The organism is Paraburkholderia sp. EG287B, from assembly GCF_040965595.1.
Lineage (GTDB): Bacteria > Pseudomonadota > Gammaproteobacteria > Burkholderiales > Burkholderiaceae > Paraburkholderia.
This window is the reverse complement of sequence record NZ_JBFRCG010000025.1, coordinates 1-57,671: the sequence shown is the minus strand read 5'-3', so window position 1 is coordinate 57,671 and position 57,671 is coordinate 1. Positions and strand designations below refer to the sequence as shown.

Here is a 57,671-nt window from a genome sequence, read left to right as displayed (position 1 = left end):
GCCTCGCGCTTCATCTTGCGGGCGATTTCCCGGGCCTGGCGATGGAGTTCTGGGCGATCCGCGAGATGCGCGCAGGCGGCATGCGCGCAGGCGACACGCGTGAACGGGACATCCGATGAATCCGCTCAACGATCCCGTCTCTGCCGAACGCGCTTCCGGACACGGCGCTTTCACGACTTCGCGTTCCGGGTTCGGCCCGGCGCCTGGCGACGAGGCGTGGCAGGCGGACGCGCTTCACGAGCAGGCGCACTGGTTCCCGGGCCCGGCAGCTTCCGGGGATGGCGGCAACCCACTCGTCGCCGCGGCCAACGCGCTGCTGAATCTGATTCCGCAGATTCGCTACACCGTGCACCACCCGAACCCGGCGTGGCTGCGCGAGCATCTCGCCAACGAGATCCGCCAGTTCGAACAGCGCGCGCGCGATGCGCTCGCCTCGCCCGAGCAGATCGGCGCGGCGCGTTATTGCCTGTGCACGGCCCTCGACGAAGCCGCGGCGCTCACGCCATGGGGCGGAACGGGCGACTGGTCGGCGAACAGCCTGCTCGTCGCGTTTCACAACGAGACGTGGGGCGGAGAAAAATTCTTCGAACTCCTCAATCGTTTGATGCAGCAGCCGCGCGAGCAGCTGAATCTGCTCGAACTGCTTTACTACTGCCTCGTGCTCGGCTTCGAGGGACGCTATCGCGTGCTCGACAACGGCCGCGCGCAGCTCGACGACCTGCGGCACACGCTTGCGCGCACGATCCGCAGCGTACGCGGCGACTACGACGCGGCGCTGTCCACGCATTGGCGCGACGAGATCGCGCGCGAGGACCCGCAGCGCTTCGCCGTGCCGCTCTGGGCCTGCGCCGCGTTGACGGTGCTGCTGGGCTTCGGCGTCTATGTCGGGCTCGATCTCGCGCTGGCCGGCCGCTCCGACAAGGCTTTCGCGATGATTGGCCGCCTCCAGGTGCCGAGCGTGCGCCTCCAGGCGGCCGAACCGCAGGCGGTGCGCCCCGTGCCGCCGCCGCGCCTTGCGGGCTTTCTCGCTCCGGAGATCGCCGAAGGTCTCGTGGAAGTGCGCGATCTCGCCGACCGCAGCGTGATCGTGCTGCGCGGCGACGGGCTCTTCGAGTCCGGATCCGCCACCGTGATCGACCGTTATCAGCCGACGCTCGCGCGCGTCGCCGCAGCGCTCGCTCAGGTCCCTGGCGCGGTGGTCGTGGCCGGGTACACGGACAACGTGCCGGTGCATAGTGCGCGCTTTCCGTCGAACTGGGACCTCTCGGTCGAGCGCGCGCAGGCCGTCGCGAGCATCCTAGCCGCGCGTCTTGGCGACAGCACCCGCGTGCGCGCCGAAGGGCGCGGCGCCACCGATCCCGTTGCGCCGAACGACAATGCGGCGGACCGGGCGCGCAACCGGCGCGTCGAGATCACCTTGCGCGCCGCGCCGCCGAAGCTCGCGACGCCGGGCTCGGGAGACGCTCCGTGAGCCGCGTCGCGAGTTCCGCGTGGGGCGGGGTGCGTGCGCTGCTGGGCGCGCGCGTCTGGGCCGTGATCGGGCTGGTCGCGCTCGCGGCGCTCATCTGGCTCGTCGGACCATTGATCGCGGTGGGTGCGTACCGGCCGCTCGACAGCGCCGTGGCGCGCGTGCTCGTCATCGTGCTGCTGTTCGCGGTGTGGGCCGGCCGCGCGGGGTATCGGCACTGGCGCGCCGCGCAGCTCAACGCGCAGTTGCTGAGCCAGTTGCGCGAGCCCGTGGAAGCGCGCGCCGCGCCTGCGGAGGAAGTGCCCCACGCCCAGGAGCTGCGCAGCCGCTTCGACGAGGCCGCGCGCCTGTTGCGCAACGCACGGCTCGGCGCCGCGCAGGGCGGGCAGGGCACACAGGTCGCTCAGGGTCTGCGGGGACGCACCCGGCGCTGGTTCGAAGGGTTCACGCGGCAGTATCTCTATCAACTGCCCTGGTACGTCTTCATCGGCGCGCCGGGCTCGGGCAAAACCACGGCGCTCGTCAACTCGGGGTTGACGTTTCCGCTCGCCGAGCAGTTCGGCAAGGCCGCGATCCGCGGCGTGGGCGGCACGCGCCATTGCGACTGGTGGTTCACCAACGAAGCCGTTCTGATCGACACGGCCGGCCGCTATGCGACGCACGAAAGCAATCGGGCGCTCGATCAGGACGAGTGGTCGGGCTTCCTCTCGCTGCTCAAGAAGTATCGTGTGCGCCAGCCGCTGAACGGGGCGCTGCTCACGATCAGCGTATCGGATCTGCTGGGCGCGACGGAAGTCGAGCGCACCGCGCACGCCATGGCGCTGCGCAAGCGACTGCAGGAGCTGCGTACGGAGCTCGGTATCCAGTTGCCGGTCTATGTGCTCGTGACGAAGGCGGACCTGCTCTCCGGCTTCAACGAGTATTTCGCGCGCTTCAATCGCACCGAGCGCGCACAGGTGTGGGGCTTCACGATCGCGCTCGCCGAGACCGAGGCGCGCGACTTCAGCCTGCGTACGGTGTTCGATCGCGAATACCGGCTGCTGCACCGGCGCCTGAACGACGCGCTGCCGGAACTCTTCAGCGCCGAACCCGACGCGCGCAGGCGCGAGCTCATCTACTCGCTGCCGCAGCAGTTCAGCGGCCTGCAGGAGGTGCTCGGACAGTTCGTCGAGCAGGTGTTCTCGAGCTCGCAATTCGATTCGATGCCGCTCCTGCGCGGCGTTTATTTCACGAGCGGCACGCAGGAAGGCACGGTGTTCGACCGCGTGATGGGCGGCATCAAGCGCTTCCTGAAGATCGACGGCGCGCCGCCGGCGCCTCATGCGGCGGCTAGCGGGCGCAGCTTTTTCCTCAAGGACCTGCTGCAGGAACTCATCTTCAAGGAGGCGCGGCTCGCCGGCACCGATCTGCGCTGGTACCAGCGCCAGCGCATGCTGGCGCTCGTGGGCTACGCGCTCCTCGCACTCCTGCTGACGGGCGCGCTGGCGGCGTGGGTGGGCAGCTACGCACGCAACCGCGCGTACCTCGCGGCGATCGAGGCGAACGTGCCGCAGATCGATCACGCGCTCCAGGGCGTGACCATCACCGACGCCGACAATATCGCGCGCGTGCTGCCCATGCTCGACGCGATTCGCAACATCGCGCACGTGGATGGCGTCGATCCGGCCAACCCGTCGCTCGCGTACCGCTGGGGACTCTTCCAGGGCGACAAGGTGCAGTCCGCCGCTGAGAACGTCTATCACCGCGCGCTCGACGAACTGCTGCTGCCGCTCGCTGCGCGGCGCCTTGAAACGGCGGTGCGCGACGCGCCGCCCGACGACCCCGCCTATCTCTACGCGGCCCTCAAGGCGTATCTGATGCTCCACGACACCGCTCATTACGATCCGGATTTCGTGCAGGCGGTCCTGGATCTCGAGATCGCCTCGGCGCCGGGCGCGAATCTCACGTCCGCGCAGCGCAACGATCTGCGGGCGCACATGGCGGCGCTCTTCGCGGGCCGCGTGGTGGTTTCGCCATTTGCGCAGAACGAGCAGATGGTGGCCGGCGCGCGCGAGAAACTCACGCGCCTGACGTTCGCGCAGCGCCTCTATGCGCAGCTCGCGCGCACGCTGCGGCCCGCCGCGGCGGCCTGGGACGTGAGCGCGGCGCAGATGGCGGGCCCCTCGGGCGCACTGGTGTTCCGGCGCGCGAGCGGCGCGAGCCTGAGCGACGCCGTGCCGGGCCTGTTCACCTACGATGGCTACTGGAAGGTCTTCGACCGGCGGCTCGCGGCGGCGGTCGATGCGTTCGGCCGCGACGAAGTCTGGGTGCTCGGGCTGAGCGCGCCGGAAGCCGCGACGCCGGCGCAGGTGAGCGCGCGGGCGAAGGACGTGCGCTCGCTCTACTTCGACGACTACATCCGTCGCTGGGACGGCTATCTCGGCGATCTGCGCTTGCAGAGCACGTCGACGCTTGCGCAGACAACGCAGATCGCCCGCATTCTCTCGTCGCAGGACTCGCCCCTCGCGCGACTCGCCGATGCCGCCGCGCGGCAAACGACGCTCTCGCAGAGCGTGAACGCGCCGGGCGGCGCGAGCGGCCTCGCCGCGAACGCGCAGGACAAGGTGAACCAGGCGCGTGAATCGCTGGCGCAGATCCTGGGTCAGCCGCAGGGCGGCGGCGCCGCAGCGGGCGAGTCGAGCCGCCCCGAAGCGGTGGTCGACGCCCACTTCGCGGACCTGCGCGAGTTCAGCAGCCTCGCGGCGGGCGGCGCCGGCGCGAATGGCGCAAGCGGCACGAGCGCGGCGCTGGCGGCCGTCCTCAAATCGATCGACGGACTCTATACGTGGCTCACGGCCGCCGACGCCGCACTGCGCGGCGGCGGGACCCCGCCGCAGTCGGACAGCGCCGACCAGATCCGCGCCCAGGCGGGCCGCATGCCCGCGCCGTTCCGGCAGATGCTGGGCGACCTCGCGAACGCCGCGCAGAGCAACGTGACGCGCAACGTCGACCAGAATCTCGCGCAAAACGCGTCGGTCAACATCGGCGACTTTTGTCGCCAGGCGATCGCGGGGCGCTATCCGTTCGCGCACGCTTCGACACGCGACGTGGCGCCTGGCGACTTCGCGCGCGTGTTCGCGCCGGGCGGCCTGATGGACGACTTCTTCCAGAAGAACCTGCAAAGCCGCGTGGACGCGAGCGTCCAGCCGTGGCGTTTCATCGGCGGAGCCGGCGCGTCCGGTGACAGCGCGTTGCTCGCCTCGTTCGAGAAGGCCGCGGTGATACGCGACGCGTTTTTTCCCGGCGGCGCGCGCGAGCCGACCATCAAGGTGGAGATCAAGCCGCTCGACATGGACCCGGAAATCTCCGAATGGACGCTCGACGTGGACGGCCAGCAGGTGCGCTACGCGCATGGGCCCCAGGCCGCCGTCACGGTGCAGTGGCCGGGCCCGCGCGGCATGAACCAGGTGAGCCTGCAGATCACCGATCAGTCGGGCGCGACCGATGGCTTCACGATCCAGGGGCCGTGGGCGCTGATGCGCCTGTTCGATCGCGGCGCACCGGCACATGCTCAGGCATCCGAACAAATGGTGGTTGGCTTCAACGTGGATCATCACGCGCTCGCCATGCAGGTGACGGCGGACAGCGTGCGCAATCCCTTGCGTCTTACCCAACTGGAGTCGTTCTCGTGTCCGGGGAAATCATGAACGGTGCCTGCATCGGCGCTGAATTCGGGTTGCCGGCGTGGTACGGCAAGTTGCCGGGGGCGGGCGACTTCGTGGGCCGCCGCATGCCGGGCCAGCTCGCGCGCACCTGGGAGCGCTGGCTCGCGCAGGGCATGGCCTCCGCTCGCGCGGGCCTCGACGTGCGCGCGCCGGTCTGGCGCTTCGCGATTCCCGCCGGCAGCGGCGACGGCTGGGTGCAGCTCGGTTGCGTCGCGCCGAGCCACGATCGCGTCGGGCGGCGCTATCCACTCGTCGTCTCGCAGGCCATCGCGCCGGCCGCTCACGCGGGCTACGGGAGACCCGGCGAGCCGGCGCTCGCTTGCGCCGACGCGCGCATCCGGGCGATGGACGCCATCGTTCAGGACGCGATCCGCCGCGCGCATGGGCCGGAGGAGTTCGATCTCGCGCTGGCCGAGGGGCTGCGCGACGACGCGGCGCGCGCCCCGCGAGACGGCGCGCGCGACGGCGCCCGCGAGGCCACCGCCGCGGACGGGGGCTGGCCGAACCTGTGGGAATACTTCGACCCGAACGGCATGACGAGCTTCTGGTGGACCGATGCCGGAGACGGCGCGCCGCGCACCGACGTCCACACGGGTGGGCTCGACACCGCGCTGTTCCAGCGGCTCTTCGGCGAGCCGGGCAGAGGCGAGCGATGAGACGCGCCGCCCCGCAGAACGTGTGGCGCGGCGGCGCGCGCGCCGCGCACGGAGGAGGGACATGACCGAATCGCACTACGCCGAAGCGGCGGCACACGCCGCGCCGCCTGGCGCCGATGGCGTGCGGCCGTTGCCGAACGGCCACCGCCTCGCCGGGTTCGAGCTCGACTCGGTGCTGGGCAAGGGCGGCTTCGGCATCGTCTACCGGGCGTTCGACCGCACGCTGCAGCGCGCGGTCGCGATCAAGGAATACATGCCCGCGATGCTCGCTTCGCGCGCCGGCGACTTCACGGTCGCGCTGCGCGCGGCGCGCTTTTCGCAGGCGTTCGACGCGGGCCGCGCCGCGTTCCTGAACGAGGCGCGGCTGCTCGCTCAGTTCGACCATCCGGGGCTCGTGAAGGTGCTGCACTTCTGGGAGAGCCACGGCACCGCCTATATGGTGATGCCGTTCTACGAAGGCCAGACGCTCGAGCAACTCCAGAAGCGCGGCAAGCAGATGAGCGAAGCGGCGCTGCGGCGCATGCTCGCTTCGGTGCTGGGCGCGCTGGACGTGCTGCATCGCGCGCAGTGCTTTCACCGCGACATTTCGCTCGACAACATCCTCATGCTGCCCAACGGCAACCCGGTGCTGCTGGACTTCGGCGCGGCGCGCAAGCTGATCGGCGACATGGTCGACGAGACGGCCATGATGCTCAAGCCCGGCTACGCGCCGATCGAGCAATACACCGACGATCCCGCGTTCAGGCAAGGACCCTGGACCGACATCTATGCGCTGGGCGCGCTCGCTTATGCGCTGATCACCGGTGAACTGCCGCCGGCGGCAGTGGTGCGCAGCATTCAGGATCAGTACCGGCCGCTGGCGGGCCGTGAAGCCGCCGGGCATGACGGGGAGCATTACGGCGAGCGCCTGCGGGCCGCGATCGATCACGCGCTCGCGCTGCGCATCGAGGACCGGCCCGATTCGGTCGGCGCATTTGCCCAGGCGCTCGACTTGCACGAGGTCTCGCCAAGCGTGTTCGTGCCCGCGGGCTATGATGCGCCCGCTCGCGCGCCAGGCATTGCCGCTGACGTTGAGGCGACGAGCGCGCGAGGCGACGCCACGCACGAAGCGCCCGCGCCGCAAGGAGAGACACCCGCCGCAGAGGCCGCGCCTGCTGCCGCCGATGCCACTTCCACTGCCACGAACGAAGGCGATGGAGCCGAAACACCGGCGTCTGTCGATGCCCGGCCGCATGACGACGCGGCGCCGCAAGCGCAAAACGCGTCAGCGCGAGAGGCCGCTCACGAGCAAGTTGCTGCCCATCCGGCCGGAGAAGTCTCCACGGAGACGGTGGAACGCCGTGAAAGTATGGTATCCGAATCTTTTCATCGGCATTTCAGTTGGCGCACGTTCCGCATCCCTGCGCTGGTCCTGCTGCTCATTCTCGTAGTGGGTGTTCCCGTTCTGCGGTTCGCGATTCACGCGCCGTCCGTTCCCCGGCAGGCGGCCGCGAGCCGCAGTGCGCCGCCCGCGCCGGCGAGCCATGCGCCTGCTCTCGCGCAGGCGCTTCCCGGCGCCAACGCGCCGGGGCAGTCGTCCGCGCAGGCGCAGCAGCAGCCGGGCGCGTCGGGGTTGATGCCCGCTGCGCCTGCGATGACCACCGACACGACCGTGGTGGAAGTCCAGGCGGGCAAGGACAAACCCCTCAACGCGACCGATGCGGCCACCGCCGCCGCGGCCACGGTGCAGCCGGCCCAAACGAACGCAGCGGCCCAGCCGCCCGCTGAAGCGCAAGCCTCGCCTGCGGTGTCCGACGCATCCCCGCCGGTCGTCGCGCAGGCGCCGCGTTCTTCGGTGCGCACGCCCGCGCCGCTGCCGCCTGTGCGCGTGCACTTCCAGATCGTTCCGTGGGGCGAGGTCTATGTCGACGGCGTGCGGCGCGGAGTCAGTCCGCCGTTTCGCACGGCGAGTCTGGCGCCGGGCACCCATCGCATCGAGATCCGCAACGGCACGTCGAAGCCGTACGTGCGCATGGTGACGCTCGATGCGGGCAGCGCGCCGCTCGAAATCAGCCATACGTTCGAGTAATTCCAGCAAGGAGACCGCCCGATGATCGACACCCTGCTCGCACCGATCAGCGCCGACGCGCCGTGCGGACCGGACCTCGAATACGACGCCGACTTTCTGGCGCTTCAGCGCAGCGCGGCCGGCAAGCCGGACGAGCAGTACGGCGAGACCCGCATCGCCGCGCAGCCGCCCGCATGGCGCGACGTGGAGCGTATCGCGCTCGCGCTGCTCGCACGCACGAAGGATCTGCGCGTCGTCGTGCCGCTCACGTATGCGTGGATCGACAGCCGCGGTTTGGAAGGCTATGCCGACGGGCTGCGTCTCGCGACGTCGCTGGTCGACACGTACTGGGAGCCGCTGTATCCCATGCTCGCCGTGGACGGCACGCCCGATCCGCTGCCGCGCTTCAATGTTCTCGCCGAGCTTGCCGGCCCGCAGGGCTGCGCGCGCGCCGCGCGCGAGCGGCCGCTTCTCGGCGCGCTGAGCGTGAGCGCGGCGCTCGACGTGCTGCAGCAGGGCGAGGGTGCCGATGGGGGGCACGCAGACACCTACGCCGGCGGACGCGAGCGGCTCGTGCGCGAGTGGCGCGACGCGCTCGAGTCGGCCAGCTCGGCTCTGCACGCGGGGCTCACGATTCGGGAGCAACTCGCGCATTTGCGGCGCATCGTGGGCGAGCGGCTCGGCGACGCGTGGACGCTCGATGCGAGCGCGCTCGAGCGGCAGCTCGCCACCCTGGCTGCGGCGCTGCCTTCCCGCAGGACAACGGAAGCGGCGCAGGCAGCCGCGCCGGGAGCCGGCGGGCAAGAACCGCAACCCATGTCGCAGCAGCGGGGCGCTGCGCCGCCGCCCGCCGCAGGCACAGCCAATGGCGCAAACGGCGCCGCGTGGCGCGACGCCGAGATATCGAGCCGGTCCGACATCGACTTCGGGCTCGAAAAGATGTGCCGCTACTTCGAGCTGTACGAGCCGAGCCATCCTGCGCCGATCTTTTTGCGTCGCGCGCAACGCCTGCTCTCGCTGAACTTCTACGAGATCTTCCGCGACATCGCACCGGAGAGCGTGCGCGAGCTCGACCATCTGAGTGGTCATCGCAACGAGTCGCCGCAATGATGCGCGGCGATGCACGACGGCGCGCGGCCCTGGATGCGCAACGGCCGCGCAGGGATCAACGCAGGGATCGATACGGTAATCGACCCCGTGAAGCGCACGAGTTGCGCGGGAGCTGACTCACATGTCTCGACACAAGTCACCGGCAGGAGCCCAGAAGTTCATCGGACGCAATCGCGCGCCCCGCGTGCAGATCGAATACGACGTCGAGCTCTACGGCGCGGAGCAGAAAGTGCAGTTGCCGTTCGTGATGGGCGTGCTGGCCGATCTCGCCGGCAATCGCAGCGATGCGCTGCCCGAGCTGGCCGAGCGCCGCTTCGTGGAGATCGACGTCGACAACTTCGACGACCGCATGAAGTCGATTGCGCCGGCGCTCGCGTTCGAGGTGCCCAACACGCTCACGGGCGACGGCGTGCTCGGCGTGGAGATCGCGTTCAACAGTATCGACGACTTCTCGCCCGCCGCGCTCGCGCGCAACGTCGAGCCCCTGCGGCGCCTGCTCGAAGCGCGTACCCAGCTCGCGAACCTGCTCTCTTACATGGACGGCAAGCGCGGCGCGGAGGCGTTGATCACGCGAGCGCTCGGCGATCCGGCGCTGCTGGCCGAGCTTTCCGAGCCGAGGGCGCTCGCCGGGCCGAAAGATGGGGACGCCCCGCCGCAACACGGCAATGATCCAAAGCACGACTAAAAGCAGGAGGACGAACATGAGCCGGACCGAGCCGCAAAACGCGCTGCAAAGCCCAGTCTCCACCTTGCCCGCAACCACGCTCAACGGCGACCAGTTCGCCGTGCTGCTGGAGCGCGAAATCAGCCCCAAGACCGAGCTTGCTCGCGAGGCGGTGCAGAACGCGGTGCAGACGCTCGCGCGCGAGGCGCTCGAGCACAGCGGCAGCGCGACGCTGTCGTCGGACGCTTACGAGGGCGTGCGGCAAGTGATCGCCGCAATCGACCAGAAGCTTTCCGCGCAGATCAACGCCATGCTGCATCACCCCGAGTTTCAGCGTCTGGAGGCGTCGTGGCGCGGGCTGCACTACCTCGTGAACAACACGGAAAGCGACGAGATGCTCAAGATCCGCGTCATGCCCGCAAGCAAGAAGGAGCTGGCGCGCATGCTCAAGCGCCACAAGGGTATCGCGTGGGACCAGAGCCCGCTTTTCAAGAAGATCTATGAAGAGGAATACGGACAATTGGGCGGCGAGCCGTTCGGTTGCCTCGTGGGCGATTATTACTTCGATCACAGTCCGCCCGATGTCGAAATGCTGCAGTCCGTTTCGAAGATCGCGGCGGCGGCGCACGCACCGTTCATCGGCGGGGTATCGTCCGCGCTCATGCAGATGGACTCGTGGCAGGAGCTCTCGAATCCACGCGACCTCACGAAGATCTTCCAGAACACGGAGTATGCCGCCTGGCGCAGCCTGCGCGAATCGGAAGACTCGCGCTATGTCGGGCTCGCGATGCCGCGCTTTCTCGCGCGGCTGCCTTACGGCGCGCGCACCGACCCCGTCGACGAATTCGAGTTCGAGGAGGAAACCGACGGCGCGAAGCACGATCACTACACCTGGACCAACGCGGCCTACGCGATGGCGGCCAATATCAACCGCTCGTTCAAGCTCTACGGCTGGTGTTCGGCGATTCGCGGCGTGGAGTCGGGTGGCGCGGTCGAGAATCTGCCATGCCATACGTTCCCGACCGACGACGGCGGCGTCGATCTCAAGTGTCCCACCGAGATCGCGATCAGCGACCGGCGTGAAGCGGAGCTGGCGAAGAACGGACTGATTCCGCTCATTCACCGCAAGAACTCCGACGTGGCGGCTTTCATCGGCGTGCAGTCGCTCTACCAGAGCGCGGAGTACCACGACCCCGATGCGACGGCCAACGCCCGGCTCTCCGGCCGGCTGCCGTACCTGTTCGCGTGCAGCCGCTTCGCGCACTACCTCAAGTGCATCGTGCGGGACAAGGTGGGCTCGTTCCGCGAACGGCCGGACATGGAGCGGTGGCTCAACGACTGGATCATGAACTACGTGGACGGCGACCCCGCGAACTCGTCGCAGGAGACCAAGGCGCTCAAGCCGCTGGCCGACGCGAGGGTGGAGGTGGAGGCCGTGGAGGACAACCCCGGCTATTATTCGGCGCGCTTTTTTCTGCGGCCGCACTATCAGCTCGAAGGCCTCACGGTGTCGCTGAGGCTGGTGTCGCGGCTGCCGGCGGTGCAGGCTTCAAGTTGAAGAGGATGACTGATCAAATGAACCCGGCAGCGTGATTCGCGGCCCGGCTCGACAGGCAAACAGGCAGGCAGACGGGAGAACCGCAATGGGCGTGGCGATGTTTATGAAGGTGGATGGCGCGACCGGCGAATCCGCCGACAAGCAGCACACCGGCTGGAGCGATATCCAGTCGTTTTCCTGGGGCGCGACCCAGCCGGCGGCGATGGCGACGGGCGGCGGCGGCAACGCGGGCAAGGCGAACTTCGACGACCTGGTCGTGAGGGCATACATGGACAAAGCGACGCCGGCGATCATCAAACATTGCGCGAGCGGCAAGCATCTCTCGAAGGTGGAGATCTCGTCGTGCAAGACGGGGGGCGAGCAAATCGAGTTTTCGCGGGTCACGCTCGAGGAGGTGATCGTCACCGCTGCGCGCGTGGTGGGCGCCGATGCGAGCGACGCCACCGACCGTCTCCTGATGCAATACGGCTTCCAGGCCGCGCGCGTGAAGAAGCAGTACTGGGAGCAGAACGCGAACGGCGGCAAGGGGCCCGAGGTCACGATGGGCTGGGACATCAAGAAGAACAGCGAAATGTGAGGTCCGCATGCCGAGTGCCTCCCATCCTCCGGACCCTTCGCGAACGCCAGCGGACCGCGCCGCACGCGTACGCCCGGCGGCGCCGATGTTGTTCGACCGCCTGAGGGAAGGCGCGCCGCAACGCGGCGCCGTTCACGCCGACGCGCTGCTCGATGCGGTGCTGCGCGATCTCTCGTGGCTGCTCAACACGGCCTGCGCGCTCGACGAGCGCAACGCGCGCCGCTATGCCGAAGCCGCCCGCTCGGTGCTCAACTTCGGCGTACCCGCGCTGGCGGGCATGCCGCTCTCCGGCATCGATACGCAATATCTGGAAGACGCGCTGCGCGAGGCGATCGTGTGCTTCGAACCGCGCCTGCAAGGCGGCAGCGTCGAGGTGCGCTGCGTGAGCGACGCGCCGCGCGCAAGACGGCACAACGTGCTGACCTTCGAGATTGCCGGGCGCCTCGCCTGTTGCGACCCGCCGCTTGCCATGCTGGTGCACACGGAGCTGGACCTGGATTCCGGCGTCGCGCTGCTGCGGCCGCTCGGCAGTGCCGCGCAGGCCGAGACCGACGATGCCCGCCCGCGACGCTAAGGAAACGCTGCCCTATGGATGCACGCTTTCTCGACTACTACAACCGTGAGCTTGCCTGGTTACGCGAATCCGGCGCGGAGTTCGCGCGCCAGTATCCGAAGGTTGCGGGCGGCCTCGGCATGCACGGCATCGACGTGGCGGACCCGTTCGTCGAGCGGCTGCTGGAGGGTTTCTGCTTTCTCACCGCGCGCGTGCAACTGAAGATGGACGCGGAATTTCCGCGCTTCTCCGAGCGGCTGCTCGACGTGGTGTACCCGGATCACCTCGCGCCCACGCCGGCGATGGCGATCGTCCAGTTCGAGGCCGATTCCGCACAAGGCTCGCTGAGCCAGGGGTTCACCGTGCCGGCGGGGACCAGTCTGATGGCGGCTGCGGCCGGCACCGCGACGGCCTGCGAATTCCGCACCGCGCAGCCGGTCACGCTGTGGCCGCTCACGCTGCGCGCGGTCGAACTCGCGCCCGCGCCCGCGGGCGTGCCGTCGCTTCCCGGCATGCCGCGTGCAGGAGCGGGTAGCGGCGGGGGCACCGGGCCGCTGCGGGCCTTGCATATCACGCTGGCAGCGCGGGGCGGGGCGCGGCTGAGCCAGTTGCCGCTCGACCAGTTGACGTTCTTCCTCAGTGGCCCGGATCGTCAGGCGATGCGTTTGCTCGAACTCGTCTGTGCGCGCTCGCTCGGTGTCGCGCTGCGCGAGGGCAAGGAGGGCAAGTGGCTCGGTGCACTGGGACCGCAATGCGTCGTGCACGAAGGATTCGATGCGCAGCAGGCGCTCTTTCCGCCCGGCGCGCGCAGCTTCGAAGGCTACCGGATCCTGCGCGAGCATTTCGCGTTCGCCGCGCGCAACCTCTTTTTCAGTGTGTGCGGTCTGCGCAGCGCATTGGCCAATGCGAGCAGCGAGAGCGTCGACCTCTTCGTGCTGCTGGACGGCGACGACGCCGATCTCGAACGCAGCATCGACGCGACGCACCTTGCGCTCGATTGCACGCCCGCGATCAACCTGTTCCCGAAGCGCACGGAGCGCGTCCCCGTGACGCCTGGCGCGAACGAGTACCGGCTGATGGTCGACCGCACGCGCGCGCTGGACTACGAGGTATTCGCCGTGAAGCGCGTGATCGGCCATCGCGCAGGCGCCGACGGCGACTGCGATTTCCTGCCGCTCTATACATCGGCCGCCGACGACGCGCAGGAATCTGGCGCCTGGTTCAGCTTGCGGCGAGAGGCGCGGCTCGTCGGCACGCAGGCGCGGCGCAGCGGCACGCGCTCGAACTATGCGGGCTCCGATGTCTACGTTTCGCTCGTCGATCGCCGGCGTGCACCGTTCGACGAACGTATCGCGCTGCTATCGGCCGATACCCTTTGTACGAACCGCGACCTGCCGCTGCATCTTGCGTCTGGCAGCGCCGGCGCTCTCACGCTGAGGATCTCCGCGCCCGTGAGCCGCGTGCGCATCGTGCGCGGTCCTTCGCCGCCCCGCCCGCCGCTCGCGCACGACGACGCGACGTGGCGGCTCATCGCGCATCTGGGGCTCAACTATCAGCCGCTCGCCGATATCGAAGACGAGGCCGGCGCCCGGCGGCTGCGCGAGCAACTGGAGATCTACGCCGATCCCGCGAATGCGCCGCTCGCGCAGCGCATTCGCGGCATTCGGGGTCTCGCGTGCCGGCCGGTGTTCAGACGCCTGCCGGTGGCCGGGCCGCTCGTCTACGGGCGCGGCGTGCGCGTGGAGTTGACCGTCGACGACCATGCGTTCGCGGGCGACAGTCCCTACGCGCTCGGCGCGGCGCTCGAGCAGTTCTTCGCGCGGCATGCGTCGATCAATGCGTTCGTCGAATTCGCGCTGTACTCGGCGCAGCGCGGCGAGATCGCCGAATGGCCCGCGCGGATCGGACGTAGGCCTGCGGTATGAATCGATCATCGGGATTCCGGAACATGAGCCAGCAAGCGCCGATCCCCGCCGGCCAGGACCGGTACCAGGTGTTCTGGCGGCGGCTACGAGCCGCGCCGCACGAGCATGACCTGTTTCATCTGCTGCGCTGGATCGACGCGCTCGCAGGCGGCGAAGCGCCGCTCGGCGAGGCGCAGCATCCTGCGGGCGAGCCGGTGCGGCTCGGGCAGACGCCGTCGCTGTCGTTCGCGCCTTCGATGGTCGCGGCGGTCGCTGGCGAAGAAGACGGGCACGCACCGGACGGACTGCCGCGCGTGCATATTCACGGCTTCGGGCTGTTCGGGCCGAACGGTCCGCTGCCGCAGCACGTGACGGAGTATGCGTACGAGCGCGCCCACAGCTTCGGCGACAACACGATGGGCGCGTTTGCCGACCTGTTCCACCATCGGCTGATCGTGCTGCTCTATCGCGCGTGGGCCGACGCGCAGCCCGTGGTCGGCCTCGACCGGCCCGGAGAGTCGCGCTTCGACCGCTATGTCGCGAGCCTCATCGGCCTCGCCGGCGCGCGGATCGCGGCGCCGCCGTTGCGTGCTCGCGACGTGCCGGGGCGCCACGCGAAGTACTTCCAGGCGGGCCACTGGGTGCGCCAGACGCGCAACCCCGAGGGGCTCGCGCAAATGCTGCGCCACGACTTCGGCGTGCCCGTGCGCATCGTCGAGCATGTCGTGCGCTGGATCGCGCTCGGCGAGCGTCAGCGCAGCGCGATCGGCGCCGTGCGAGGCCCGCGGCGCGGCGGCGGACAAGTCGCGCGCCAGCGTGCAACGGGCGCGGCACTCGGCGAGGGCGCGGTGCTCGGACGTGCGGTGCGCGACGCGCAGGGCAGCTTCCGCATCGTACTGGGGCCGCTGCCGCTCGCGCGCTACCAGGCGTTCCTGCCCGGTGGCACGGACTCGGCCCGGCTCGTGCATTGGGTGCGCGAGTACATCGGCGCCGAGTTCGGCTGGGACCTGCAACTCGAACTGGCCGCGTCCGCGGTGCCACGCGCAGCGCCCGGCGGCGCGGGCAGGCTCGGTTTGTCGACCTGGCTCGGGCGGCGCCTGAGCCATGAACCCGCGCGCGACCTCGTGGTCGATCTGGTTGCGCGTGCCCAAGGAGGCTGACGCGTGGCGCGCATCTTCACCCTCGAAAGTCCGTCAGGCGACGATCTCAAGTTCTACCGCCTGAACGGCGAAGAGGCGCTCGGGCGTCCGTTCGAGTGGCGCATCGAGGCGCTTGCCGCGAGTCACAACGTGTCGCTGCGCGAACTGCTCGGCAAGGCGGTGACCGTGCGCGTCGAACTGGCGGGGGGCGGGGAGCGCTACCTGAACGGCATCGTTTCGCGCGCCTCGTTGATCGGGCGCCATGCCGAGCGTTACTACGCTTACGAGTTGATCGTGCGGCCGTGGCTCTGGCTCGCGAGCCGCAGCGCCGACTGCCGCATCTTTCAGGAAAAAAGCGTGCCGCAAATCGTGCAGCAGGTGCTTTCTCCCTATGGTTACCCGATAGAGAACCGGCTGACCGAAACCTATGCGCCGCGCGAGTACTGCGTGCAGTACAACGAGACCGATCTCGACTTCGTCTCGCGGCTCATGGAGGCGGAGGGCATCTATTACCTTTTCCGCCATGAGGCCGGGACGCACACACTGGTGCTGTGTGACGCAATGGCTTCGCACGGCGATCTGCCCGGCTACGCGACGATTCCGTATATCGGCCGAGACCGCGCCGCGATCGCCGACGAGGAACACATCGACAGCTGGCAGCCGGTTCAGGAGGTGAGCGCGGGGCGGCGCGAGGCGAGCGACTACGACTATACGAAGCCGCACGCCGATCTGGGCGTGCAGCGCGCCGAGCCTCGCGGTCACGACCACGACGACTATTCGGTGTACGAATGGCCGGGTGGCTATCGCGACGACGCGCACGGCGCCCAGCGCAATCGCGTGCGCCTGGAGGAACTGCAGGGTATCTACGACCGCGCGCCGACCAGAATCGCAAATACCTGATCGTGCGTTGCACGTACCGCTTTCAGGAGAACCCATATGCAAGCCACACGGGCAACGAGCCCGTGCTGCACGAGGCCGATCTGCTCGCCCAGCCCGACAACCTGCCGTACCGTACGCCGCGCACGACGCCGGTGCCGCACACCAACGGCCCGCAGACGGCGGTCGTGGTCGGGCCGCCCGGTGAGGAAATCTGGACCGACCGCTATGGCCGGGTGAAGCTGCAATTCCACTGGGACCGTTACGGCCGGCGCGACCAGGACTCGTCGTGCTGGGTGCGTGTTTCGAGCCCCTGGGCCGGCGGCGGTTTCGGCGGCGTGCAGATTCCGCGCATCGGCGACGAGGTGATCGTCGATTTTCTGAATGGCGATCCCGACTATCCGATCGTGACCGGGCGCGTCTACAACGCCGCGAGCATGCCGCCCTGGAGCCTGCCGGTGAGCGCAACGCAAAGCGGGCTGCTCTCGCGCTCGACGCCCGGTGGCGCGGTGGAGCACGCGAACGCGCTGCGCTTCGAGGACCGCAAAGGCTCAGAGCAGTTGTGGATGCACGCCGAGCGCAATTTCGACGCGGAAACGGAGCTCGACCATACGCTTTCCGTGGGGCACGACCACGCACACACGGTCGGCAACGACGAGACGATGCAGGTGAAGAACAACCGGCAGAGGAGTGTCGGGCAGAACGAGACAGTCAGCATCGGGCAGCATCGGGTCGCGCAGATCGGCGGGAACGAGACCACCAGCGTAGGCGGAAGCCATAGTGTCACGGTAAAGGGCGACAGCACGCATACGGTCACCAACGGCAATCACAGCTTCACCGTGGCGAACGGGACGCATACCGTGCAGGTCGAACAGACCAGCACGCATGCGGTGGCCGCCGGTTCGCGCATCGTCGATGTTGCCGTGGGCGACTACAGCGTGACGGCGGCAACCGCGGTGCTCCTGTACGGCAAAAAGCAGGGTGTGGGCATCACCGGCGACGGCGGTGTCGGCATCACGGGCAGCAAGCTCGGCGTCGACGTGATCGGGAACGACGGGGGTATCGGCATCACCGGCGATGGCAAGGGCCGGGGCGTGGAGGTCACCGGGACCGGCAAGGGCGTCGTCATCACCGGCACCCCTTTTACGGAAGTCTATGGCACGACCAACGTGGACGTCTCGGCCCCCACCGTCAACGTGGGCGATCAGGACGTCAAGCAGGTCAACATCAACGCGAAGAAGATCGTCATCTCGACGCAAGGCGCGAGCATCGAGCTCGACGCGTCAGGGATCACGATTCAGGGGACGATTGCCCATATCAACTAGTCGCGCAGGGAAATGGAGAGGATCTTATGGACACTCACGCAGATCAGACCGATGAAGCGATGGCAACGCAAGCCGCGTCCATCGATCCCGGCACCATCGACGACGCTACACGCGCGAAGCTGCGCGCCCTGTTCGACGCGGGCGCGGCCCCCGGTCCGGCAGCGCCCGCGCGAGGGCCCGCCATCGAGAGGCTGCTCGCAGGCGAGGTGACCGACACCCATCATCCGGACAGCCCCGGCCGGGTGCGGGTGCGCTGGCACTCCGCCCAGGGCGACGCCGTGGAGTGCTGGCTGCAATGCCTGCGCGGGCAACGGCCGCGCAGGGGCGATCGCGTGCTCGTCGAGCAGCCGGCGAACTGGCCGGAGGCGCTGGTCACGGGGATTCTTTCGACAGGCGCCGCGGAGGGCGAAGCGGGCATCCCCGAGTCGCATGGAATGAACGGCGCAACCGAGGCCGCCGACACGCAAGCGAGCCAGATCGTGAGGCTCCAGCCCGATGAATGCGTGCAGATCGACGATGCACACGGCAAACCGCTCGTGCAGATTCTCGCTTCGAGCGCGGGGCCGGTGGTGCGCCTCATGAGCCCGAACGTCAACCTGGAGGCCGCGGGCAAGCTCAGCCTGCGTGCGCGGACACTGGAGCTGGAGGCGGGCCGCGGTGGCGTCGATATCCGCACCGAGGCCGATACGGTGGTGAGAAGTCGCTACATTCGGCTGAACTGACCCACGAGAGGATTGGGTGATGCAGCGTGAATTTGCCGCCAAGGATGCTGCGTTGGGCGCGTTCATCGAGCAGCCCGACTATCCGACGCTCGTGCTCGGCGCAACCGATCTCGACGTCGTGCTCGCGTTCAGGATGCTGCAGGAACGCGATCGGCGCGACAGGCAGCGCGTCTACCTGCTGTTTCCGTTCGAATGCGCCGCGTCGGGCCGCTTTGTTCAGCAGTGCATGGCTTCGCTCGCCGCGCAGATTGACGCAGAGAACCAGGCGCGCGCGCAAGAGGGCGTGATGCCGTGGGCCGAGCTCCCGCTGCTTTGCACCGATCCGACGCAGCACCCCGCCATGCGGCTAAGAGCGGCGATCGGGCATGTGCGCACGCTGGTTGCGGAAGGCGTCGATATCGTCTGGGGGCTCATGCCATCGACCCTCGAGGACGCCGCCGGCTATCGCGAAACGGTGTTGCCGCTGCTCGCGCTCGATGGCTTCGAGGCGTGGATGGACGGCCACCGCTTCTGCGTTCGCGACGATTGTTCGCGGCGCTTCCTGTTGCCGCAGGAGTTGCGTGCGCAAGCGCAACACGTGCTCGCGCTTGACCTCGACTTTTCGTGTGAAAAAACTGCGGACGCCATGGTGGGCGCGATGAACGACGCGGCCCGCCCGCTGGCTGAGCGGATGCACGCGGCGATGCAACTGGCCGCGCTCGATCTCACGCACGGTCGGCTCGACCAGGCGCTGGAGAAATATCGCCTGCTGTATGGCTGGCATCGAGAGCAGCGCAACTCGCTCGGGCAGGCGCTGGCGCTGGGCGGAATCGGCGAAATCGCGACGCGCAGCGGCCAGCACGCCGATGCGAGCCGCTGGTATGCGCATGCGCTCGATGCCGCGGCGGACAGCGGCAACCTGGGCGTGACGCTCAATATTCTCATGGCGTCTGGAGAAGCTTGCCTGCGCGTGAAACAGCCCGCGCGCGCGGTCGAATATTTCGCGCTCGCGAGCCGCGGTGCGGACAAGCTGATGTTCCCGCACGCGAGCGTCGCCGCACTGGAGAAGCTCGGCGTGGCCCTGCTGGGTGCGCGTAAGACTGCCGAGGCAGCACGCACGTGGACCGAGGCGAAAGCGCTCTGCGAGCGCTTCGGTTGCGAGCATCAGCGCCGCTCGCTGCTCGACCGTCTGGCCGCCCTGTATGCGCAGGCCGGCCTGAAGACGCAGGCGACAGCCTACGAGATGGAGAAAGATCGGATTCCTGCATATCGTGGAGGGCACATCGATAAATGAGCACCCCAGCGGGAAATCCGGCCAGCCCGGCGAGCGAGCCGCCCCCGGCGCGTGCGCCGTTGATCTCGCCGACCGGCAACACGTCGGTCGACGCGCTTGCCAGTGCGGTCAACGCCGGCGCGCAGCCGTTTCAGCAGCTCGGTAACCCGAAGGCCAACACGCTTGACCGCGTCACTAATGTCGTGAACGGTGCGGTGGGCAGTCTCGGCGCGCTGGACCAGTTGCTCAATACGGGCATGGCGATGATTCCCGGTGCGAATCTTGTGCCTGGCATGCCGGCGGCGTTCATCGGCGTGCCGCATCTCGGGGTGCCACATGCGCACGCCCACCCGCCGAGTGATGGTGTGCCGATGCCGAGTTGCGGCGTGACGATCGGAAGCGGCTGCCTGAGCGTGCTGTATGGGGGCATGCCCGCGGCACGGGTGCTCGACATCGGCCTCGCGCCCACCTGTGGCGGCTTGGCGCCCATCTTCGAGATCTGCACCGGATCGAGCAATACTTTCATCGGTGGCGCGCGCGCGGCGCGCATGGCGCTGGACCTGACGCGTCACTGCAATCCGCTTGGCATGAGCGGTGCCGGGCATGCCGAGCAGGACGCTGAGAAGGCGAGCGCGCTGAAGCGTGCGATGCACATTGCCGGAATGGCGGCGCCGGTGGCCTCCGGCGGGCTGACGGCCGCCGACCAGGCCGTGGATGGGGCCGGGGCGGCCGCCGCCGAGATGACGGCAGCGCAGACAGCGGCAGACGCGATCGCGATGGCGATGAGCAATCTGATGGGCAAGGATCCCGGCGTTGAGCCAGGAATGGGCACGCTGATCGATGGCGATGCGAGCGTGCTGATCGGCGGCTTTCCGATGCCCGATGCGCTTGCCATGTTGATGCTGGGTTGGGGGCTGCGCAAGAAGGCGCACGCCCCCGAAGATGCCGGGGAATCCAAGCGTACGGAGCAAGGGGAATGCAAGGGAGGACACCCCGTCGACGTGGTGAGAGGTACGGCGGAGAATGAGTTTACCGACTATGCGACCCTCGACGCGCCCGCATTCAAATGGGAACGCTACTACCGTAGCGACTGGAGCGAGCGCGACGGCGCGCTGGGCTTCGGCTTTCGTCACAGCTTCCAGCACGAACTGCGCTTGCTGCGCACGCGTGCGATTTACGTCGATGGCCAGGGTCATGCCTATGTGTTCCGGCGCAGTGCTTTAGGGCGCTACGAGGATGTGTTCGCAGGCTACGAACTTGAGCAGCAGGGGGAGAATCGATTCGTATTGCTTCACGCCACGCACGGCGAATTCACATTCGAACGTGCGAGTGCGGCGCAAGCATCGACGCGGCTCGTATGCCATGTGCACGAGGGTGTCGAGAGCGCGTTGCGCTATGCAGGCGACGGCACGTTGCAGCACATCGAGCAAACAGCCGGGCGTGAGCAGCGCCGCCGGGTGATCGACCTGCTTTACGAAGCGCGCGGCCATGTCGTGGAAATACGTGTGACCGATCCTCGAGGCGCAGTCCTGTGCGTCGCCCGCTATCGCTATGACGCCGCCGGGTGCCTCGTCACGTCCACCGATGCGCTCGGTGCCTCGATGACCTATGGCTACGACGCGTGGCGACGGATGATCCGCGAAACGGACGCGAATGGTTATTCGTTTTCCTACCGTTACGACCGTGACGGGCGTTGCGTGGAAAGCGCGGGGCAGGACGGCCTGTGGCGGGTGCTGCTCGACTATCAGCCTGGCCGCACGGTGGTGACGCAAGCCGACGGCGGCAGATGGACCTACCTGTACAACGAGGCGCGCACGGTGACGCGTATAGTCGATCCATATGGCGGCGTGACGGAGCGCGTGATCGGCGACGGCGGACGCATTGTCGAGGAGGTGGATTCGGGTGGGCGCGTCATGCGCTGGCTCTATGATGAGCGAGGTGAAAATACCGGACGCCTGGATCGCTGGGGAAATCGCTGGCCGACGCGAGACGAGGCCCCACAGTTGCCCAATGCCCTTGCGCATGTTGTCCCTGCGAGGCCGCTGGAACTGCTCTGGGGGGATGCCAGCCCCGAAGAGCTGACGGACAGGGTGCTGCTGCCACCGGAGATCGAAGCAGTCGCGGCGGCCGCTTTCGCATCGAGCGCCGCTGTGCTTGAGCCTGCCGAGGAGCGCGATGGAGCGTGCCGCGTGATCGGCCGCACGGACGAATCCGGGCACGCTGAATGCCTGCACCGTGACGCGGCCGGCAATGTGGTGCAGTTGCGCGACAAAGATGGACGCGACTATTGCTACACCATCGCATCGTGGAACCTGCGTGAAAGCGAAACCGATCCGCTGGGCAACACCGTCCGATACCGGTATTCACCCAAGCAAAACATCACGGCCGTCATCGACGCGAACGGCAACGAGAGCCGGTACACGTATGACTACAAGAGCCGGCTTACCCGTGTGGCACGACACGACACGATACGCGAATCGTACGCATACGACGCGGGTGACAGGCTGATCGAAAAACGCGATGGCGCCGGCAACATATTGCTGCGTTTCGAGATAGGCGAGAACGGCCTGCATAGCAGGCGCATTCTCGCGAGCGGCGAAACCCATACCTACGAGTACGACCGTCGCGGTAACTTTACCAGAGCATCGACGGATAAATTCGAAGTCACAGTGACATACGACGCATACGGTCGCCGTACAGGCGACAAGCGCGATGGGCGCGGTGTCGAGCACAGCTTCGTTGCCGGACGTCTCGCGAGCACGACCTGGTTCGGGCGCTTCGCCGTGCGCTACGAAACGGATCCAACCGATGACGTGGTGATTCACACGCCGGACGGAGGTGTCCATCGGCTTCAGCGCGCAGCGGACGGCACGGTACTCTTGAGACTTGGCAACCGCACCAACGTGCTGTACCGGTTCGATGCAGACGGTCGATGCACCGGGCGGTTGAGCTGGCCGGAGGGTCGCACGGAAGCGGTCCGTTACGTGCAATACCAGTACAGCGCGACGGGCGAGTTGCGGCGCGTGATCGACAGCACGAGCGGCACCGCCGAGTACCAATACGATGCCGCGCACCGGCTGGTTGGCGAGAGCCGCGATGGCTGGACCGTTCGCCGCTTTGAATATGACCGCGGCGGAAACCTCCTGTCGACGCCGACGTGCCAGTGGATGCGCTATGACGAGGGCAACCGGCTTTCGGGCGCCACATGTGGCGTGTTTCGCTACAACAGCCGCAATCACCTGGCCGAGCAGATCGACGAACATAGCCGTCGCACAACCTGGCACTACAACAGCGTGGATCTGCTGGTGCAGGTCCAATGGAGCGATCGTGAGGAGATATGGACCGCTGAGTACGACGGACTCTGCCGGCGTATCGCGAAAGCGATGGGGTGCGCGCGCACGCAGTACTTCTGGGACGGCGACCGTCTGGCCGCAGAGATTGCGCCAGACGGAAGGTTGCGGATATACGTCTATGTGAACGGGACGTCGTATCTACCATTCATGTTCATTGACTACGACAGTTGGGATGCCGATCCGGCATCTGGCCGGTCCTATTACGTTTTCTCGAATCAAGTAGGGCTGCCGGAGTGGATCGAGGATATTTCTGGTGCATGCGTATGGAGTGCGAAGGAGATCAATCCTTACGGGGAGATCTGTGTTGCTCCGGGCAACGAATTGGAATACAACCTACGCTGGCCGGGTCACTGGTTCGATCCTGAAACAGGTCTTCACTACAACCGGTTCAGGTCGTACAGCCCGGTGCTCGGAAGATACTTGCAGTCAGATCCGGCAGGGCAAGCTGGCGGGATTAACCTCTATGCGTATACCGCTAACCCACTAGTTCTCGTTGACGTTTTGGGCCGTGAATGCCCGCATGGCAACGAAAGTTCGAGCGAGTGTTCGCAGTGCGCGGACCGGGAAGAGGCGGCGCGGATTCGTCAGGAGAAGCTGCAATTAATCGCGAGACGGATGGAAATCGAAGAGGAGGTTACTGGCCATCCGGGAACACTCCTCGCACCCTACGATCTGACCGGGAAAGATAGCCGCTACAAGGACGAATACAAGCGGCTCCTCAACGACATAAACACGAAGCAGGAGGCCGAAGACGCTGCGTTGCTCAGAGAGCAATTCCCATCCATGGACGCTGTCACGCTCCCACCGTTCGATGGAAAGACCACCATTGGCTATATGTTTTACACGGATGCAAATGGGCAGTACCACGTTAGAAAGCTGTACTCGGGAGGCCAGGTGCTATCGAACTACGACTCGTCGGGTCACGTTGAGGGCAAGGCGGCTTTGATCATGCGAGATGAGGGAATAACGGAGGCAGTGGTGATCCACAATCACCCATTCGGAACATGTCACTATTGCTATGGGCAAGTGGAGACTTTGCTTCCAAAAAATGCGAAGCTGCGGGTCATTCCTCCAGAGAACGCGATAGCGCCAACGAAGTACTGGCACGATCAGCCCAAGGATTACTTTGGAAATTCAGCGGATCCCAAGCCGCCACCGAACTGATAGGGGCATAGACAGGTGATGGAAGCCATCAAAATGGAATATGTTGGCGGCGCGTGCGAAATGCACACGCGGCAGGAGTTGGACGCCGCGCTTGCGCAGTGGAGCGGCGCGGCGAACGACTACTGGCTGTTCCACGGCAACGCCAAATTTCCAGCCTTGGCGGTCATGGCCAATGGGCCGTTGGCCACTGCGCATTACTTTCCCGACGCACGTCATCCTGGGTTCATTTCCCTAGGCAATATAAATGGACTGGATCCCGATGGTACCAGCACGTTTTTCCTGACTGACACGGAAACGACGGACGTAGCCAATTATCGAGTCATACCCATTGAGGTTGCATGGGAGGCTGCGCGAGAATTTGCCGAATGCTCGCGTCGACCGAACTGCATCGAGTGGATCGAGCTTTAGTGTCGCTAACACAACCGCAACATGAGGCCATGACGGCCATATCCTGGCAGCATGTCCAGGTTGCGTTAGCGACTCTTAATCGGCTTCTCGACAGAAACCTTGCGGTCAATTTTTCCACCGGCGGAACGCTAACCACGTTATGGACAAAAGAGACGAATCGTGGCGGGTGTGCCATCCGCACGTGCATCGCGACGCCTTCCATCCGGCCGAGATCGACCGAGATGGAATGGACACCGCCCTCCCTTTGGGGGTGCGGAGTCCGGCAGGGAAGCGAGGCCCTCCGAAATCGAACGGCATCAATATGTCAGAGTGGATTTCGACACGTCTACTTGAAGAACGGAGGGCCCCAATGAATGCTACGACATACGGATATTGCAAAGCACGTGTTCCCGTTGTACCGGGCCGACGTTCAAACCGGCGAGATAGCCAACTGGCCGTACCGGATCAACCCGAGCGACGGATGCGATGGTTTGTCATCGATGATCGGCCAAGCCGATGACACGTCGCGGGCGAGGGCGGACCCGTGGGGAACGGACCGGCGAGGGTGGCCGGTCCTTCGCCCACCAAACGGCTGGATCGGCGCTATCCCCCGGGCGCATCGATCACGAACTGCGCCCTGAATGCCTCGAGCAGCGCATGCGAATCGTCAACGTTGTCCCCGAACATGTGAGTCACCGCTCGTGCGAGCAGGTCGGCCTGCAGCGTGGCGTAGGTCTCAGGTGACTGGAGCATGGCTCGCACGGCTTCACGGGTCGCGTTGTTTGCCACATCGCGCGCGTCGCGCGCAAGCATCCCCGCACAGGCGATTTCGACGTTGAAGTCGCACGCTTCGAGCAGATCCAGCGCCTCTTCGTACACGCGCTCCTCGTTGCCCGCGTAGAAGTACTTGCGCATCACGAAGAGCAGGTCGGATGCGTCGGTGTTCTTGATGGTGCGCCGGTCCTTCCATGCCATGAGCTTGAGCAGCACGAACGCAGGAAGCGACACGACGGGCACGACCAGCCCTTCACCGATCTCCACCAGCTGCGCGGTGTCGACCGCCTCCTGGAAGCCCAGCACCGTCATGACGAAGTCGCCCTCGGGCGGCCACGCGATCTCGCCAGGCGGCGCCTCGATGGGACCGAATGGGACCAGGTCGAGCTCGACGCTGAACTCATCTCCCTCGCGGCGGAACAAGAGCTTTTGCTGTGCCTTCGGGTCACGCTGGAAGTGACCGCTGGCGAGCAGCGTGTCGACCAACCGGTGGTGGAAATCCCAACTGACTGCGCACACGGCGACATCGACATCGCGTGTGGCAACCGGCGCCTTGATGCCGTGGATGTGCCAAAGCTGGACGTCGCGCCCACTCGCGCCCGCGAGCACGAACCGGGCCCCAAGGGTCTCGCACGCGTGGGTGACGTCGGCGAGCAGCGCGACGGTGAGCGGGTGAACCGGCCGTTCGGCCGGCACCTTAGCTTGCAAGGAAGCGGTCATGGAGACTCTGCGCAACGGCGTGGTTCCGGCTGTCGCCCGAGGCGATCAGGTCGGCGTAGATGAGGAGTGGATGGACGATGCCCGGTGGGATGTCCCAGCTTTTTTCTGCGTGCTTCGGCCAGAAGGATTCGAGGATCTCGACCTCACCCTGATCGTCAGGGCGAAGGCGCGCGGCCTTCATGAGGGCCGTGCTCACACCAGCGTGCACATACACTGCGACCGACGCCGGCTTGATCTCATGGGTGAGCACATCAGCCGCGCACTCGCTGCCCAGACGCGCGTCGAAGTCAGACAGCGGAGCGCCTTTCCACCACTCGATGCCGACGCCGCTCGTAAAGCGCCGGGCGCCGAGCTTCTTGCGCAGTCCCGTTGGGTACTGGCTCACCCACTCGGCGATGAAGCGGCGCCGGTCGGCGATCACGCGCTCGCCGGTGGCCTTCTTGATGACGAGCCCGCGCGCGATCAGGTCATCGACTGCCAGGTTCACCGTGTTGAGCGCCACGCCCGACTCGGCGGCGATGGTGCGCATGGGCTGCTCGACCAGTCCAGGCTGGCAAGCGAGCGCAAACGTCACCCGCAAGCCCTTGGGCGTCGTCGAGCGCGAGCTCGTATCCGTGGGCTTGAGCGCGGGCTTGTCACGGCCCACGATCATGATCGTGGCTTCTGGCTCGTCGAGATAGACGTTGCCCGCCGTGTCCATAAACGGAATGCGCCTGGCGATGAACTCCGCTGCAGCCTTGGGCGTCACATGGTAGGTGATGACCATCAGCCGCCGGTCGTCCGCGGCAGCATCAAGCTTGGCCTGCGTGTGCCGGTGCACGGTGTGGAAGGAGGACTCCCACCGGGGTTCGAACACCACGGGCATGTCGAACCGCCTGCCCGCAACCGAGAAGTGGACCAATGCGTCAGCGTCATCCGGGCGCGCTGGTGCATCAAAGCGCGGCGACGCAGAAAAGTGCCGGGTGGCATCCGAAAAGGCTTCGCAGGCGAGGCTCAGCGCCGTTTGCCCAGAGGCCGAAAGGCGGTCGGTGACGGCCTTCAAGGTTTTCTCCTGTACGTTTTCAGTTCATTGTACGCCAAAAGCGTACAAACTGAAAATAACGTACATACGCCTCGCATCCTGGTTCTTTTGGGGCGAGTTGGCCGGACAGTCACCGCTCTGTATGTTCTTAATCGCTTGTACGCTAAAGACGAACTCCCCCATTGATAACGTACATCGCCGCCTGAAGGGACTACGAGTACGTCCGCGCGATCCAGTGCCGAAAACGCTTCACGCAACAGCGCTTCCTGATCGGTAAAGCGCTGTTTGTCGCGTGTGCGGAGTTTGCGCAGGTTTTCGATCTTTCAGCGGGCGTGGGGTGCTGGTGCCAACGCCCGGACTTCCCAGTCAGTGATTCGATCCGATGGCGTGACGCATGATTTATTCTGGTTTGGATCGAGAAAATTTGTATTTTCTACGAAAAAACAATGCATTTGTCTGGCCGGCTGCTGAAGGTGACGGCAGGGGCCAAAGGAGTACAAGGTGGCGGCAGGATGCAACTAACAGTCCGGATATCTTTAACCTGGCCAACGCCTTTCGGCGGCTGCGCTGCCCGGTAACAGGCATCAGCGGGAGTGCCGGTGAGAAAGCAACGGGCTTTATCGCGGCCGCCTCTATGCAGCAGGCTGCTGCACATTTAACGCGCCCTGGTTCGCTCATAGGTTAAGGCAATCACGGGAGCGTGCTGGCGTTCATCGAGGTCCGGCGGGGGCGAAAGAGGACATTCCCGGGTCGCCTGATGGCGACCGGACACTCACTTGAAGCGGACCAAGTTTTGATGAGCCACGTGCATCTGGATCATGTTGCCCCGTATCTTGAAGTCTCAGGAGGGTTACTGCGTTTGACGACGGTCCGCGGGCGGGCAGGTAGTGACACGCGATCTCGTGCGTAATAACATTGTGTTGACGTGTTACACCCGTCGGCATAACATTGTAATTACGGTGATCCTATGAGAACGACGATTCGCAGAATGGGTAACTCGCAAGGCGTGCTGATTCCAAAGCCCGTGCTAGCGCAGTTGGGATTGGAGCACGAAGTGGAAATGGAAGTCGAAAACGACGCAATTGTGCTGCGACGCCCCCGCCACAAACCCCGTGAAGGATGGGCGGAAGCGAGCAAGGCGCTCGCGCAGAGCGGTGATGACGAGTTGGTGATGGGCAAACTCTCCAACGCCGGCGACGAGGGGCTTGCATGGTAGTGCGCGGAGACGTTTGGTTGGTCGCGCTCGATCCGACTATGGATAGCGAAATCCAGAAAACGCGGCCCTGTGTCGTGGTCTCGCCTCCCGAAATGCACGACCATCTGAGGACGGTCCTCGTTGCTCCAATGACCTCGAAAGGGCGGGCAGCCCCTTTTCGGATTCCGGTAACGTTCAAGCGCAAGCACGGCTTGATCCTTCTGGATCAGATTCGTGCGGTAGACAAGGTGCGACTGGTCAAGAAGGAAGGCTCGGTTGCAGATAAAACGTTGTCGGACACCCTTCGAACCTTGCAGGAAGTCTTTGCAGAATAGGCAAACGCGGGGGGACGCAGGAGCGAAGGCAAAGTCCCTTTTCTTGACCGCCGCGGTTGCAGTGGTAGCCGTGACGTGGGATTTGACCGATGAGAAGTCGTGCATTTCCTGCCGGTGGGTCATACTGCCCATCACGCCTGGAATCGATCACTACGATTCGATGCTCAGGCCAGGACTGAAGCTTGATCGGAAAACCATGAATATCTCTCTTGATGCGGCAAAGGCAATCTATCGCCAGGCGATCGACCCGACAGCGAGCGACGGCGAAGGCGCCAGCTGGTGGGATGCAGTCGTAGACGAAGTTCGCGATGTGGTCGCCGCCCGCACGGTAGGCGAGGCCGCCGAAGTTATAAGCTGGTGGCATCATGACTGGACACTCGTTTCTGACACGTCGCGAGACGCGGCGAAGCGAATTCGAGAGACAGCGCGGGCGCTGCGTTGCGAGGCATAGGAAATCAAGGGAAGACACGAAAAGCAAAGCGCGGTGGAACGGATAGCGGTTTCGGCGACCTATGAGGTATTGCAAAACGGCAAACCCGTCGCCGGTCGCGTCGATTTTGTTGCGCGGGTGGCGGATCCCTCCAGGGCATACGACCTGACCACGCGAGCGCAGCGGGTGGTAGCGCGACGGCTGCGCGCGCGTATGGCCGACGTGAAGATAGTCGGCGCGACGTCGGGTTAGCGGAACGGAAAACGGGGGGCGAAATGGCGCGGTCCGGCAAGGTTCCCTACATCTACAAATGCGCAGAATGCGGTCATCGTGGCGAACAATGCTTCGATGACGACTCGCACGACGGCGAGGCTTCCAAGTGTGCCTCCTGCGGTGCGGCGGTGGCCCTCGAGTGGGATGGCGGTGTGACGTTTGAGAGTTCGAAGTCCATCGCCGACGAAGCAATCCCGCGCGCTCGCGGACGAAAGGAACCGGACACCGGAAAACAGCCCTGTGGCCGTCGGGATCGCCGAGCTCCTCATATGTCAAATGGAGTGAGCCTCACGCGGGGCTGCTATCCGGACCACATCGTCAGGCTTTCGAGCGTCGCGCCTCCGGGACCAGAATATCAGCGGGCAGAGAAACTTGCTCGAGTAAAGGCAAGGAACAATAGTGGCGAGAAATTACGCGCCGTGGCGTGCTGACTGATTGTCATATGCCCTGTTTAGCGCCAGCTGGACGTTGAACATGCCGTTTGACATACGTGAACTACTCCGTTGTTTCGGCAACAAGGCCAAAATTCCCTTCATCGTATACAGCAAGATCAGCGTGCCCGTCAGATCGCCGACGAACATGCTGAAGAAGCTCTCGAACCATTCCTTCGTTGCACCGGTCAGCGCAAACCACAAATGATGGAACAGCGGATTTGCCACCGAATAAGCAACCGCGAGGATGAGGAGCCGCTTCGGCGTGAGATTGGCCAGCGTTGCACGCAGGTCGTAGTACTCCAGTGCAAGCCGGTAGACCAGATACGGTGCCAGTGAACCAAGGATCGCTCCCGCGATTGCCCGAACTGGATCGTGGGGAAACCAGTAGACAAAGTCCACGAGTAGTCCGGCAAGCAGCAAGCCAACGAATCCATCGACACCAACCAGCAATGTGCTCAACAGTCTGACGCCTGACGGCAGATAGATCCAGTTGACGCCCCGTACAAATGACGTGTGCGTGAATACCTCCTGATTGATCCACAGGGACGCAAGAAACGCGATGACAGTAGCCGTGATCGACCAGAAATGCAAACGTAAGCTAGACATTGCGGAAACCTACCTTAGGTTCTAAACGAAAACTTGGTGACGCGCGCCTGTGGCTACACGGACGTTATTCTCAACAGCGCGTAAATGATACGTCCTGCTGATATTCTGCCTTGATTCTTGCCATGGTTGGTGAGACCAACAAGACAGGCCGATGATCAGAAAAAGTTTCGCAGACCGATTGCAACACCCGTCTGGTCGCTGCGACCCGGCAATTCCACCCCGGCCGCTCCGCTGACCTTGTTGAAATCAACCGTTCCGTAGACTTCGGTGCGCTTCGAGAATAAGTATTCGGCCAGCGCAACGACCGTGTAGCGGTTGCCGCTGCCAGTTGTATTCACGCCCGTCGTCGCATTGCGCATGTGATCGAAGTAGAACGCGCCCGACAAGGAGAGAGGACCGTTCGCTTTCCACGACAGGCCGGCGTATGGACCGTCATCGGTGCGATTCGTGTTCTTCATCTGGCTGACGTCTGGAACAGGCTGTTCCGCAAGCAGCGTATCGACAAGACCCGTGTTGTCACGCGAACGCAAATAGCCGGCATAGATCCTGGTCTGCCCACACGCGTAGGCCATGTTCGCATGTACGAGCGACTGCTTGTCGCTCGAGTTGTCGCCGACCTGCTGCATACCCGCAGCCATGCTGAGCGAACCCTTTGAATACGACGCAAGCAGGGCGTACATCGTGCCCGCGCCGGGATGACCAGGAATCTGGCCTGAGAAGCCGCTTGCGCCGGTTGACTCGTAGTTGCTGCCGAACGAATAAAACGCGCCAACGTACATACCGCCGAACTGCCCGCTGTACTTCATCGCGTTGTCTGCGGCCAGTCCTGCGCCCAGCGCATAAGGCAACCACGAATTCTCGGGATAGTTCGCGTATGTCAGGGGATCATAGGTGCTGATGAGCTGGTCGAACAACGGCGTGTTCTGGCGACCAAATGTCAACGTGCCATACTGGCCTGCAAGGCCCACATAAGCCTGGCTGTCGAAGAGTCTCCCGTTGTCGCCGGGGCTGCCGTCCCGCGGATTGAAATTGTTCTCAACGTCGAAGACCGCCTTCCGGCCATTACCAAGGTCTTCCGTACCGCGCAGTCCGAAATGGCTATTGATGACTGCACCGTTTGTCATGAACAATCTGCCGTTGTTCTGTGCATCGTCGTTCGTCAGGTAGCGCATGCTGATGTCGGTCATGCCGCCCAACGTAACGGAACTCTGCGCCAAGGCATGCTGGGACGTCAGCGCAACTGCAATGCCGCCCAAAACCGCGGCTGGTCTTCCATTTTTCAACTGCTATCCCCGAATTTGCTTGTTTCCTTCTGGCGCTTCGCGACCGAACCTGCGCCACGATGCATTCTGCCCGAACGGGGCGCGTATGACTACGGACCCAGTCCGAACTCCGAAAAATGAAAGGAGATCGAAACCGTACGCGAGCCAGATTGCCGGACTTTCCGGGACCAGAGTGAGCAGAAGAAATTGCCACGTTACGATGGGCCCGGCGCGGGGTCTTCAGTGAGTCCGCGCTGTGCGGGCTCTCTTTTCAGGGGGGCTTTTGCAGTTACTGATCACACTGACGGGCAATGCCACACCGCTGCGCGTTCTGCTCGGCGAGTTCTTGCGCACGCTGCAGCTATTCGTTATCATTTTTATAACGAATGGAGACCAACATGCATACGTTCTACCCGGGTTCTCCGGACTTGAACCTGATTTCGCGGAAGGGCGCCAGCCAGGTCAGTTCATGGCTTCTATCCTACCCGACGTTTCGGGACGCGCTCCAACGCGAAGAGACTGATCTGGTTGCGCTGCCCTCTTATGCCAGGCTTCCCGTGCTAAGCAGGATGACGGAGCCGGCGACCGCGTCGTCAGACGTATGGACGGATCTGGGAGGGGTGCGAGCCTCATACATCGAGCTCAGTACACCCTGTGTCGCGCAAATTGTGCGAGATCATCTATCCGGGGGCGCAAACAGGTCGAACTCTGCTGACGAAGTATCGGACGAACTTGAAACGCTGCGTTCAATATTTCCCGCAGCCAGGGTCCCTCTTGTGGCGAGGCCACCGTGCCTGCTCAGTCCTGGCGCGGGCTTTTTCCTGGAGGGTTGGGCTCGGTTCCTTGCATACTGGTCCCGCAACGACAGGACAATCCCGATGCTTGCCGTCGACTGGCAGTCTCTGTATGGGTGCCTGACTGACGAGCTGCCCAGAAGCTCCAGTTCGGTGACGAGGTTCCGACGATCGCCGGCTTGCATTGAGTGACGACGCATCAATGTAATCGGTCCGCCGTGGCAGGTGTTGGCCTTACGTCGATGGCGAAACATCTGGGTCCACATTCTCGCCGCATCCTGATGAAATTGCCGCCAGTTCATCAGGGTCGCGATACAGTGCGGAGCCTTTTTTATGACCAATGGAATAGACCTGTCCTAAGCTTTATCCCGGGTGTTGTTTTAAACCACAGGCAAATTGCCATGGCATCACAAACCCGGTATGTTTATCGTTCCAAAAGTTATGACGGTTTTGAAAACCTGAGCTTTTGGCGTGTGTTTGCGAGCCCACAGTCCGCTACGGATCGTGGGCTCTTTTTTCTCTAATTAATTTGGATGTCGAATTATCCTGTGTGCCGGGCAGAGCTGCTTTTCAGGCACGGCGAGACGTTTTAACAAGGATTGGCCTTGACCGGGTAAGCCGGGTTGGGCGGACTCGAAATCGGGGTTACGTTTATCTCGCGTCGCTTCCATATCCGAGGCGATGGAATTTGCTGATTCTATCGACAAAAAATATCGCGCTTGTGAACGTTCGCTGTCGGGAAGATCACCCGTACCTGGTGTCGCGTATGTAGCGCGCTCGCCGTTACAGCGAAGTACCTTATCCGGCGACATCCATGGGAAAGAATATGAGCGGCGAGCCGCTGCGTCCGGCAAAGCTGCTTGTCGAGGTTGAGAGCCGGTACATCGGGTTCAACGTTGGCAAGACACACAAGGCTGGAAGAAAGGTCAAGGTGCAACGTAGTCAGGCAGACCCGGACACCTTTATCATCTGGTTCGGGAAAGCTGAAATTGCCAGAATCCCCGCCCTGAAATTTGCCCAGACCATCGAATACATCGACGCATGGCCGAAGTTGTAAGGTTACTGTGGTAGCGTCCTCCCGGAAAACCGCCGAGGCAGTCTGTCGCCTGGGCAATGCACTGCAGGAAGCATCGGGGAATGGGTTGGAGAAATGCCGGAATTTGCTGTTTGTTTGCCAGAACTGCGCTCTCGTCAGCTTCCCTTCGCGGCCTTCGCGAACGCCTCGCCTAGCTTGTCAAAGTGTCGGAGCGCAGCCGGTGTCAGCTCGATCTGTTTGCGGCGAGCATCTTCGGTCTCGTTGAGCACGAGCCAGCCCTTTTCACGCATCGATGTGATGCGGGAGTGTAACGTCGCCGGCGACCCAAGCTCGCTATGGCCCATCATGTCCCGAACGGAAAGCCGTTCGTTCTTTTGCCTCATGCGGGCAACAAACTCGAGAATCTTCTCTTCAAGTGGATCGAGTGCGGGAAGGGAGGGTAGACCCCGTAGCGCCTCGGTGAGTTGAAGAAAGCGAAGATAGATATCAGCAGGGCGTGTCATTACCATCGCTCCAGAGAAAGCGTCGCGCAGCGGAGCGGAGCGCGCAGGGCAAACCGTGATGTTACCCCGGTATAAACGGGCACCAGTATTTTATCTCCATGTCTAGCTTACGACTGCATTTCGTTTCGGTGGCGGGCACCGCCGTCGTGTTCGTACTGTCGCTCTGGATCAATCAGGAAATTTTCACACACACGGAATTCGTTCTGGGTGTGAACTGGATCTATCTGCCGTCAGGCGTCAGACTGCTGAGTACGTTGCTTCTAGGCAGCGATGGCGCAATCGGCTTGCTGATCGCTAGCTGGCTCGTCGACTTCTTTTACTTCTTTCCGCACGATCCGGTTCGGTCGTTTGCGGGTGGAATCATTGCAACGGTCGCGCCGTATGCAACGTATCGCCTTGCGAGGGAGTGGTATGGGTTGCATTCCATGCTGCTCAATCTCACGCCAAAGCGATTGCTCGTACTGGCAGTTGCGTATTCGGTCGCGAACCCGATGCTGCATCACATCTGGTTCGCACTGGAAGGAAATACGCACAACCTCGTCGAAAGCTTCCTCATGATGTTTGCGGGCGATCTGTCCGGTGCCCTCATCATGCTGTATATCGTGAAGGGAATCCTCGCGATGCTCCCCGTACGGGGCACGTCACGCACCTGATCTGCTGAATATCCACGAAGCTCTAGTCGCCTCCGCTTCGCCGCCGCAGTCACGTGTGCATTGCCATACGGTGGCAACTGCGGGTACGCTCATCGCGTTCAGGAGTTCTGGTGTCCGACGACCTTGCTGCTCACGGCAACCAGTTTTCCGTTCTGGATGCGATAGGCAGTCAATTGAATCGTGGTGGGGCAGCAGTCGGGATCGTTGTCGCCCTGTTCAAGGCTCCTGACGTAAAGCAGGCTGTCCTTGATGACCATCTGCTGAACGCCCTTGGTTCCAATCTGGTCAGAATGACCGTTTGCCCAGAACACCTGGACGGTATCAGACCACCAGTTTCCGCCATCGGTCGGCTCGACTCCGAACGACAGCGCAATGACCTGGCCAATACCCGCAACATCTCCTGTCACGCGCTGGCTTCCTTTCCAGTTGACTGCAACGTGACTGTCACGCGCTTCGCGCGTGACAGTCTGCCGAATCCTCTGGATGTTGACAGTCTGGGCTGCAGTCGCGGCGGGTAGGTTCGCGACGAAGATGGATGGCATCAGCGCGGCAACGACGGCCGCCTTGCATAGTCTTTTCATGCGCTTAAAAGCGGAAAATAAGTTGGATGCGAGCCTTCATGCGCGACTGGCTGGATGGTACGCGCCATTCCAACGATTTCTCTCAGGCCCGACATCGTTACAAAAAATATAACATCTGAACAATAAGCTTGCAAGGCTGCCGAACAGGTACACAGCAGGGAATGTTTGTCGAGCAGCCAGTCCAGTGGATACGCGCTGGTATCCGGTCGGGGCGTCGCGTGGTAGACGTGTCGATGCATTTCGGGGGAGATGCGCATTTCCGGGGTGCAGCGAGACCGCTGCGCGCCTGTCCAGTTGAATGCCGTTCTTTGCAGGCGTCAAACTTTGCCATCAATTGGGCTTCGTGAAGCATGCCATCGATCAGTCAGGCGCGGACGGTACGAGCGGCTCTGGCATATGTCAGCCGAGCCCGCGAAGAACGTACATCCTGGCGCGTACGCGCCGGATGTGTTCAAGTTCTCTGTCGGGATCTTGCCAAAAGGCTGGATAGATATGTTATAAAAGTTATATCGGTATGGGGCGGGCAGCGCTGCGCCTTGATGCGCAGCCGTGAGTAGAAGGTTCACGACTCCGGGGGATGTGGGCAGCTGGCAGGCAGGGTGGTGAAGTCACCTGCGTTTGGTGTATGTGCAACGAAAGCGACGCGCGGGAATCCGGTCTTGCGCTGTGTATCGCCAACATCGAAGGTCGTTGTGCCGTCACGCCTCATCGCTGCATCAGCCTTGACTCTGATCGTATGGAGTCGTCGTCGTCCCTATGGTGCGAGGAATTCTCTTTGCCGATACGTGGCGTCGGAGGTGCCGCGCGTTAACCTGCTCAGGAAAGTGTGACGGCCCGGACGGTTTTTCAATAGATGACAGGGGGAGCAAATTCGAGGGGCGATATTTACATTGTTTGTGGGAATCGGAGATGTAAAACGTTTGCCATAAGGTTTTTACTCGGCGCATCAGATGGGTTGCAAAACGCATAGCTTGAATATCGTTGGGATCATTCACAATGATGCATACAGGGTGCTAAAGTTCCGTCGGATTCTGCCGACAATCACGAGCATAAGAATCGCGCTATCGGAGTAGTTCACGATGCGCGGCATTGATAAATGCGCACTGGGGCTCTGCGCGGAGCAGGTAACTGTCTCTATCAAGCCATGAAGTTAACGAGAGAAAAATGAGAAAAGAGAAAACGACCGGTAAGGCATGTATTGCTGTTGCGATGGCAGTTCTGTTCACGAGCGGGGTTGCTCAGGCACAGGAATCAGCCAACGACGAGCTGAATTCGTGTGTCAAGAAGGAGCAGGTCCTGACGACGGCGAAGGGAGCGGGGATCGGTGCGATCACCGGGCTGACTGCAATGCTTGTGACGCACAAGAATCAGGATGCCGGTAAGGCTGCCTTGATTGGCGCGGTGGCTGGTGGTGTGGCTGGTGGTATTGCGGGATTCGCAACCGCCTACTACACGGCGATCGATACCTGCTACAAAAAAAATCCCTCCTGGATGCCGGAGTCGAATATCCAGCGCACCAAGGACTACGACAACGTCAAGAAGCAGATTCACTATCGCCCCAGCCAGGGCATCGTGACGCGTGTTGAGTCAGTGAATATTGCCGGACCGGTCAAAGCCGCTGGTCAGGCCGAGGTCGACAGCGCGTTTATCGTCATGACGCCGGACGGCGCCGAGACGCCCGCTACCGTGGAGCGAAAGCTGTTCGTTGTGGGTGACGATGGCAAGGAGACGGAATTGAAGTTCCCTGGCCAGACTTCGGAGCAGCACACGTTCGAGCCGGGCGAGCAGACGGACGTTGTGCGAATTCCTGTTCCGCCCGATGCCAAGGCGGGCAGCGTGTATCGCGTGCAATTCAGTGTGGCCGCAGGCGAAAAAGCGCCGGTCGTCGCGTCCCAGAAATTTACCGTCACCGAATAAGCGTCGCGGTTCCTGCACGCTGTTTTGCGTTCGCCTGTGGACGGGGTGATGCGCGCGCCATCGGGGTCGGTGGCGCGTATTCGACTGCCTTGCTACGTGTCAACCAATGAAAACGTTTCTAGTGCGCCTGATGGTCCTGGGCGGATCGCTGCTGCTTTCAGCCTGCGCAGCCAGTAGCCTGCCGGGTTTCCAGAACGCCTATAAGAGCTACGATGTTCCGCCGTCACTCGTCAATCGGATCAAGGTCAAGTTCCGCGAACATGGCCTTGCGGGAGCAACGGTAGTGCGTGATAGCACCGGCCGAATCCAGCTCGCCGGCGAATATCGCAACGAAGACGAAGTCGACACCGCATTCCTTATTACACAGTCCATCGTGGGGCTGAAGTCGACTTCGCCAATCTATCCGGAACGGATTGATCACAAGCGCTGGGAGGCCGCCGCCGGTCAGGCACTCGCGGACTACACTCGGGCGCAGAAGCACGCGTCGGCAACGCCCGTGCGGCGGGCGCTTGTCGTCGGTATCAATCATTTTGCGGATCCGTACCACCTGCCTGACATCCTGGGCGCTGACGATGCCGTCGTCGTCCAGGGCTACCTGCGACAGGCTGGTTATCAGGTCACGGCGCTGCTCAACGAACGCGCGACCCAGGCCAACGTCACGGCTGCGATTGCGAAGCTCGACCAGGAAATTGGGCCGAACGATGACGTTTTTATTTACATATCGAGTCACGGCAACGCGCCGGTACCGACACCGGGCGGTCGGGATCTGCGCAAGATGTCAATCATGACCTACGACTCGGGCGACCAGAGCACGGTCCGCTCGAACGACCGCACCGAAGTCCTGCTGCATTTCCAGGCGCATTCGGTGCCGGATACGCTGGTTCAGAATCTCGCACGCAAGCCTAGCCATACGATGCGCGTTGTGATCGACACCTGCTATAGCGGCGACATGCTCGACGATATCGCCGATGACAGCACGGCCTACATTCTGCGTGCCAACGGCGGCAAAAGCGAGCACGAGGGAATTTCGCTGGCTGCATGGACGGGCGAGGCCTATGCCGCGAAGGGGATCCGCTTCGCCGACGATGCGGGCAACGGCGCGGCGCAAGGTGGCACGGTCAGAACGACGATCGATCGCAGTCGCAGTGGCTATAACATCATTACTGCGACGAGCCCGGACGAGGAATCGCTCGGCCCGAAGTCAGGCCACTTCACGAGTCCGCTCGCGCCCGACCAGACCCTCACGGGATCGTTCTTCACCCAGTCGCTGTTCGCATACCTTGCGCACTACAAGGGACAACTCGGCCCCGCGTTCCGCGACGCGCAGACCTTCACGTCGCAAACAGCGCTTAACGGCGGGAAGCATCAAACGCCGCGCCAGTACTCGACCATTCCCGATCAGCAGAACGATCTTTATCAGTAAGCGGCCGGGTTCGGCTCGCAGACGTTAGTCCATAGGAGAATCGACATGCGGTATCCCCTCGTCGCGCTTTCGCTGGCCGTGCTTGCATCCCACGCCTTCGCGGAAGACGAATTCACGGCGAAATCGCTGTTCTTCGCACAAGACAACGCCGTAGTTGCCGTGGGCACCGGCGCATCGCCGACCGCCGTCGCGGCGGCGTCTGCGCCAGCGACCGACGGCGTCCAGCAAACGGCCGGCGCTGGCAAGATCGTGAAGGTCTCGCAAAAGAAGAAGGTCGCCCGGATTGGCGCAAGCTACTTCATTCGCCTCAAGGAAAACGACGGCACCACGCAAGACGTTCTGGCGCGCCGCGTGTTCAAGAGCGGCGAGCACTTCCAGCTCGGTGTGAAGGTCAACCGGCCTTCGTACGTCTACATTCTCAATGAAGCACCGGACGGCACCGTAACGCAGATCTACCCGCAGGCGTCGCAGGACAACTTCGTCGACGCGATGGGCGTCGTTTTCTTCCCGGCCAAAGGCTCGTTCGTTTTCGACAGCAATCCGGGCATGGAAAAGCTGATGGTGTACCTCACGCCTGAACGCGAGCATGGCGATGTCACGCGGCGCCTGCGCCACGTCGCGCCCGATCTCGTCTCGACGCCCCTGACGCAGACTGCGTCTGACGCCGGTTCGTGCGCTGCAACTCCCGTCGCCGCGACGGCTGCGCCAGACACCGTGGCAAGCGGCGCAACTACGCTGAGTCTTGCAGACGCTGGTACGGGTTACGCCGCGAAGGGCATCGCCTTTGCGCCCGATACGAGTGCGGGTTGCGGCGCGAAGGTAGCGGCGAACGATACTCAGGAGTTTGCGGCCAAGGGAATCGTCTTTAGCGACGACGCCTCGCCTGCCGCAGGTGGCCAGGTCGCATCCTACGTTGTCAAGCAGGCGACGAAGCCCGAAGCTGCGAACCTTTACCTGAAGATCAATCTCGCCCACGAGTGACGCACGTCGTCATGGACCTCTGAACGGACAGCTTCGACCATGGAACACAACCATCTGATCATCGGCCTTGGCGGCTCGGGCGGAAAAATCATCCGGAACCTGCGCAAGACCATCGAACGCAATCGCGATGCGCAGGGCAACAGCCCTTCGGATGCATGCTTCGAGTACCTCTACGTCGATACGTCGACGGACGAGCTCGACAAGCACGACGAATGGAAGGTTCTCGGCAAGGACATCGATCTCGCGCGCAGCCAGTACATTGTCAACACAGCGAGCAGCGTGCGTCCCGTGCTCGACGATCCCGATTCGTTCCCGGGCCTGCGCGACTGGATCGAGCCACGCAGCATCTTCGGCTTCGTCAAGCCAGGCATCGCGGGCGCCGCGCAGCGCCGCAAGCTCGGTCGCCTCGTCTTCGCACAGAACGCCCCACAGTTCGTGAAGGCCGTCGAGGACCGCATGCGCCTGCTCGAGAGCGGACCGGGCCGCACGGGCGTGACAATTCACGTTGTCTGCGGGCTTGCGGGCGGCACGGGTAGCGGATCGGTCGTGGATGCCGTCGCACTTATCCGCAACAAATATCCCAATCCGGATCTTCACCGCATCCTCATCTACGCGCTGCTACCGGAAAAGGACTCGAAGCGTGTGCGTGACGTGGCGGGCTTTTCGAATTACTACGCGAATGGCTATGCGGCGCTCGCCGAGCTCAACGCGATTGCGGTCGGCCAGTATCATCCCGCAAATGTGCTCGACGGCTCTCCGATGGAGCACGACGTCTACTTCAACGGCTGCTATCTCGTGAGCAATCTCAACGAGCACAACCTGCAGTTCGACGTCGACACGGAGATTCCGCGCGTTGTCGCTGAGTTCATCTACCAGAAGACGCTCAACAAGCAGTGGGAAGGGCTCGGCCGCGCGGAGAAGGGCGAGAACGATATCAAGAACTTCGAAAGCGAAGCGGATATCGGCAAGGCACGCGCGAAGCTGTTTCTGTCGTTTGGCGTCGAGCGTATCGTGGTGCCGGAGCAGGAAATCAAGGAGTTTCTGGCCTACGGCTTCGCGGAACAGGCCACGCGCCAGCTCATGTTCAACAACTTTCGCCAGGGCGAAGGTTATGCCGACGAGCCTCTGCAGAAGGACTGGGGCTCAGAGGTGCGCAAACCCGAAGTCGCACGCCAGCTGCTGCTAAGCGACGCGCATCTGATGCTCGAGACCGGCATCCTGGAGGACGATGCGAAGAACGCGATGTGGAAGCCGGCGCGCGAGTACTGGAAGCAGATCGTGAGCCGCCTGGCACCGGAGATCCAGGCCGACCAGACGCTCGAACAGACCAACTGGACGCACGCGCTCAATACGCGTCTCGCGAAGGTTTTCGACGAGACGTACCGCACCATGGGCGGCGTGCGCAAGTTCTACGAGATCAAGGGCAACGCGCGTCCCGAAATGGCGCGCCACATCTGCTCGGTGATCGAAAAGGAACTGTTCAGCCAGTGGAAGGTGGGCACGCATTCGCTTATCCAGCTGCGCCAGTTCGTGGATGCGCAGCTCGCGGTGCTGGATGAGCGCCTTGCAGTCTTCAACGAAGAAATCGCGAAGGCGCCCGCGGCGGAGCAGACCATCCTGCAGCGCATCGCCGAGCTGACGGCGCAGTTCAACAAGGTGGGCTTCTTTGGCCAGCATTTGACCGACAAGCGCAGCTCGTTGTTCGCGGACATCGCGAACCAGCATCAGGATCTGTACGAGCTTCGCACGCTCCACGAGGGGCGGCGCTTTGCGAGCAGCCTGCTGCCGTTTGTCAAGGACGGTCTCACGACGCTGCGCGGCCTCATCGACGAGTTGCACCAGAATCTCGCCGCTGCGACCGAGAGAGTGCGTCAGGAACAGGCCGCGCGTCTTGAGGGAGCGGATGCGATCTACCAGCAGCGCATCTTCGATCGCAACGCCATCACCAATGTGATGAAGGCTGTCGTCGTCGACGAGCAGGCGCAGGCCGCGCGCACGCAGCGTGTGCGTCAGTCGATCATCGATCTCGCCGGCACCGACGCGGACTCGTTCGACAAGCTTTCCCGTAGCCTGTCGCTCGGGGCGATCCTCTCGACGATCACCCAGGCGTCGGCGAGCATCGTTGAGTCGGCGCATGCGGAGATCTCGAAGAATCTGCCACCGGTGTTGCACGTCAATATCGTTGAGCGTCTGCAAAAGCAGTATGACGCGAATCCCAGCGGCCTGAAGAATTTCGTCTCCGGTCTCTACGAGACCTCGGGGACGATGCTTCAGTACAACAAGACCGAAGTCGACCGCATGGTGGCCGGCAACGAAGGCGGCTCGCGCGGCACTACGAGGACGGTCGGCGTGTTCCTGCCCGAATGCGAAAGCCAGAAGGACTTCCACGCGAACCTTACCGCGCTCTTCGAGGCACAGAAGGACCCCGCGTCCGACACGGTCGTCGCGGCAGGCAAGCTTTCGAACGAGATCGTCATCATGAAGATTGCATCCCTGATGCCGGTGCGGTTCATTGAACCGCTCGCGATGCTCAAGCGTCATTACGATGGCCTGCTCGGTGACTACAACGAATCCTGGCTGCTGCATGGCGCCGGTAACGGGAAGAACCTGCCGCCGCTCTATGCGCGTACCGCAACCGAAATTGTGAACCAGGCCAAACGGCAGCCGTACCGGCTCATCGGGCGCCTGCTCGAGATGATCAAGCTGCGCGAAAACCGCACCACTGGCGAGCCGGAATGGGTGTTCGTCTACGAGAGCGATGGGCTGCCCACCTCGAAGGTGCTGGCGGGGCGGACCTGGCAGGCCGTGCTCGAGGGCGACCAGGCAGCGGGAGTTCAGGAGCTGATCGAGAAGGAGATCGCTCGCCGTCTTGACGCAGGCTACAAGCATCGCGAGCAGAAGGAAGCGCTCCTTGAGCTGTTCAACAAGCTCGCTCGCGAGCAGTTCGAAAAGAGTGGCGAGGATACCGAAGACCCGGCGTACAGGGCGCTGGTACGGATGAAGCCGCTGGTGCGCGAGATCGTTGGTTTGACCAATGCGGCGGCCGAGCCCGCTTGAGTGCGGTGATCCGAACGATAAAGAGAACACAAGGACCAACATGACGATTTACAAGTGCCCGACGCTCGGCGACTGCGAGCGCGCAAACAGCGGAGAGCTTTTCGAGCGTGCGCCGGGGGAGGATCTGAGCTGCCCGGGTTGTGGAACCTTGCTCGAGCAGCAGATCAAGCCCGTCTCCGCGCGCGGCCCGCGCAAGCCGGTGATCGTTGCGGCAGTGGCGGGCGTTGTCGCGCTGGCGCTCGCAGGCGGCGGAGCTGGGGTCTACTACAAGAAGACGCACGGCGCGGCAACTGAGGGCGCGGATAGCGCAGCCCAGGCGCAAACGCAAATGCAGGCGTCTGCGCCCGCAGCAGTCGCGGCCGCGCCCGCATCAGTGGTTGTCGCCGCGGCAAGCGACGCACAGCCACCGGCCACGCAAGCCGCAAGCGGCATTGCACCGAGTGCAGCCGAGATCGCCGCGCTGCGCGAGTCGGGAGACGCAAAGCTCGCACAGGGTGACGCCGCCGGGGCCGAGGCCGCCAGCAACGACGCCGCGACCAAGGAGATGATCAAGGTTGCCATCGCGGACATTGCGCAAGGCAAGCTCGATGATGCCGACAAGGAACTCAAAGACGCGGCGACGCGGGACCCGAAGCAGTCGCTCGTCTACTACAACCTGGGTGTGCTGCGCCTGAAGCAGGGCCGCACCGACGACGCACTGAAGCAGTTCGAGGCGAGTTTCCTCAACGGCTTCTCGTACTTCGACGAGATGGACAAGGATCCGGATCTGGACAGCATTCGCCGCGATCCGCGCTTTACCGCGCTCGTCAGCAAGTATCGCGCTGCCACGACGTGATGCCGCCGATCCGGCTGGTGGCCATCGCCGCCATGGTTCCCCTCGCGCTGGCTGCGGGCTGCTCCAGGAGCGACGATGCGTCGGTGCTTGGGCACTGGCGCGCGGAGCGCATGCAGGTCTACAGCGTGAAGTTACCGCTTGGTCCGGATGTCGTGATCAGCAAGGACGCGATCTCGAGTCCGGGGGTGGACGCGAAAATCCCGCTCGACGGCATTGAGCGCAAGGGCGACGAGGCGGTGCTCGATACCACCTACGGCATGGGGATATCGCTCTATTTCGTGAGTCCCGATCGCGTGTACGTGAACGTGCCGATTATCGGAAAGGTGTATTACCGGCGTGTAGATGATTCGCCGGTAGGGACGACCGATGTCGCCACCGCAACAGCGCAACATGCCGTTCAGGCGGTCGTCCCAGCAGGGCCGTCGGTCGTTACGCCAGCAGCACGGCCTGCCGAGGTTAAGCAGGTTGCCGCTGCGGCGCCCGTTGCGAGCAATGATACAGCGCAGGGGCTCATGCAGCAGGCAGAGGCGGCGCTGCGGGCAGGTGAAGACGCGCAAGCCGAAGAACTGCTATCCCAGGCCCAGGCATCTCCGTCGGCGCACCCGCTCGTCGACTACGATCTTGCAGTTCTGGCGGCGAAACGATCTGATGCGGACAGCGCGATCGGTCATCTGAATCAGGCGTTTAAACACGGCTACCGGCAATTCGCGACACTGGATGCAACGCCCGAATTCGAGGCGTTGCGACAGGATGTGCGATATCAGGCACTCGTTGCCCGTTATCGATAAGCGGCGCAGAAGCATGCCCGTGACAATCGATTGATTTCCTCTTGGGAGAAGATATGAACGACACATCGCGCAACATGATGCTTTACGACGCGCAGAAGAAGAGTGTAGGCGTCGCGTTTCTGTTCTGGTTTTTTCTGGGTTACCTCGGAGCACACAGGTTCTACACGGGAAGGGCGCTGACTGCCATCGCACAGATTGCTCTGACGCTGGTCGGTGCGGCGACGACGTGGGCAGGCATCGGTTTTTTCCTGCTGATCGTCGTTGGCATCTGGGTATTGGTCGATGCGTTCATGCTGCCAGGCATTGTACGGCGCTACAACGTGGCGCTTGCAGGCCAGATAAGCTGAAGTCGTTTTGGTCTGTGCGCGACCTCTCAATCTCGCTGATTTCGAGGGGGCGTCAAGAATAGCGCAGCATTCGACGCACGCTTTACTGAAACGACTTCGTACGGCTTGACAGCTGATGTATTTCTCTCCGGCGCGTCCAGTGCGGTGCGCGGGGCAATGGAAGAGTTGTCGTTCTGACAAAACAAAGGAAAGAATCATGAAGATAGTAAGCTGCATGGCGATAGCACTTACTCTGAGCCTCGGCGCTGGTCAGGCCGTTGCAGCAGGGTGTCTCAAGGGCGCCGCAGTCGGTGCTGTAGCCGGGCACGTAGCTGGCCATCACGCAGTTGCCGGCGCACTTGTAGGTTGCGCAGTTGGGCACCATATGGCGAAAGAAAAGGCAAAGAGGGCGGCTGAGGAACGTGCAGCCGCCCAGGCGCAGTAGAAGCCAGATGGAAATGACGACGCCGAAGCGCGCATCCGGACATTGCCGGCGATGTGATGTGTCGGAGTTAATCATGTCGAAACCTCCGTTTTTCGGTGGTTTTCTTACTTTCTGGGAAGTCAGTGAAACTTCGACATCTGCTTTTTGCGTCGCTGATCGCATCGCCTTTGGCCCACGCCACATCGTTCGATTGCAAGAAGGCCTCGACGTACGTCGAGAAGACGATTTGTTCCAGTCCGTTGCTCGGGAAACTCGATGACGCCTTGTCTGAGAACTACGGGGCAATGCTGGCGACCGATTTAGGCGATGGTCCGGACAACAAGGCATTGAAGAAGGAGCAACGCGTGTGGCTCGCGCAACGCAACAAGTGCACGACTGAAAGATGTCTGGTCGATATGTACCGCAAGCGCGTCGACGATGTCTGTGACGCGCCGGTCGTGAGCGGCGTCCACGCAGTATGTGTGGAGGCAAGCGATATTCAGTAACTGGGTTGCGCTCGTCTGGATCTAGGCATCCAAAAGGCGAAGGTAGCTGGCCGTGACCGGTTCGTAGTTCGATGCTGATAGCCATGCGCGTCCGCCCGCGGCACTAGCGGCGGCGTAGCCCCAGGCTGCAACTCGATTTGCCGTGGTCCTGTCATTTGCCACTCCCGCTACGGCGCCGATTTCATAGAGTGCGTCCGATTTGGTAGCTAGTCTCTCAAGCCATCGGTCGAGGTGGGGTCTCGCCGCGAGCGTGTCGGATTTGCTGCGATTGCACGCCGGGTGTGCAAGCACGAGATTGTGGATCTGGTCCCTTGGGTAGAGCGAGAACGGTACGAAATGGTCGACATCGAATTCGGCGATGGCGCACCCACAGTAGAAACACCGAGAACCATCGAGTTTCCTCAGTTCCGCGCCAACGATGGCTATCGATTGTCGGGAGAGGGAGAACAGGAAGTCCTCCAGATCCCCAGCGTCTCCGAGGATCGCGTGGTTGCGTCGGTTCCCCTTGATGTGGTCGACCCAGTGCGTCCGCGACAGCTGTTGGACCAGCGTATAAAAGCGCCGCAGGCAGTAGGCGACGCCGTGCCCGAGCGTGATCGCCCCGCGACTTGACCGCACGTAAAGGAACGTGTCCGTAACGCCACCGAAATTCTGCAGATAGTTCAATGGTTGCGCCGAGACGATGCTCGCCACCTTGCTTAACAATGTTGCATAACGGGGCTCGGTGCGAGCCCGCTGGATTGTGATGCCGGGCACCGAGGCCCTGAACTCGCCAATAGCAGTCAACACCGCGGCCTGGGCCCCGAGGTTCTGGACGAGCACACCTGGTTGGGTCCCGGCGCGGCCCGTGCCGTACGGAATGGCGTGCCGCCAGTAAAGCTGAATGAAACGCTCCGCAATCTGCCGATTGGTGAGCGTCAATTCCGCGCCGTCGTCCGATCCGACCTCGACCGCCAGGTCTGCGAGCGAGATGAGCAGAGCGAACTTGTAGGTCGCCGCGAAGTCGCCCTCTGCAAAGAGCCGCTGAAGTTTGGCGAGGAATGCCAGTTGTTCCTCGGCTGTCGGCGGTAGGACGCTGGCGCTCAACCCCTCTTGCTCCAATAATCAGCTTTTCCCGGAATGACCCAACGTACGCCGCCCCTCGGGTCCGGGAGGTCGCCCTTGTAACGAGGTATCAGGTGAATGTGGAGGTGCGGCACTGTCTGGCCGGCGGCAACACCATCATTGATGCCAATGTTGTAGGCGTCAGGCCGATATTGCTCGTCCAGGGCGCCTTTTGCGTGGTCAATCAGACATAGGAGTTGTTCTCTTTCCGCGTCCGACAATTCAAAAAAGGAACTCACATGTCGGCTGGAAATAATCAGCGTGTGCCCGGGGGACACAGGATACGCGTCACGTACTGCAACGCCTGCATCGTTGCGGTCAACGATCCTGTCAATTGGCAGATCGCAAAATGGGCAGTGAGGGGCCATGCTGGGCTCAGACGATATCAGGTCCGTGGATTCTCTCACGTCGTTAGCCCGCGGGAGCAATCGCACGTCTTCAGGCTCGGTCAGGCGGTTGAGCGCCTTTGAGTCGTCCGGTTCGTGATCTCGTCGAACTCGACAAGACGGCCTGGTCATCCACGACGACTTCGATACCGAAGCGCTCAGACAACGGGCGTAGAACAGCGTCGACAGCAGCCCATGGTGCGATAGCGCGCAGAAATTTCGGCACGCAATGACCTACGATTAGCAGGCCTGAGAACGGGGCTCCATGCAGCCTGGCCACGGCTTTTTATGTGTTTTGCATGGATTTGCAGTTTCGCGCGAAAAGGCGGGGGTGGCCGTAAAGAAAACGCCATTGATGTCGTTAACGCACAGGATGTCCTGTGCTTAACCACTGCCATTGCATATGAAAACCAAAACTATCGCTGCAACCGTTTAGGTTTGGCTCGCCCCATGTGGGTCCTCAAAGGACGCTAACAACGGCACGTCGAGTGGGCGCTGCCCGAGCATCCAAAGAGCGCGATTTAAGCGGGCATTGGCGACATACTGACGCATACAAAATGCTTACGTCATTCTATATAGTTGATATGTCAACTGTGCAATGATGTAAATCAACTTTGATAGAGAAGCCGATGTTTCGCAAAATCTTTCCGGGTGTGCTCGCGGCTGCCGCCCGTTCGGTCGCCGCGGTGCCCGCGGCCCCACAAGATTCCATTCCCAATATGGAGGCCGGGAAAAGCATGGACGAGATGCACCGTGACGCAGGAGAAAGCGCAGAGAGGAAGGCTTTGATCGATATTTCTCTTGAGGGCTGGCGCTTCGCCAGGGTATTCGGTCGGCTGCTTGATAAGCTCGACGCGGGTGATGCCCCACGCCATGCGAACCAGGCCCGCTATTTTCAGAAGAAAATTGACGACGGTCTGAGCGCGTTCGGCTTGCGTCTTGTCTCCCTTGAGGGCCAAACCTACGACCCGGGCATGGCCGTCTCCGCCTTGAACATTGCTGACTTCGGCGCCGACGACTACCTGGTTATCGACCAGATGATCGAACCTGTTGTCATGGGCCCTGAGGGATTGGTGCGCGGCGGCACTGTCATGCTTGCGAAAGCGGAGCGTCAATGAAGAACTACATCGGAATCGACCTGGGAACAACGAACAGCGCAATCTGTGCCTACGACGGCGAGAGCCTGCGGCTGTTCAAGAGCCCCGACCAGAATGATGTCACGCCGTCGGCCATCTTCATCGACAAGCGCAATAACAAGTATGTCGGCAAGCGTGGATACGACAACGCGGCACGCAATCCAGAGAACGCCGCGACCCTGTTCAAACGCCTGATGGGCACCAGCACACCGGTCCGCCTGCCTGGGGTTGATCTGACGATGACGCCTGAAGAATGCTCCGCCGAAATCCTGCGCGTGCTCTTCGGATACCTGCCCGAGGAAATTCGAAACGACCCGGAAACCGGAACAGTAATTACCGTCCCGGCCGCCTTCAACCAGATGCAGAAGGACGCGACGATGGCTGCCGCTGAGATGGCTGGACTGGGGAAGGTCGCTCTCATGCAGGAGCCGGTTGCCGCCGTCATGAGTGTGATGCGTCACCGTAAAGGCGACGGAATGTTCCTGGTCTACGATCTCGGCGGCGGAACACTCGACATCGCCATCGCAGAGAGCATTAGCGGGAGAGTCAGCTTGTTGTCGCATGGTGGCATTGCCATGTGCGGCGGACGGGATTTCGATCGCCTGCTACTTGACAATATTGTCAAACCTTGGCTTCTCGAGAACTTTGAGTTGCCAGAAGACTTCTCGACGGACTCGCGCTACGCGACGCTGCGGCACATGGCCACCTGGGCGGCCGAGAGGGCAAAGATCGAGCTGTCCTCGAGCGAAGAGGCAGTGATCACTCTTGACGACAGCGAACTGCGAGTGCGCGACGCATCCGGGACAGATATCTACCTTGACATCACTGTGACCAGAAAGCGATTCGACGAATTGATCGCTGGAAAGGTTGAGGAATCCATCGCCGCTGCCCGCGAGGCAATGGAAAAGGCTGGAGTGAACCCTCACGATTTGGGGCGGGTTGTGTTCGTAGGAGGTCCGACCCAGTACAAGCCGCTTCGCGACAAGGTCGCCTTCGAGTTGGGCGTTGCGGCGTCGACCGACGTTAACCCGATGACAGCCGTGGCCGAGGGTGCTGCTGTATTTGCCGAATCCATCAACTGGTCAAGTGAGAACCGGGGCCGCAAAAGCGGGCGCGGATCGCTGGCCGCAGGCGGCGGGCTCGAATTGTCTTTCAACTACCAGGCGCGTACGCCCGATTCGAAGGCTAAGGTGGTGGCCAAAGTCAACGGCAAAGCCGCGGACGGCACCGCTTTCCAGATCGATAGCCTTGACACCGGTTGGTCTTCTGGCCGCGTCTCGCTCAAGGACGGAGCGACGATCGAGTTGCCGCTGGCAAAGCCAGGCGAGAATTTGTTCAAAGTGTTCGTGTTCGACGCCGCTGGTGGCTCGTTGAAGCTGGGACAGGACAAGATCACGATTTCGCGGACCGCGGCGCAGATTGATGCGATTCCAGCATCCCATTCCATTGGAGTAGAGGCCCGAGAGAAAATTGGCGGGAGCGTTCTCCTCGACTACCTGGTTCGTGAGGGTGACCAGCTCCCCAAAAGCGGCAGCAAGACCTTCAAGGCTGAGGAGTCCCTGCGCGCCGGAGCACCCGGATCGATCGTATTCAAGCTGTGGGAAGGCCCGATCGAGGATCCAGTTTCGGACAACGAGTTCATTGGCATGTTCGAGATCAAGGGAACGGACTTCTCCGACGGCGTAATAGCCAAGGGTGCGGATTTGCTGTGCGAATACGAGGTGCGTGACTCGGGCAACATTGTTCTCGAGGTCACCGTCCCCTCCATCGGCGGCTCCTTTCATAGCGGCCGCAACTTCTATTCGCGCCAGGAAGGTCAGATTGACTATACCAAGGCAGCGAAACACATTGAGGAGGAGTCTGAGCGCGTTGGACGCCGGCTCCAGGAAGTCTCACTCCAGGTCGACGACTCGCGCCTCGATCAGGCACGTAACAAGCTGGAACGTGCATCTAGCTTAGGTGGCGAGAGCGATCCCGAATCCGCCAAGCAGGCAATGGACGACGTCCGGGACGCAAAGAAACTTCTGGCGCAAGCGCGAAAGGACCACCTTGCGGTCATCCGTGAGATAGAGCTCGACAAGGCCGTTGAATTTTTTGATTCGCTTATCCGGAAGTACGCACGGCCCGCGGAAGCAACGGGATTCGACAACCTCGTCAGGACGGCGCGACGAGCGATCAGTAACAACAGCCGCGATTTTGAGTCACACATCGATGAAATGCGGGGAAGGAACTTCCTAATCCTTTGGCGCCAGGACTGGTATGTCATCGACCGGCTCAAATGGCTTTCAGAGCGCGCATTCTTGTTCCCCGATGCTGTGGAGCACGAAAAGCTCTGCCGGCTTGGGCGTCAAGCCTTGGAATCAAACGACATCGACGGATTGCGCCAGATCGTCGGTCAACTCGACTCGATCCGGGTCATCACATCCCGCGAAGATGACATGCTCGCAGGATCGAATATCCTGGTGGGGTGATTGTGTCTCTCGAGAGCTGGTTGCCGATAGGATATGAATTGCCGGATGGCGCGAGTTGCGGGCGGCCGCGACATGCAAACGCCGACTGGCAAGTCGTAGAAACGCAGGGTGGCGGAAGCGCACTGATCGTCAGGGAAGACCTGTTTGCCCGATGGTGTGCCTCCGGACTGGTCGAGGCTGGCGCATTCCATCGGTTCTCGTTTGGGACCGATGCCTATTTCGAGATTTCATGCGGTCCAAGCCAACTGCTAGCCCCGCTGTTTGCCTGCCGTTCGCCCAGTGACAAGAACCAGGCCCTCGCGTTTGCAACAGCATTGCGCGAGACTCGCGCGATCGATACGGAGAGCGCTCTTCAGGACGCTGTCTACGTCGAAAAATTGAGCCGACTGTTGCCCACATATGAGGCGACCTCGCGCACAGGTGATGATCTCGTGCTCGGCTGCTGGCTGAGCGGCGGTGCGCAAGTTTCCGCGAAGTCGTTCCGGCGCCTTCGCCAGATGCTCACGTGGATCGGAGCCGCGCAACTTCGCGAAATCATCGAGGCCGCGCGAATCGACGTTGCAGACGACGACTCGGCTAGCGATGCGGTCCGAGTCTCGCATCTTACGGATGCCGGGGAGCGCGAAACGAAGGCGGAGGAGAACGCCGCCTCTGCCAGGCGCAACACGAAGCTCGAGCCTGGGATTGACTTGGGCAAGCCGTTCGAATTGATCGGCCGGCCGGAGCTCGAGGCCTTCTTCAATGAGCACGTCGTTGAGATCGTTCGTCACAAGGACCGCTACCGCGCGTTGGGCATCGAATTTCCCTCGGCGACCGTTTTGCACGGCCCGCCAGGGTGCGGAAAGACCTTCGCGGTCGAGCAACTGGTTGAGTATCTAGGGTGGCCGAGTTTCGAGATTGATGCGTCTTCAGTTGCGAGCCCCTACATCCACGAAACCAGCCGAAAGGTGTCCGAGCTGTTTGACAGGGCAATGCAAAACGCGCCGTCTGTGTTGGTGATTGACGAAATGGAAGCGTTTTTGGCTGACCGGCAAATTGGCGGAGGCGGAGGCCACCACCGGGTCGAGGAGGTTGCCGAATTCTTGCGGCGCATCCCTGAGGCTGTCAAAAACGAGGTTTTGATCATCGCGATGACTAACCGGGTGGCAATGATTGACCCCGCGATCATGCGCCGCGGGCGATTCGACCATGTCATTGAGGTCGGGTATCCAAACGAGGTTGAGGTGGCGGCCTTGCTCGCAAAGCTCCTGGCGCCCCTCCCGAAAGACGAAACTGTCGACCCGGCGTCTTTGGCAAAGGCGCTCGCGGGTCGCCCGCTTTCAGATGTCGCGTTCGTAGTTCGTGAAGGTGCGCGGCTCTCTGCTCGCGCAGGGAACGACGTGCTCGGCCAGGACTTCCTCCTCGCGGCACTTGAAGCCGCACCGTCACGCACCGGAGAGGGTAATGAGCGGCGCATCGGATTCGTCTGAATCGGCTGTTGACCTCTTCTATCGGCAACTTCGAGATACAACGCGCTGAGGTTAGCCACGGCTTCGCCTTGGGGCGAAGAAACGAGATCGAGATGGGCAAGAACACGAACGACACGTCACTGCACGCTAACCCTTTCTACGTCCTTGGTGTTACCACCCGCGATGATCGACGGAAGGTTGTCGCGATGGCTGAAGAACGCGCCCTGCACCTGGACAATGATATTTGCCAGAAGGCTCGCTCCGACCTGATCAACCCCAGGATGAGGCTTTCAGCGGAAATGGCCTGGCTGCCTGGTGTCGCGCCCAGGAACGCCGAAAACATGATTCTGGCCCTCTCCGAGAATCCGGCGGACGCCAGGTCCGCGAGGGGGCTCCCGGGTTTGGCCCGAGCGAACCTTATGGCTGCTGCATGCGAATTAGTCCCAGACGACGAGCCCATCTCGTCCGTGGCTGAGTTTATTCGCGACTTTGCCGGAATTGTTGAGTCCATCGATCTGGAGGACGTGCTGCGCGACGTAAACGAAGATCGCAGCGTATCCGGATTTCCCGAGGTTCAGGGAACGGAAATAATCGAGCAGGAGTTCTCTGAGCGACGCAGGGCATACCGGTTGGCCCTGAAGAACCTGCTCGACATGATGGAACCGGGAAGATTGATTGAAACGATGACCGAGGTCGTGCGCAGAACCACTAATGGCGGGAAGACGCACGCACCGATGCTGCTTGACGACCTTGTTGATAGCTACGAGGTAGAGACCCAAGGTTTTTTGCAGAAAGAGGCGGAGAACATCTCAACACTGATCAAACAGGCTCGCGAAGCTGCGCCGAGAGGCGCATTGACAGTCGACCCGGTCCTCGACCGGCTGGAGAAGGTAGCCCGTAACTGGCACAGGGTCGCGCTCCCGATAATGACAAGCGCAATGTCCCGCGGGATGGCCCACCGCTCAAGTCAGGACGTCGCGTGGGAGATGCGGGGCCTGGTCCTTACCTTGAACAACGAGCACGGGATGCTCAATCAGGCCGATCGGATGACCCGTCTGCTGCGCCAACTGTTCGCCGAACTCCCGGACGTCGCCGAGAGGCTCGGTGAGGATGCAGAGACGCTAGATGGGCTGCGACGGCAGGCCGATGAGCAAGCTCGCAATAACGAGCAGTGGGATCGTGAAATGACTTTCCGCGCCGACGTCGGACTGGTATTCAGGGAGGAGCTCGCGATTTCACCCCAAGGTATCCAGTGGAAGGGGCGTACTGTTTCCTTGGACTCGATTACCCGGGTCCGATGGGGCGGCGTGCGCAAATCGGTCAATGGCATTCCGACTGGAACCGACTACACGATCGCCTTTGGCGACAACAACTCCCAGCAGAGCATAGGACTGCGTAAAGAAGCAACCTACACCGGGTTCACGGGGGCACTGTGGCGGGCCGTCTGCGTCCGATTGCTATGCGAGATGGTTGCCGCCCTGGAGAGAGGGCAATCCTTCTCCTTTGGAGACATCGCTGTCCAGGATGACGCGGTAACACTCATCCGACATAAGACCTTTTCGGCAAACGAGCAAGTGCGTCTCGGATGGCATGAGGTCAATGTCTGGAGTGCCAACGGCAATTTCCTGATTGGCAAGAAGGATGACAAAAAAGTTTACGGGTCGGCGTCCTACATCAACGGGTGGAACACGCACATCCTCGAGCACCTCGTCCGCGGCGGCTTCAAAAAAGGTGTCCGGAAGCTAAGCGACTACCTCAAGGTTTGATAGATTATGGCGAACGATAACGGAAAAAAGGGATTTGCAGGGCTGGACTCGATGATTTCAGACGTCGGGCCAGCGCCAGAGCCTTCCCCGCCGCTGAATCCCACAGATGCCGAAACTCCGACGACGGAAGAGCCTTCTCGGGCCTTCACGGGGTCACCGGCAGCAGGCTCAAGATCTGGCGGTTCCCGTGAATTGTGGGGCGTCGCAGTGGCTGTCGTGATCGCGCTTTTCGCCTGGCTGGTGACGTCTGGAAAGCCTTCACAGTCGCGAGCGACGGATGCCTACGAGACGCCTGTCACGGCGGTAAACACATTGACCCCGGCCGCCAATGAGGCGCCTGCACCGTCAGTCGCAGTCCCGTCCGTCGACAACGAGGAAACCGTGCCACCTGAAGGATCGGGGCTGACATTGGACCGGTCACAGATTCGTTTCTGCTTGTCGCAGAGAATCCGGATCGAGGCGTGGCAGGGACAACTGAATAAAGATCCACAAAGCTCAGTGGCCGCGTTCAACGCGTCGGTAGACTACTACAATGCCCGTTGCTCGGATTATCGCTACCTAGTCAGCGATCTTGAGAGCGTCCGCGCAGAGGTCGAATCGAATCGCGCGGCTTTGACGCAACAGGGACTGTCGATGGCCACTAGCGCAAATGGATCCGCGCCGGTGGAACAAAATGCGCCAATTCTCAGAACCAGCTTTGACTGTGCGAAGGCGCGCTCGGACGCAGAGCATCTTATCTGCAGTGACGCTGAACTTGCAGCGGCCGATCTCGATCTGGCAAATCTCTTTGCCAGTGCAAAAGCTGCTGCTACCGACCAGGTTGCGTTTAAGGAACACACTCGGGAGCAATGGAACTACCGTGAGCGTAGCTGTCACGATCGTGACTGCCTTGTTCAGTGGTATGCGAACCAGCACCAGTGGCTAACGAGTATCGTGAGTAATCCAACTGGGCCCGCGCAGCCTGTTGGACCCGCGCCGTCGCAATCGACAGATAATACCGCGGGAAATTGCACGACCACTATCGCGTGCGCAAAGGCAATGCTGGATTTTGCAGGGTCCGAAAATCTTGCGGGCGCGATGGAAGCCGCAAAGACAATCGATTTGCTACCGAAACCACGTCGCGGAGATCGAGCAACGGCTCGAAAGCTCAATCAAGACGGACTTTCCGCGCTCAATGCGTCGAGGCCCGACGATGCAGTGAAGCTGCTCGAGCAAGCAAACCAGACCGACCCCGGCGATGAGGAGATCGCTAGCAACCTCTCTTTTGCATACGCTATGGACGGCCAGCTGGCGAAGTCCGAGGACACCGCTGTTGTCGCGCTGTCGCTTAATCCGCGGCGAACGAATGTCTGGGCACCATTGGCAGTCACGCTTGCCAAAGAGAATCGGCTGGACCAGGCAACCAAGGCGATGTGGCTTGCGTATCAATTCTCGGCGGACAAACAACGAACGCTGAATTTCATCGATTCCCGCCTGGCGTTAGAGACGGATCCAGCCGTCGTAAAAATGTATACGACAAGCAAAGCTTGGCTCACGCAAAATATTCGCCCGAATTTTGACTGAATCGCTTTTGGCTAGTACAGCAGTGAAGGCAAGCAGCCTGCACGAGAAGAGGAAAAAAAGATGAGCGACGCATTTGAATCCGCCGGCACGGGTTTGCCGACGTGGACGTCCAAGGAAGACAAACGTAGCATCGATCCGCTTGGCATGCAGAACACTAGTGTCGCTCTTTATCAGGAACTGCTTCCGGGCATCAGCAACGTGACATTGCGCATGCGCTGTTACGGCTTCTATGCGTGGCTTGCGCAGAGCTATGCTGAACGGATCGGCGAGACGTCGGTGGAGCGCTGGTGCATGTCTCTGCGGCGCGCCGAGGCGCTCTACGCTCTCGTCGCGGCGAGGGCGGATAGTGAACGAGGCGTGGCGGGTGTCGTCTGGGCGAGCCGCAAGCTCGCGCAAACCACATCGGGCAATCTGGTATTCCGTCCGAACACTGATCGCGGCAGTCACCCTCAGTACCTGAAGCAGAAATTCGGCGCGTTCGGCGCGGCTTACGGCTCGCAGTTGATCGACATCGGGGCGCTGGAATATGTCGATGCACATCAGGTACCGGTGCCGACTGCGGATGTTGGCGAGCGTCTCGCGAAGCTTTTCGGCGTGGCGGTCGGGGACGCGGCTGAAATCTTCTGGCATGCCTCACAGGAGGGGGCGGTCTCCCTGCAAGCGCTCGAGACGCTGGCAATCATGCTGCCGTCGCGGATCGAAGCGGGCAGCGAGGAATGCCGCCTGTACCAGGATTTGCTGTTCGCGAAGCTTCACCCGAAGCAGCGCGCAGCGGTTGTTCGCAGCGAGACTTTGCGACTGATCCTGCGCGCCGCGCAGTCGAATGCCTCCGGCGTCGACGCGTCCCAAGTTCGCTGGACGCTTTATGCGGGACGCAACGCAGAAGGACAAGCATTCGATCAGGTCCCCTCGACCGAGGACGAACGCTGTTTCGCCTGGAGCGCGTATCACGCCAACGATCTGCTGCACGTCGCCTACGAGGCGATTCTCAAGTTTGTGCTCGATGTACTGGCGCTGACGCCGGCCGGCATGCCACTGGAACACTTGATTGCAAAAGTGGTCGACCGGCTGGCCGGCACACTGGCGCGCTATGAGGCTGGCACGTGGGAAGCACTTCTGACGCGCATCCGGCTTTCCGACGACCCGTGGTCGGACAGCGACGCGTTCTCAGAATACCGGCTTCATAATGACGTGCTCGGCATCGGCGATGCAGAAGAGAACGATGACGATGCCATCGCTGCGCGGGCCGTCCTGTTGCTTGTGGTCCTACACAAACGCTGGGAGGACAGGCTTGAGCGCGTCAGGCTGTCGTGCCAGGCCGTCACAGCTGGTGAGTTCGTGCAATCGATCGTGACTGAGCTGACCGATCTGCGCGCGCACGCGCATCTTCCGTTGTCCGCATTGCTCACGCGGCTGGTCCAGTGCAGGATCGTCGAGCGGCACCTGTGGGTGGCGATTCAGAAGTTCCGTGGACAAGGCGACTACACGTTTTTGCTCGAATGCGACGACGGCCGCGTGCGGCTGCGTCAGGGTACCGGACCGGTGCTGACCAATCCACGTCTGTCGTCGGCGATCACTTTTCTGAGAGACCTGCACCTTTTGGACGATGCAGGTCCGACTAACGCCGGCCTGGATGCACTCGCCGCATGAAGCTCTTCAACACCTTCGCCGAAACGGGCTATCACACCACGATCGTCACGACCTTCGGAGTGGACTTCGCCGCCTACGAGTCGATCGCGCTGCCACGCCTGCGCGAGGCTGGCAGTACCAACAACATTCTGATCGCCGATGCGCGGATGCTTGTGCAAGCCATGGAGGGCGGCTTCCGGCGACCGCGATTCGCTGGCCGTCGCTACTCGGTCGTCGGCATTCAGCCGACTGGTGTCTTTCATCCAAAGCTCATTCTACAACTCGGGAAAGCATCGGGGCGGCTGCTGGTCACCTCCGCGAACATGACCGCGGCAGGCCTCGGAGGCAATCTTGAGGTCATAGGAGAAGTCAGGAGCGATGGAACCGACTCATCCACCATTCCGATACTGCGCGCCGCGCTCGACTATCTCCGGCGTCTGCTGCCGGATGCTTCGGTGGCGTCGCGTCAGCTGGATTGGGCTCTGAAGCGGACGCGCTGGCTAGGAGATGCAAGTGCTGACGCCGCCGTGGTGACGCCCGCTGACGGTGGCGCGCTAGCTTTTGTCGCCAGCGGGGACGGTCGCAGCATCGGCGCGCGCTTCATCGAGCAGATTGGCGCGCGACAGGTCAAGCGTTTCATCGCGGTTAGCCCGTACTGGGATGCGGACCTCGAAGCGCTCAATTACTTCAGGAATGAACTGACGCCCCTAAGAGGCCAGTTCAAAAAAAACCTTGATGGTCTGTTAACTTTCGCGGCGCGATGTTAACCTCAGTCGTCCAGAGAACGGAGACCGAGGGGATGCAAGCGCCGATCATTGACGACGAATTGTGGGCA

The 57,671-nt window shown here is 62.6% G+C and carries 46 protein-coding genes and 1 pseudogene (1 of these 47 running past the window's edge); 39 read left to right on the top strand and 8 right to left on the bottom strand.

All coding sequences use genetic code 11. The features are described 5' to 3' along the window. From tssK to AB4Y40_RS35600, 17 genes and pseudogenes are all read left to right on the top strand, one after another. On the top strand, window positions 1-119 hold the end of the coding sequence (gene tssK / locus AB4Y40_RS35680; protein WP_368691916.1) for a type VI secretion system baseplate subunit TssK. 1,300 nt of this gene lie to the left of the window's left edge; only the last 119 of its 1,419 coding nucleotides appear in the window; its start codon lies beyond the left edge, outside the window; it ends in the stop codon at window positions 117-119. After that, a complete protein-coding gene (locus AB4Y40_RS35675; protein WP_368691861.1) occupies window positions 116-1,471 on the top strand; it encodes a DotU family type VI secretion system protein in 1,356 nt (451 codons plus the stop codon). The genes tssK and AB4Y40_RS35675 overlap by 4 nt, the downstream gene beginning before the upstream one ends. A 29-nt stretch (window positions 1,472-1,500) precedes the next feature. After that, window positions 1,501-5,154, top strand: coding sequence for a type VI secretion system membrane subunit TssM (gene tssM / locus AB4Y40_RS35670; RefSeq protein ID WP_368691915.1), 3,654 nt, complete (start codon window positions 1,501-1,503; stop codon window positions 5,152-5,154). Further along, window positions 5,151-5,828: a type VI secretion system-associated protein TagF gene (tagF, locus tag AB4Y40_RS35665; RefSeq protein ID WP_368691860.1), complete on the top strand. Its 678-nt coding sequence runs from the start codon at window positions 5,151-5,153 to the stop codon at window positions 5,826-5,828. The genes tssM and tagF overlap by 4 nt, the downstream gene beginning before the upstream one ends. 61 nt (window positions 5,829-5,889) lie before the next feature. After that, the gene (locus AB4Y40_RS35660) at window positions 5,890-7,896 is read left to right on the top strand and encodes a serine/threonine protein kinase (protein WP_368691859.1); all 2,007 of its coding nucleotides are present in this window, start codon (window positions 5,890-5,892) and stop codon (window positions 7,894-7,896) included. Between the two features lie 21 nt (window positions 7,897-7,917). Next, window positions 7,918-8,985 (top strand): type VI secretion system protein TssA, encoded by a 1,068-nt coding sequence (gene tssA / locus AB4Y40_RS35655; protein WP_368691858.1) that lies wholly within the window; start codon window positions 7,918-7,920, stop codon window positions 8,983-8,985. A gap of 121 nt (window positions 8,986-9,106) precedes the next feature. Continuing rightward, complete coding sequence (gene tssB / locus AB4Y40_RS35650; protein ID WP_368691857.1) at window positions 9,107-9,670, top strand: type VI secretion system contractile sheath small subunit; 564 nt, start codon at window positions 9,107-9,109, stop codon at window positions 9,668-9,670. Between the two features lie 16 nt (window positions 9,671-9,686). After that, on the top strand, window positions 9,687-11,207 hold the full coding sequence (gene tssC, locus AB4Y40_RS35645; protein ID WP_368691856.1) for a type VI secretion system contractile sheath large subunit: 1,521 nt from the start codon (window positions 9,687-9,689) through the stop codon (window positions 11,205-11,207). 85 nt (window positions 11,208-11,292) lie between these two features. Then, a complete protein-coding gene (locus tag AB4Y40_RS35640; protein ID WP_028207687.1) occupies window positions 11,293-11,784 on the top strand; it encodes a type VI secretion system tube protein Hcp in 492 nt (163 codons plus the stop codon). A gap of 85 nt (window positions 11,785-11,869) precedes the next feature. Beyond that, a complete protein-coding gene (tssE, locus tag AB4Y40_RS35635; protein WP_368691855.1) occupies window positions 11,870-12,358 on the top strand; it encodes a type VI secretion system baseplate subunit TssE in 489 nt (162 codons plus the stop codon). Window positions 12,359-12,372: 14 nt separating this feature from the next. Then, window positions 12,373-14,262 (top strand): type VI secretion system baseplate subunit TssF, encoded by a 1,890-nt coding sequence (gene tssF / locus AB4Y40_RS35630; protein ID WP_368691854.1) that lies wholly within the window; start codon window positions 12,373-12,375, stop codon window positions 14,260-14,262. Window positions 14,263-14,285: 23 nt separating this feature from the next. Beyond that, entirely contained in the window at window positions 14,286-15,401 is a 1,116-nt protein-coding gene (gene tssG / locus AB4Y40_RS35625) for a type VI secretion system baseplate subunit TssG (RefSeq protein WP_368691853.1), read from the top strand. Window positions 15,402-15,404: 3 nt separating this feature from the next. Further along, window positions 15,405-17,581 (top strand): annotated as a pseudogene (locus AB4Y40_RS35620) (type VI secretion system Vgr family protein). A 26-nt stretch (window positions 17,582-17,607) separates the two neighbouring features. Then, window positions 17,608-18,303 (top strand): hypothetical protein, encoded by a 696-nt coding sequence (locus AB4Y40_RS35615; RefSeq protein WP_368691852.1) that lies wholly within the window; start codon window positions 17,608-17,610, stop codon window positions 18,301-18,303. A 19-nt stretch (window positions 18,304-18,322) separates the two neighbouring features. Further along, the gene (locus AB4Y40_RS35610) at window positions 18,323-19,576 is read left to right on the top strand and encodes a hypothetical protein (RefSeq protein ID WP_368691851.1); all 1,254 of its coding nucleotides are present in this window, start codon (window positions 18,323-18,325) and stop codon (window positions 19,574-19,576) included. Further along, window positions 19,573-24,072 (top strand): RHS repeat-associated core domain-containing protein, encoded by a 4,500-nt coding sequence (locus tag AB4Y40_RS35605; protein WP_368691850.1) that lies wholly within the window; start codon window positions 19,573-19,575, stop codon window positions 24,070-24,072. Before AB4Y40_RS35610 ends, AB4Y40_RS35605 begins: the two co-directional genes overlap by 4 nt. Window positions 24,073-24,090: 18 nt before the next feature. Beyond that, window positions 24,091-24,480, top strand: a complete 390-nt coding sequence (locus AB4Y40_RS35600; protein ID WP_368691849.1) for an Imm1 family immunity protein — start codon at window positions 24,091-24,093, stop codon at window positions 24,478-24,480. A 582-nt stretch (window positions 24,481-25,062) separates the two neighbouring features. On the opposite strand, the gene AB4Y40_RS35595 is transcribed toward AB4Y40_RS35600, so the two are convergent. Beyond that, on the bottom strand, window positions 25,063-25,953 hold the full coding sequence (locus AB4Y40_RS35595) for a nucleotidyl transferase AbiEii/AbiGii toxin family protein (protein ID WP_368691848.1): 891 nt from the start codon (window positions 25,951-25,953) through the stop codon (window positions 25,063-25,065). Beyond that, on the bottom strand, window positions 25,931-26,995 hold the full coding sequence (locus tag AB4Y40_RS35590) for a type IV toxin-antitoxin system AbiEi family antitoxin (protein ID WP_368691847.1): 1,065 nt from the start codon (window positions 26,993-26,995) through the stop codon (window positions 25,931-25,933). The genes AB4Y40_RS35595 and AB4Y40_RS35590 overlap by 23 nt, the downstream gene beginning before the upstream one ends. A gap of 373 nt (window positions 26,996-27,368) precedes the next feature. Here AB4Y40_RS35590 and AB4Y40_RS35585 point away from each other — a divergent pair, with 373 nt between their 5' ends. From AB4Y40_RS35585 to AB4Y40_RS35570, 4 genes are all read left to right on the top strand, one after another. Further along, the gene (locus tag AB4Y40_RS35585) at window positions 27,369-27,659 is read left to right on the top strand and encodes a hypothetical protein (protein ID WP_368691846.1); all 291 of its coding nucleotides are present in this window, start codon (window positions 27,369-27,371) and stop codon (window positions 27,657-27,659) included. 282 nt (window positions 27,660-27,941) lie between these two features. After that, window positions 27,942-28,190 (top strand): AbrB/MazE/SpoVT family DNA-binding domain-containing protein, encoded by a 249-nt coding sequence (locus AB4Y40_RS35580; RefSeq protein WP_368691845.1) that lies wholly within the window; start codon window positions 27,942-27,944, stop codon window positions 28,188-28,190. After that, on the top strand, window positions 28,184-28,504 hold the full coding sequence (locus tag AB4Y40_RS35575) for a type II toxin-antitoxin system PemK/MazF family toxin (protein ID WP_368691844.1): 321 nt from the start codon (window positions 28,184-28,186) through the stop codon (window positions 28,502-28,504). The genes AB4Y40_RS35580 and AB4Y40_RS35575 overlap by 7 nt, the downstream gene beginning before the upstream one ends. Window positions 28,505-28,547: 43 nt before the next feature. Beyond that, entirely contained in the window at window positions 28,548-28,955 is a 408-nt protein-coding gene (locus AB4Y40_RS35570) for a hypothetical protein (protein WP_368691843.1), read from the top strand. Window positions 28,956-29,617: 662 nt separating this feature from the next. On the opposite strand, the gene AB4Y40_RS35565 is transcribed toward AB4Y40_RS35570, so the two are convergent. Further along, the gene (locus AB4Y40_RS35565) at window positions 29,618-30,247 is read right to left on the bottom strand and encodes a hypothetical protein (protein WP_368691842.1); all 630 of its coding nucleotides are present in this window, start codon (window positions 30,245-30,247) and stop codon (window positions 29,618-29,620) included. Between the two features lie 155 nt (window positions 30,248-30,402). Then, window positions 30,403-31,530, bottom strand: coding sequence for a porin (locus AB4Y40_RS35560; RefSeq protein ID WP_368691841.1), 1,128 nt, complete (start codon window positions 31,528-31,530; stop codon window positions 30,403-30,405). A gap of 1,587 nt (window positions 31,531-33,117) precedes the next feature. On the opposite strand from AB4Y40_RS35560, the gene AB4Y40_RS35555 reads away from it, so the two are divergent. Then, window positions 33,118-33,360 carry a hypothetical protein gene (locus tag AB4Y40_RS35555; protein WP_368691840.1) on the top strand — a complete coding sequence of 81 codons (243 nt, stop codon included), beginning with the start codon at window positions 33,118-33,120 and terminating at the stop codon, window positions 33,358-33,360. A gap of 134 nt (window positions 33,361-33,494) precedes the next feature. Here AB4Y40_RS35555 and AB4Y40_RS35550 read toward each other — a convergent pair whose 3' ends face one another. Then, complete coding sequence (locus AB4Y40_RS35550) at window positions 33,495-33,842, bottom strand: winged helix-turn-helix domain-containing protein (RefSeq protein ID WP_368691839.1); 348 nt, start codon at window positions 33,840-33,842, stop codon at window positions 33,495-33,497. A gap of 98 nt (window positions 33,843-33,940) precedes the next feature. On the opposite strand from AB4Y40_RS35550, the gene AB4Y40_RS35545 reads away from it, so the two are divergent. Beyond that, window positions 33,941-34,495, top strand: a complete 555-nt coding sequence (locus tag AB4Y40_RS35545; RefSeq protein WP_368691838.1) for a hypothetical protein — start codon at window positions 33,941-33,943, stop codon at window positions 34,493-34,495. A gap of 98 nt (window positions 34,496-34,593) precedes the next feature. On the opposite strand, the gene AB4Y40_RS35540 is transcribed toward AB4Y40_RS35545, so the two are convergent. Beyond that, window positions 34,594-35,076 (bottom strand): hypothetical protein, encoded by a 483-nt coding sequence (locus AB4Y40_RS35540; protein WP_368691837.1) that lies wholly within the window; start codon window positions 35,074-35,076, stop codon window positions 34,594-34,596. Between the two features lie 1,164 nt (window positions 35,077-36,240). Here AB4Y40_RS35540 and AB4Y40_RS35535 point away from each other — a divergent pair. From AB4Y40_RS35535 to AB4Y40_RS35495, 9 genes are all read left to right on the top strand, one after another. After that, window positions 36,241-36,993, top strand: coding sequence for a hypothetical protein (locus AB4Y40_RS35535; RefSeq protein WP_368603079.1), 753 nt, complete (start codon window positions 36,241-36,243; stop codon window positions 36,991-36,993). 130 nt (window positions 36,994-37,123) lie between these two features. Continuing rightward, window positions 37,124-38,416, top strand: coding sequence for a caspase family protein (locus AB4Y40_RS35530; protein WP_368691914.1), 1,293 nt, complete (start codon window positions 37,124-37,126; stop codon window positions 38,414-38,416). 45 nt (window positions 38,417-38,461) lie between these two features. Further along, complete coding sequence (locus AB4Y40_RS35525) at window positions 38,462-39,397, top strand: DUF4384 domain-containing protein (protein WP_368691836.1); 936 nt, start codon at window positions 38,462-38,464, stop codon at window positions 39,395-39,397. 39 nt (window positions 39,398-39,436) lie between these two features. Beyond that, window positions 39,437-42,454, top strand: coding sequence for a tubulin-like doman-containing protein (locus tag AB4Y40_RS35520; RefSeq protein WP_368691835.1), 3,018 nt, complete (start codon window positions 39,437-39,439; stop codon window positions 42,452-42,454). Between the two features lie 40 nt (window positions 42,455-42,494). After that, on the top strand, window positions 42,495-43,289 hold the full coding sequence (locus AB4Y40_RS35515) for a tetratricopeptide repeat protein (RefSeq protein WP_368691834.1): 795 nt from the start codon (window positions 42,495-42,497) through the stop codon (window positions 43,287-43,289). After that, window positions 43,286-44,077: a hypothetical protein gene (locus AB4Y40_RS35510; protein ID WP_368691833.1), complete on the top strand. Its 792-nt coding sequence runs from the start codon at window positions 43,286-43,288 to the stop codon at window positions 44,075-44,077. Before AB4Y40_RS35515 ends, AB4Y40_RS35510 begins: the two co-directional genes overlap by 4 nt. Window positions 44,078-44,130: 53 nt before the next feature. Next, complete coding sequence (locus AB4Y40_RS35505) at window positions 44,131-44,424, top strand: TM2 domain-containing protein (protein ID WP_368603073.1); 294 nt, start codon at window positions 44,131-44,133, stop codon at window positions 44,422-44,424. Window positions 44,425-44,620: 196 nt separating this feature from the next. Then, complete coding sequence (locus tag AB4Y40_RS35500; protein ID WP_368691832.1) at window positions 44,621-44,848, top strand: hypothetical protein; 228 nt, start codon at window positions 44,621-44,623, stop codon at window positions 44,846-44,848. 122 nt (window positions 44,849-44,970) lie between these two features. Further along, window positions 44,971-45,333, top strand: coding sequence for a lysozyme inhibitor LprI family protein (locus AB4Y40_RS35495; protein WP_368691831.1), 363 nt, complete (start codon window positions 44,971-44,973; stop codon window positions 45,331-45,333). Between the two features lie 21 nt (window positions 45,334-45,354). On the opposite strand, the gene AB4Y40_RS35490 is transcribed toward AB4Y40_RS35495, so the two are convergent. Both AB4Y40_RS35490 and AB4Y40_RS35485 read right to left on the bottom strand, forming a co-directional pair. Continuing rightward, complete coding sequence (locus AB4Y40_RS35490) at window positions 45,355-46,419, bottom strand: HNH endonuclease (RefSeq protein ID WP_368691830.1); 1,065 nt, start codon at window positions 46,417-46,419, stop codon at window positions 45,355-45,357. Further along, entirely contained in the window at window positions 46,416-46,805 is a 390-nt protein-coding gene (locus AB4Y40_RS35485; RefSeq protein ID WP_368691829.1) for an HIT family protein, read from the bottom strand. The genes AB4Y40_RS35490 and AB4Y40_RS35485 overlap by 4 nt, the downstream gene beginning before the upstream one ends. Window positions 46,806-47,452: 647 nt before the next feature. Between AB4Y40_RS35485 and AB4Y40_RS35480 the strand changes: the two genes are divergently transcribed. The 7 genes from AB4Y40_RS35480 to AB4Y40_RS35450 all read left to right on the top strand — a co-directional run bounded on the left by AB4Y40_RS35480 (window position 47,453) and on the right by AB4Y40_RS35450 (window position 57,603). Then, the gene (locus tag AB4Y40_RS35480; protein ID WP_368691828.1) at window positions 47,453-47,941 is read left to right on the top strand and encodes a hypothetical protein; all 489 of its coding nucleotides are present in this window, start codon (window positions 47,453-47,455) and stop codon (window positions 47,939-47,941) included. Further along, entirely contained in the window at window positions 47,938-50,430 is a 2,493-nt protein-coding gene (locus AB4Y40_RS35475; protein WP_368691827.1) for an Hsp70 family protein, read from the top strand. The genes AB4Y40_RS35480 and AB4Y40_RS35475 overlap by 4 nt, the downstream gene beginning before the upstream one ends. A 38-nt stretch (window positions 50,431-50,468) precedes the next feature. Next, entirely contained in the window at window positions 50,469-51,899 is a 1,431-nt protein-coding gene (locus AB4Y40_RS35470) for an ATP-binding protein (RefSeq protein WP_368691826.1), read from the top strand. A 92-nt stretch (window positions 51,900-51,991) separates the two neighbouring features. Next, window positions 51,992-53,644 (top strand): hypothetical protein, encoded by a 1,653-nt coding sequence (locus AB4Y40_RS35465; RefSeq protein ID WP_368691825.1) that lies wholly within the window; start codon window positions 51,992-51,994, stop codon window positions 53,642-53,644. A 6-nt stretch (window positions 53,645-53,650) separates the two neighbouring features. Next, window positions 53,651-55,207 (top strand): hypothetical protein, encoded by a 1,557-nt coding sequence (locus tag AB4Y40_RS35460; RefSeq protein WP_368691824.1) that lies wholly within the window; start codon window positions 53,651-53,653, stop codon window positions 55,205-55,207. Window positions 55,208-55,267: 60 nt separating this feature from the next. After that, window positions 55,268-56,857 carry a hypothetical protein gene (locus tag AB4Y40_RS35455; protein ID WP_368691823.1) on the top strand — a complete coding sequence of 530 codons (1,590 nt, stop codon included), beginning with the start codon at window positions 55,268-55,270 and terminating at the stop codon, window positions 56,855-56,857. Then, the gene (locus tag AB4Y40_RS35450; RefSeq protein WP_368691822.1) at window positions 56,854-57,603 is read left to right on the top strand and encodes a hypothetical protein; all 750 of its coding nucleotides are present in this window, start codon (window positions 56,854-56,856) and stop codon (window positions 57,601-57,603) included. The genes AB4Y40_RS35455 and AB4Y40_RS35450 overlap by 4 nt, the downstream gene beginning before the upstream one ends. The last annotated feature ends 68 nt before the right edge of the window (window positions 57,604-57,671 follow it).

Coding starts and splice junctions, on each gene's coding strand:
- AB4Y40_RS35515 (WP_368691834.1), top strand. CDS start 42,495: ATGACGATTTACAAGTGCCCGACGCTCGGCGACTGCGAGCGCGCAAAC.
- tssE (WP_368691855.1), top strand. CDS start 11,870: ATGTTGTTCGACCGCCTGAGGGAAGGCGCGCCGCAACGCGGCGCCGTT.
- AB4Y40_RS35455 (WP_368691823.1), top strand. CDS start 55,268: ATGAGCGACGCATTTGAATCCGCCGGCACGGGTTTGCCGACGTGGACG.
- AB4Y40_RS35535 (WP_368603079.1), top strand. CDS start 36,241: ATGAGAAAAGAGAAAACGACCGGTAAGGCATGTATTGCTGTTGCGATG.
- AB4Y40_RS35610 (WP_368691851.1), top strand. CDS start 18,323: ATGCAGCGTGAATTTGCCGCCAAGGATGCTGCGTTGGGCGCGTTCATC.
- AB4Y40_RS35465 (WP_368691825.1), top strand. CDS start 51,992: ATGGGCAAGAACACGAACGACACGTCACTGCACGCTAACCCTTTCTAC.
- AB4Y40_RS35580 (WP_368691845.1), top strand. CDS start 27,942: ATGAGAACGACGATTCGCAGAATGGGTAACTCGCAAGGCGTGCTGATT.
- AB4Y40_RS35575 (WP_368691844.1), top strand. CDS start 28,184: ATGGTAGTGCGCGGAGACGTTTGGTTGGTCGCGCTCGATCCGACTATG.
- AB4Y40_RS35520 (WP_368691835.1), top strand. CDS start 39,437: ATGGAACACAACCATCTGATCATCGGCCTTGGCGGCTCGGGCGGAAAA.
- AB4Y40_RS35660 (WP_368691859.1), top strand. CDS start 5,890: ATGACCGAATCGCACTACGCCGAAGCGGCGGCACACGCCGCGCCGCCT.
- AB4Y40_RS35600 (WP_368691849.1), top strand. CDS start 24,091: ATGGAAGCCATCAAAATGGAATATGTTGGCGGCGCGTGCGAAATGCAC.
- AB4Y40_RS35540 (WP_368691837.1), bottom strand. CDS start 35,076: ATGAAAAGACTATGCAAGGCGGCCGTCGTTGCCGCGCTGATGCCATCC.
- AB4Y40_RS35480 (WP_368691828.1), top strand. CDS start 47,453: ATGTTTCGCAAAATCTTTCCGGGTGTGCTCGCGGCTGCCGCCCGTTCG.
- AB4Y40_RS35505 (WP_368603073.1), top strand. CDS start 44,131: ATGAACGACACATCGCGCAACATGATGCTTTACGACGCGCAGAAGAAG.
- tssF (WP_368691854.1), top strand. CDS start 12,373: ATGGATGCACGCTTTCTCGACTACTACAACCGTGAGCTTGCCTGGTTA.
- AB4Y40_RS35640 (WP_028207687.1), top strand. CDS start 11,293: ATGGGCGTGGCGATGTTTATGAAGGTGGATGGCGCGACCGGCGAATCC.
- tssC (WP_368691856.1), top strand. CDS start 9,687: ATGAGCCGGACCGAGCCGCAAAACGCGCTGCAAAGCCCAGTCTCCACC.
- tssA (WP_368691858.1), top strand. CDS start 7,918: ATGATCGACACCCTGCTCGCACCGATCAGCGCCGACGCGCCGTGCGGA.
- AB4Y40_RS35545 (WP_368691838.1), top strand. CDS start 33,941: ATGTCTAGCTTACGACTGCATTTCGTTTCGGTGGCGGGCACCGCCGTC.
- AB4Y40_RS35605 (WP_368691850.1), top strand. CDS start 19,573: ATGAGCACCCCAGCGGGAAATCCGGCCAGCCCGGCGAGCGAGCCGCCC.
- AB4Y40_RS35530 (WP_368691914.1), top strand. CDS start 37,124: ATGGTCCTGGGCGGATCGCTGCTGCTTTCAGCCTGCGCAGCCAGTAGC.
- AB4Y40_RS35595 (WP_368691848.1), bottom strand. CDS start 25,953: ATGACCGCTTCCTTGCAAGCTAAGGTGCCGGCCGAACGGCCGGTTCAC.
- AB4Y40_RS35615 (WP_368691852.1), top strand. CDS start 17,608: ATGGACACTCACGCAGATCAGACCGATGAAGCGATGGCAACGCAAGCC.
- AB4Y40_RS35475 (WP_368691827.1), top strand. CDS start 47,938: ATGAAGAACTACATCGGAATCGACCTGGGAACAACGAACAGCGCAATC.
- AB4Y40_RS35565 (WP_368691842.1), bottom strand. CDS start 30,247: ATGTCTAGCTTACGTTTGCATTTCTGGTCGATCACGGCTACTGTCATC.
- AB4Y40_RS35525 (WP_368691836.1), top strand. CDS start 38,462: ATGCGGTATCCCCTCGTCGCGCTTTCGCTGGCCGTGCTTGCATCCCAC.
- AB4Y40_RS35675 (WP_368691861.1), top strand. CDS start 116: ATGAATCCGCTCAACGATCCCGTCTCTGCCGAACGCGCTTCCGGACAC.
- AB4Y40_RS35585 (WP_368691846.1), top strand. CDS start 27,369: ATGATTTATTCTGGTTTGGATCGAGAAAATTTGTATTTTCTACGAAAA.
- tssB (WP_368691857.1), top strand. CDS start 9,107: ATGTCTCGACACAAGTCACCGGCAGGAGCCCAGAAGTTCATCGGACGC.
- AB4Y40_RS35460 (WP_368691824.1), top strand. CDS start 53,651: ATGGCGAACGATAACGGAAAAAAGGGATTTGCAGGGCTGGACTCGATG.
- AB4Y40_RS35555 (WP_368691840.1), top strand. CDS start 33,118: ATGGGAAAGAATATGAGCGGCGAGCCGCTGCGTCCGGCAAAGCTGCTT.
- AB4Y40_RS35550 (WP_368691839.1), bottom strand. CDS start 33,842: ATGACACGCCCTGCTGATATCTATCTTCGCTTTCTTCAACTCACCGAG.
- AB4Y40_RS35450 (WP_368691822.1), top strand. CDS start 56,854: ATGAAGCTCTTCAACACCTTCGCCGAAACGGGCTATCACACCACGATC.
- AB4Y40_RS35485 (WP_368691829.1), bottom strand. CDS start 46,805: ATGGCCCCTCACTGCCCATTTTGCGATCTGCCAATTGACAGGATCGTT.
- AB4Y40_RS35500 (WP_368691832.1), top strand. CDS start 44,621: ATGAAGATAGTAAGCTGCATGGCGATAGCACTTACTCTGAGCCTCGGC.
- tagF (WP_368691860.1), top strand. CDS start 5,151: ATGAACGGTGCCTGCATCGGCGCTGAATTCGGGTTGCCGGCGTGGTAC.
- tssG (WP_368691853.1), top strand. CDS start 14,286: ATGAGCCAGCAAGCGCCGATCCCCGCCGGCCAGGACCGGTACCAGGTG.